The 47,817-nt window shown below is 53.1% G+C and carries 40 protein-coding genes, 1 tRNA gene and 1 pseudogene (1 of these 42 only partly in view); 27 read left to right on the top strand and 15 right to left on the bottom strand.

The genetic code is table 11. The annotated features are described in order from the left end of the window. Positions 1-841 precede the first annotated feature (841 nt). Positions 842-2,647, top strand: coding sequence for a putative bifunctional diguanylate cyclase/phosphodiesterase (locus tag ACFFLD_RS11910; protein WP_386043883.1), 1,806 nt, complete (start codon positions 842-844; stop codon positions 2,645-2,647). A 141-nt stretch (positions 2,648-2,788) separates the two neighbouring features. Here the strand turns inward: ACFFLD_RS11910 and ACFFLD_RS11905 are convergent. Further along, positions 2,789-3,915: pseudogene (locus ACFFLD_RS11905) on the bottom strand (IS3 family transposase). 302 nt (positions 3,916-4,217) lie between these two features. On the opposite strand from ACFFLD_RS11905, the gene ACFFLD_RS11900 reads away from it, so the two are divergent. The 3 genes from ACFFLD_RS11900 to ACFFLD_RS11890 all read left to right on the top strand — a co-directional run bounded on the left by ACFFLD_RS11900 (position 4,218) and on the right by ACFFLD_RS11890 (position 6,552). Beyond that, positions 4,218-4,766 (top strand): hypothetical protein, encoded by a 549-nt coding sequence (locus ACFFLD_RS11900; protein ID WP_386043876.1) that lies wholly within the window; start codon positions 4,218-4,220, stop codon positions 4,764-4,766. Positions 4,767-4,827: 61 nt separating this feature from the next. Then, positions 4,828-5,886 carry a histone deacetylase family protein gene (locus tag ACFFLD_RS11895; protein ID WP_386043874.1) on the top strand — a complete coding sequence of 353 codons (1,059 nt, stop codon included), beginning with the start codon at positions 4,828-4,830 and terminating at the stop codon, positions 5,884-5,886. Positions 5,887-6,096: 210 nt separating this feature from the next. Then, entirely contained in the window at positions 6,097-6,552 is a 456-nt protein-coding gene (locus ACFFLD_RS11890; RefSeq protein ID WP_386043872.1) for a GNAT family N-acetyltransferase, read from the top strand. 160 nt (positions 6,553-6,712) lie between these two features. Here ACFFLD_RS11890 and ACFFLD_RS11885 read toward each other — a convergent pair whose 3' ends face one another. The 4 genes from ACFFLD_RS11885 to ACFFLD_RS11870 form a co-directional block, all read right to left on the bottom strand. Then, a complete protein-coding gene (locus ACFFLD_RS11885; RefSeq protein ID WP_386043870.1) occupies positions 6,713-7,027 on the bottom strand; it encodes a chaperone modulator CbpM in 315 nt (104 codons plus the stop codon). Between the two features lie 2 nt (positions 7,028-7,029). Continuing rightward, positions 7,030-7,971 (bottom strand): DnaJ C-terminal domain-containing protein, encoded by a 942-nt coding sequence (locus ACFFLD_RS11880; RefSeq protein WP_386043868.1) that lies wholly within the window; start codon positions 7,969-7,971, stop codon positions 7,030-7,032. A gap of 113 nt (positions 7,972-8,084) precedes the next feature. After that, positions 8,085-8,825, bottom strand: a complete 741-nt coding sequence (locus tag ACFFLD_RS11875; protein WP_386043866.1) for a Crp/Fnr family transcriptional regulator — start codon at positions 8,823-8,825, stop codon at positions 8,085-8,087. A gap of 237 nt (positions 8,826-9,062) precedes the next feature. Further along, entirely contained in the window at positions 9,063-9,812 is a 750-nt protein-coding gene (locus tag ACFFLD_RS11870) for a Crp/Fnr family transcriptional regulator (RefSeq protein WP_386043864.1), read from the bottom strand. Positions 9,813-10,155: 343 nt separating this feature from the next. On the opposite strand from ACFFLD_RS11870, the gene atpD reads away from it, so the two are divergent. The 14 genes from atpD (at position 10,156) to ACFFLD_RS11800 (ending at position 22,762) form a co-directional block, all read left to right on the top strand. Then, positions 10,156-11,625, top strand: coding sequence for a F0F1 ATP synthase subunit beta (gene atpD, locus ACFFLD_RS11865; protein WP_386043862.1), 1,470 nt, complete (start codon positions 10,156-10,158; stop codon positions 11,623-11,625). Then, complete coding sequence (locus tag ACFFLD_RS11860; RefSeq protein WP_386043860.1) at positions 11,606-12,010, top strand: F0F1 ATP synthase subunit epsilon; 405 nt, start codon at positions 11,606-11,608, stop codon at positions 12,008-12,010. Before atpD ends, ACFFLD_RS11860 begins: the two co-directional genes overlap by 20 nt. Next, on the top strand, positions 12,007-12,348 hold the full coding sequence (locus ACFFLD_RS11855) for an AtpZ/AtpI family protein (RefSeq protein ID WP_386043858.1): 342 nt from the start codon (positions 12,007-12,009) through the stop codon (positions 12,346-12,348). The genes ACFFLD_RS11860 and ACFFLD_RS11855 overlap by 4 nt, the downstream gene beginning before the upstream one ends. Beyond that, entirely contained in the window at positions 12,341-12,673 is a 333-nt protein-coding gene (locus ACFFLD_RS11850; RefSeq protein ID WP_386072458.1) for an N-ATPase subunit AtpR, read from the top strand. The genes ACFFLD_RS11855 and ACFFLD_RS11850 overlap by 8 nt, the downstream gene beginning before the upstream one ends. Further along, positions 12,664-13,365, top strand: coding sequence for a F0F1 ATP synthase subunit A (locus ACFFLD_RS11845; RefSeq protein WP_386043854.1), 702 nt, complete (start codon positions 12,664-12,666; stop codon positions 13,363-13,365). The genes ACFFLD_RS11850 and ACFFLD_RS11845 overlap by 10 nt, the downstream gene beginning before the upstream one ends. A 43-nt stretch (positions 13,366-13,408) precedes the next feature. Then, positions 13,409-13,699 carry a F0F1 ATP synthase subunit C gene (locus ACFFLD_RS11840; protein WP_035578896.1) on the top strand — a complete coding sequence of 97 codons (291 nt, stop codon included), beginning with the start codon at positions 13,409-13,411 and terminating at the stop codon, positions 13,697-13,699. A 3-nt stretch (positions 13,700-13,702) separates the two neighbouring features. Beyond that, positions 13,703-14,485, top strand: coding sequence for a F0F1 ATP synthase subunit delta (locus ACFFLD_RS11835; protein WP_386043851.1), 783 nt, complete (start codon positions 13,703-13,705; stop codon positions 14,483-14,485). Beyond that, positions 14,482-16,080 carry an alternate F1F0 ATPase, F1 subunit alpha gene (locus ACFFLD_RS11830; protein WP_386043849.1) on the top strand — a complete coding sequence of 533 codons (1,599 nt, stop codon included), beginning with the start codon at positions 14,482-14,484 and terminating at the stop codon, positions 16,078-16,080. Before ACFFLD_RS11835 ends, ACFFLD_RS11830 begins: the two co-directional genes overlap by 4 nt. Positions 16,081-16,132: 52 nt before the next feature. After that, positions 16,133-17,059, top strand: a complete 927-nt coding sequence (locus ACFFLD_RS11825; RefSeq protein ID WP_386043847.1) for a F0F1 ATP synthase subunit gamma — start codon at positions 16,133-16,135, stop codon at positions 17,057-17,059. Between the two features lie 262 nt (positions 17,060-17,321). Beyond that, positions 17,322-18,818 (top strand): arginine-ornithine antiporter, encoded by a 1,497-nt coding sequence (gene arcD / locus ACFFLD_RS11820; RefSeq protein ID WP_386043845.1) that lies wholly within the window; start codon positions 17,322-17,324, stop codon positions 18,816-18,818. A gap of 49 nt (positions 18,819-18,867) precedes the next feature. Beyond that, complete coding sequence (gene arcA, locus ACFFLD_RS11815) at positions 18,868-20,088, top strand: arginine deiminase (RefSeq protein WP_386043843.1); 1,221 nt, start codon at positions 18,868-18,870, stop codon at positions 20,086-20,088. Between the two features lie 24 nt (positions 20,089-20,112). Then, positions 20,113-21,111 carry an ornithine carbamoyltransferase gene (gene argF, locus ACFFLD_RS11810; RefSeq protein WP_386043841.1) on the top strand — a complete coding sequence of 333 codons (999 nt, stop codon included), beginning with the start codon at positions 20,113-20,115 and terminating at the stop codon, positions 21,109-21,111. Between the two features lie 19 nt (positions 21,112-21,130). Further along, positions 21,131-22,066: a carbamate kinase gene (gene arcC, locus ACFFLD_RS11805; protein ID WP_386043839.1), complete on the top strand. Its 936-nt coding sequence runs from the start codon at positions 21,131-21,133 to the stop codon at positions 22,064-22,066. Positions 22,067-22,330: 264 nt separating this feature from the next. After that, on the top strand, positions 22,331-22,762 hold the full coding sequence (locus tag ACFFLD_RS11800; protein ID WP_386043837.1) for an OsmC family protein: 432 nt from the start codon (positions 22,331-22,333) through the stop codon (positions 22,760-22,762). Between the two features lie 492 nt (positions 22,763-23,254). On the opposite strand, the gene ACFFLD_RS11795 is transcribed toward ACFFLD_RS11800, so the two are convergent. Further along, positions 23,255-24,676, bottom strand: coding sequence for a hypothetical protein (locus ACFFLD_RS11795; protein WP_386043835.1), 1,422 nt, complete (start codon positions 24,674-24,676; stop codon positions 23,255-23,257). Positions 24,677-24,688: 12 nt separating this feature from the next. Further along, positions 24,689-24,835 carry a hypothetical protein gene (locus ACFFLD_RS11790; RefSeq protein ID WP_386043833.1) on the bottom strand — a complete coding sequence of 49 codons (147 nt, stop codon included), beginning with the start codon at positions 24,833-24,835 and terminating at the stop codon, positions 24,689-24,691. A 497-nt stretch (positions 24,836-25,332) separates the two neighbouring features. Between ACFFLD_RS11790 and ACFFLD_RS11785 the strand changes: the two genes are divergently transcribed. The 3 genes from ACFFLD_RS11785 (at position 25,333) to ACFFLD_RS11775 (ending at position 35,350) form a co-directional block, all read left to right on the top strand. Then, positions 25,333-26,355: a universal stress protein gene (locus ACFFLD_RS11785; protein ID WP_386043831.1), complete on the top strand. Its 1,023-nt coding sequence runs from the start codon at positions 25,333-25,335 to the stop codon at positions 26,353-26,355. Then, complete coding sequence (locus tag ACFFLD_RS11780) at positions 26,352-34,820, top strand: GH36-type glycosyl hydrolase domain-containing protein (RefSeq protein ID WP_386072456.1); 8,469 nt, start codon at positions 26,352-26,354, stop codon at positions 34,818-34,820. The genes ACFFLD_RS11785 and ACFFLD_RS11780 overlap by 4 nt, the downstream gene beginning before the upstream one ends. Before the next feature lie 80 nt (positions 34,821-34,900). Continuing rightward, positions 34,901-35,350, top strand: a complete 450-nt coding sequence (locus ACFFLD_RS11775) for an alcohol dehydrogenase catalytic domain-containing protein (protein WP_386040373.1) — start codon at positions 34,901-34,903, stop codon at positions 35,348-35,350. 683 nt (positions 35,351-36,033) lie between these two features. On the opposite strand, the gene ACFFLD_RS11770 is transcribed toward ACFFLD_RS11775, so the two are convergent. The 5 genes from ACFFLD_RS11770 to ACFFLD_RS11750 all read right to left on the bottom strand — a co-directional run bounded on the left by ACFFLD_RS11770 (position 36,034) and on the right by ACFFLD_RS11750 (position 38,903). Then, positions 36,034-36,354: a hypothetical protein gene (locus tag ACFFLD_RS11770; RefSeq protein ID WP_386040371.1), complete on the bottom strand. Its 321-nt coding sequence runs from the start codon at positions 36,352-36,354 to the stop codon at positions 36,034-36,036. A gap of 380 nt (positions 36,355-36,734) precedes the next feature. Then, positions 36,735-36,811, bottom strand: a tRNA-Pro gene (locus tag ACFFLD_RS11765). A 134-nt stretch (positions 36,812-36,945) separates the two neighbouring features. Then, positions 36,946-37,761, bottom strand: coding sequence for an inositol monophosphatase family protein (locus tag ACFFLD_RS11760; protein ID WP_386040369.1), 816 nt, complete (start codon positions 37,759-37,761; stop codon positions 36,946-36,948). Between the two features lie 94 nt (positions 37,762-37,855). Next, entirely contained in the window at positions 37,856-38,284 is a 429-nt protein-coding gene (locus ACFFLD_RS11755) for an anti-virulence regulator CigR family protein (protein WP_386040367.1), read from the bottom strand. A 133-nt stretch (positions 38,285-38,417) separates the two neighbouring features. Next, positions 38,418-38,903 (bottom strand): pilin, encoded by a 486-nt coding sequence (locus tag ACFFLD_RS11750; RefSeq protein ID WP_386040365.1) that lies wholly within the window; start codon positions 38,901-38,903, stop codon positions 38,418-38,420. 239 nt (positions 38,904-39,142) lie between these two features. Here ACFFLD_RS11750 and pilB point away from each other — a divergent pair, with 239 nt between their 5' ends. The 6 genes from pilB (at position 39,143) to ACFFLD_RS11720 (ending at position 44,909) form a co-directional block, all read left to right on the top strand. Further along, complete coding sequence (pilB, locus tag ACFFLD_RS11745; protein ID WP_386040363.1) at positions 39,143-40,900, top strand: type IV-A pilus assembly ATPase PilB; 1,758 nt, start codon at positions 39,143-39,145, stop codon at positions 40,898-40,900. 3 nt (positions 40,901-40,903) lie between these two features. Continuing rightward, positions 40,904-42,136, top strand: coding sequence for a type II secretion system F family protein (locus ACFFLD_RS11740; RefSeq protein WP_386040361.1), 1,233 nt, complete (start codon positions 40,904-40,906; stop codon positions 42,134-42,136). A 57-nt stretch (positions 42,137-42,193) separates the two neighbouring features. Beyond that, positions 42,194-43,039, top strand: coding sequence for a prepilin peptidase (locus ACFFLD_RS11735; RefSeq protein ID WP_386040359.1), 846 nt, complete (start codon positions 42,194-42,196; stop codon positions 43,037-43,039). A gap of 64 nt (positions 43,040-43,103) precedes the next feature. Beyond that, positions 43,104-43,712: a dephospho-CoA kinase gene (gene coaE / locus ACFFLD_RS11730; protein ID WP_386040356.1), complete on the top strand. Its 609-nt coding sequence runs from the start codon at positions 43,104-43,106 to the stop codon at positions 43,710-43,712. A 33-nt stretch (positions 43,713-43,745) separates the two neighbouring features. Next, positions 43,746-43,979: a DNA gyrase inhibitor YacG gene (gene yacG, locus ACFFLD_RS11725; protein ID WP_386040354.1), complete on the top strand. Its 234-nt coding sequence runs from the start codon at positions 43,746-43,748 to the stop codon at positions 43,977-43,979. Positions 43,980-44,030: 51 nt separating this feature from the next. Then, complete coding sequence (locus tag ACFFLD_RS11720; protein ID WP_386040352.1) at positions 44,031-44,909, top strand: DNA replication terminus site-binding protein; 879 nt, start codon at positions 44,031-44,033, stop codon at positions 44,907-44,909. Between the two features lie 24 nt (positions 44,910-44,933). On the opposite strand, the gene ACFFLD_RS11715 is transcribed toward ACFFLD_RS11720, so the two are convergent. The 3 genes from ACFFLD_RS11715 to rpsA all read right to left on the bottom strand — a co-directional run. Beyond that, entirely contained in the window at positions 44,934-45,272 is a 339-nt protein-coding gene (locus ACFFLD_RS11715) for a hypothetical protein (RefSeq protein ID WP_386040350.1), read from the bottom strand. A gap of 1,325 nt (positions 45,273-46,597) precedes the next feature. Further along, positions 46,598-46,972, bottom strand: coding sequence for a histone-like nucleoid-structuring protein, MvaT/MvaU family (locus ACFFLD_RS11710; RefSeq protein WP_386040348.1), 375 nt, complete (start codon positions 46,970-46,972; stop codon positions 46,598-46,600). Positions 46,973-47,293: 321 nt separating this feature from the next. Beyond that, positions 47,294-47,817, bottom strand: the 3' portion of a protein-coding gene (gene rpsA / locus ACFFLD_RS11705) for a 30S ribosomal protein S1 (protein WP_386040346.1). The gene runs 1,156 nt beyond the window's last position; only the last 524 of its 1,680 coding nucleotides appear in the window; its start codon lies beyond the right edge, outside the window — the gene reads right to left on this strand; it ends in the stop codon at positions 47,294-47,296.

Below are 47,817 nucleotides of genomic sequence, written 5' to 3'. Positions count from 1 at the left end.
TCTCAGCGTGATCGATATGGCCCGAATTCTCCAGTTCTAATCGCTGCGCTTTTCAGGGAGAAGGTCAGTCAGCGTTACCTTCTCGAAATGAGGCAACAGTCTTTTAAGTTCTTCTTCCGGCAGAAGGCCAAGCAGCGCGTTTTGCTGTAGAACAGTTGACTCTAGCATTGAAAGTCTATCCTTGTCGCTTTGTGTCGCACAACTTCTGATCGCAATGCTCACTAGTCGCTAATAATGTAGGTACTTAACGTGGGCATCTCAAGCCCATAGCGGTACACCCTTCAAGTATAGAACACTGAAAGGCAAGCTCTGTACGCTAACGCACATAAGCGTGGCTGAACCGTTCAGAAACCGCCACGCAGACCGTTAAATCAACCGGATGAATGGTGCGAAAAACTAATGCCTTACATGTTCGCCAACGCACAGTCGGCTGCTGCTTTACCCACTAGAGTGAGTCTCAGTGTGGCAACGGAGATGCCTAAACAGGAGGTTGCACTTTGCGCTGCAGGGAACGCAGCGCCACCCCTTAACTTTTCAGTATCACCTCTGCATTCCATTCGTTACTTCGCCCTGTTTCTGCAGCAATTCTGGGCCTGTTCTGATCGCCAAATTGAAAATTGCGTTTGTGTACGGTGGCGAACAGAAGCGTGGCGCTTGACTTCCTTAAGATCACAATAAAATGCCAATGTCGTCAGGGTCCACATAGCGGTTTTTTGAGGCTTGACGAGTAGAGGCGGCGGTTAACAAGGAGTTAGGGTTATGGGTTTGGATACGAGCTTGCAAATGGGGACAAAGCGCGGCGTGTCATCAGGTGCTCCCATCGAAAGGCATGAGGATCGTTATGATGCAATCCATTAAATGCCGGAACGGCCAAGTTAAGGGGAATGATAATAGCGCTGAAAAGAAGCAAATTGACGTACGCCTTAGTGAGACCGAAGCCGCATTAGAGGATGCAACGGAATGGGCCCAAGTAACTTTGAATTTGATCGGCGATGCCGTAGTCACCACTGATCGGGAATCGCGCGTCACCTATTTAAACCGGGTCGCGGAATCACTTACGGGCTGGTCAAACCACGATGCACTTGGCAAGCCGCTGGATCAGGTGTTGATGCTCATCGACGGCCAGACGCTGGAGACAGCTGCTAACCCGGCGCAGCGGGCCATGGAGGAAAACCGCACCGTCGGCCTAGCCATGGATTGCGTATTGATCCGCAAGGACGGCAGTCAATTGCTGATTGAAGACTCAGCGGCACCGATACATGACCGGGAAGGCTATCTTCAGGGTGCGGTAATCGTTTTTCATGATGCCTGCCGCTCGCCCACTCATTCGTCCAAGCTGGCTTATCAGGCGCAGCATGATGCCCTTACCGAGTTGCCCAATCGTGTGCTGCTCTCGGAGCGCCTCTCCCGTGCTATTGGGCTGGCAAAACGTCACCATCATCAGGTCGCGCTTTTATACCTGGACCTTGATGCATTCAAGGCTATCAACGATTCACTTGGCCATGCCATCGGTGATTTTCTTCTACAGTCGGTGGCGGAGCGTCTCAGCAAGTGTGTTCGTAATACAGACACGATATGTCGCCAAGGGGGCGATGAGTTCGTGGTGTTGCTGAGCGAAATTGAAAAGCCACAAAATGCCACCGAAGTAGCGGAGAAAATCCTTCTAGAGCTAGCTGAGTCCCACCTCATCTGCCATAACGAGCTGCACATTACCGCAAGTGTTGGGATCAGCATTTACCCTGAACACGGCAGCGATGAGTCCACCTTGCTGAATAATGCCGACACGGCGATGTATCACGCTAAGAAAAGCGGTCGTAACAACTACCAACTGTTCAATGAAGACATGAACGCCCTAAAGACGCAAACCAGTAATCTGGGATCCCAACTGAACCTAGCGCTCAAGGCAGACGCGCTCTTTCTCGATTTCCAGCCTCGGATAGATCTTGCTACCGGCTATATGGTGAGTGCCGAAGCACTGGTACGTTGGCACAACCCGACGTTGGGTCTCATGCAGCCCTCGGCGTTTCTTCCCGTGGCGGAAGCCCGCGGTCTGATGGTGCCTATCGGTTACTGGGTGCTGGGTGAAGCCTGCCGCCGGTTGCAGGCGTGGCGGCGGGAAGGGGATAATATTGTACCCATCGCGGTGAACATGTCAGCGATGCAGCTTCGAGACAAGTCACTGCCTGCGCGGGTGGCGGAGATTTTGGTCAAGACCGGGTTAGAGGCTCGTTTTCTGGAGCTGGAAGTGACAGAAGGCAGCCTAGTGCATCTGCATACCAATGCCTCTATATCGACGCTGAGCGAGCTGAGCCGAATGGGAATACGCATTTCCATCGACGACTTCGGTTATGGGCTTGCCAGTTTGAAACAGCTGCAGTGTTTTCCCATCAATACAGTCAATCTTGCGCCATGTTTTGTGCATGACATGTTTAATAACGCGGAAGACGCCATGTTTATCAAAGCGCTGATCAATTTTGGTCAGAACCTTTCCATGCGTGTTAACGCCAAGGGCGTGGAAACCCTCGCACAGTTGAACTACCTCGAACGTCAGGGCTGCGATGGTGCTCAGGGGTTCTGGTTGAGCAAGCCCCTATCGGCAACTAATTTCCGCGTATTGCTCGGCCCGGACCGGTCCAACCTGCAGTAACGTCAATCAATTCTTTGACATTATTAGGCGCTTGTAAAAATACTCCGATAGCATGAATGCTCTCCGCTAGTCATCAAGCATCAGGCAACGAGCGGCCTTACGAAAAGGAATGGTTTTGCGTATTGAATCGTCCCGAGTATTCTAGACACCCGTTAGGCTCTTAAAATAACGCCTTTCATACTCAACCGGTGACAAGTTGCCACTTGTCCCATGTCGGCGCGTTGGGTTGTAGAACGTTTCAATGTAATTGAACACGTCGCGTCTAGCCGCTTCGCGTGTCGAATAAATCTGTCGCTTGATTCGCTCTCGCTTGAGAAGTTGAAAGAAGCTTTCAGCAACCGCGTTGTCATAACAGTTACCACGTCGGCTCATGCTGCCCACCAAGTGATTGGCTTTCAGAAAGCTTTGCCAGTCTCCACTGCTAAACTGACTTCCTTGATCCGAATGCACCATCACAGCTCTTTGCGGCTTGCGTCGCCAAACGGCCGACAATAAAGCATCCAGCACTAACTCCTTGGTCATACGTGACTTCATCGACCAGCCAACCACTTGGCGACAAAACAGGTCGATAACCACCGCTAAGTAAAGCCAGCCTTCGTACGTTCGGATGTACGTAATATCAGTCACCCAAGCAATATTTAGCGCTGGTACTTCAAACTGACGGTCTAAATGGTTGGGTGATCCGATGGCCGGTCTGGGAGCGTAAACCTTCTCTACGCATCAGGCGGGCCACTCGGTGCTTACCGCAGGCTTCGCCAGCCTCACGCAAATCCTGGTAGACCTTGCGATAGCCATATACACCGCCGCTTTCAAACCACGCATGCTTGATCAACCCCAAGAGGCGCTGATCATCCCGGCCTCGATTAGACAGTGCTTTTTTGCACCATGCGTAATAGCCGCTAGGGTGCACGGCCATCATGCGGCACAAGCGACGTACCGGATATTGGCCCGCATGCTTTTGAATAAACGCGTACCTCAGTCGGACTCCCTGGCGAAGTTCTGGGCGGCATTCCGACGGTGGCCTTTTTTAATATATCTCGCTCTTCTGACACGCGTTTTAGTTCAGCCTTCAAACGACGGTTTTCAGCTTGGAGATCATCATCTTCTTGTCGTTGTTCTACCGGCTTATCGTAGCGCTTGATCCAGTGGTAAAAGCTGTGGCCTGACACGCCTAAACGCTCAGCGACCTCGGCAACGCGATGGCCACGCTCTACCACCTGTTTAACGGCTTCGATTTTGAATTCTTCAGTGTAACGGGGACGGATCATGGATCCTCCTAGACACCTTTAGTATAAGGCCTGGAGGTGCCTAGAATATCCGGGGCGATTCAAGCAAGGGGTGACGTCGGGAACAAAACAAAAGCCTGATCAGCACACTTCTTACTGATCTTTGAGGGAACGGTGCCTTCAATCTGCTAATCCTGCATCAATGACGTATTACTTTTTTATTCTTTTGTAAGTGTGCGAACGCACAGACGACTGAGCCGCCAGTAAACGATGATGAATCTTGTGAAATGTACGGGAATTCAAAAGCAAGGCATTTAATGCGTACAAAAACCCAGGAGTTTCTCATGATTAAAGTCACCGCTGTTGCAATCACCCTCGGCGTTCTGAGTGCGTTGCCTATGGCAGTATCTGCACAATCCTCAAATTATGGTCCGGAGCAGGGCGAACGCGAACTATCCCTCTCAGGCACCGGCAGCACCGACCGAAATTTCAATAGTGGAACATTCGGTGTGACGGGTGACATGGGCTGGTATATTCAAAATAACATTGTAACCGGCGCTCGACAGAGTATTAACTATACCGATGTTGAAGGCGAAGGCATCATCGATGATTTCTGGAACGGCTCGACCCGGGGCTACATTAACTATCAATTTCTAGATGATCGCGCACGACCCTTTGTAGGTGCCAGTCTTGGGGCGCTTTATGGAGATGGCGTCAAAGACAGCGCCTTTGCGGGTCTAGAAACGGGTATAAAATACTACGTGTTGACTAAAACCTATTTCCTTGCTCGTGCCGAATACCAGTTCCTCTTCAGCAGCACAAGTGATGCATCAGATGCATTTCAAGACGATGGCGCTTGGGCTTATACAGTGGGTCTTGGTTATAACTTTTAACCCTCCTGGAGCCTGTACAGTGGCCGACCTGAATAGCGTGATCGTCTTCTATGATGAAAGGATGCTGACCCATGAACCGGATATAGAGGTCCCCTTCCTACCGGGGCGAATGGACAAGCGAATCCGCTCACTTCTGTCTGGGTTAGGGGTGCCCTGGACGTATCCCGAACATCCCGCCCGGCTCACCGCCATCAAGCACTTGCTGGAAATCGAACCGGTTCCCGGAGTGACCTTTGAGACCGGCGTGCCGGCAACTCGCGAGCAGCTAGGGCGCGTCCACACCAACTCCTATCTGGACAGCATCTACCACCTCCGTGGAGAAAACGCTTGGCTCGACGAAGATACCACGGCGGTATCACCCGGCAGTGTCGATGCTGCAGAGGTAGCTGCTGGAACGGCGATCTCCGCTGTCAAGGCGGTGGTAGAAGGCAGAGCCGAGAGTAGCTTTGCACTGGTAAGACCGCCTGGGCACCACGCTGAACCGGTGCGCGCCCGGGGATTTTGCCTGTTCAATAACGTGGCAGTGGCAGCCGCCCATGCCCAGGCGGCGCTAGGCTGCGAACGGGTTATGATCGTCGATTGGGATGCTCATCACGGAAATGGAACCCAGGACATCTTTCTGGCCGACCCGAATGTGCTGTTCTTCGATATCCACCGTTCTGCCCCCTTCTATCCCGGCACAGGGAGCCTTGAGGAGGTCGGTATGGGACTTGGAGAGGGTACCACCGTCAATGTCCCCATGCCTGCCGATGCCGACGACGCTGCCTATCTCAAGGCTTTCCGCGAGATCCTGGTGCCTGCGGCCCAGTGGTTCCGCCCCGACCTGATCCTGGTCTCGGCAGGATTCGATCCCCACACCCATGACCTCGCGTTGAATGTCTCCTATGATGGCTTTGCCGCCATGACGGACATTCTCCAGAAACTCGCACGCCAGCAGTGCGAAGGAAGGTTGGTCTTCGTTCTGGAAGGCGGCTACAACCTGATATCGCTCTCGCATGGCGTTAGGTCGGTGCTCCAGGTACTGACCGGCGAAGAGCCACCGGAACCTGGCCTGCGTGGCCTTGCCGAGGTGGAGGCCGCGCAGGTCTTCCACCGAGGCGCCTTCGATACCAAACCGTAAGCTATGGCTGCTTCCTCAGAGCCAGTAAGGACAGCCAATAAAGGGTGGCGTTAGCTAAACAGCCTCACCAGTTGTAGAGCGGCAGTGTCTCTCGGCTCATCCGACTCAGCCATCCGGCCCTTCTATGCTAGGCGATCCTGTTTTGGTCGAGATGACCGTGCGTTTCGGCAGCCCGCAGCTGGGTGAAATATCCAAATGGAGGAGCATGCGATGGGCGTAATACTAAAGAGCATCACCCGAGAGAACTTCGAGGCCGTCATTGCGCTGGAGCTAGCGACCTCACAGCGTGATTATGTCGCTAGCAACCTTTACTCCATTGCCGAATCGAGCTTCCATCCAACCTATCAACCTCGCGCTATACATTGCAGCGGGGAAGCGGTCGGCTTCCTCATGTACGAGTCCTTCCACCACAACAGGCAACTGCCTGCCTACAACATCTTCCGGTTCATGGTCGACCGACGCCATCAGGGAAGAGGCTTCGGTCACGAAGCCATGAAGTGCGTGCTGGACGAGATCAGGGCACATGGCCCCTTCGAGAAAATCGCGATCTGCTATGTGCCAACCAACCAGGTGGCCCGCGACTTCTACGCCAGTCTCGGCTTCCAAGAGGCAGGGCTGAGCGAGGAAACCGGCGAGGTCATCGCCGAGATACGGATGAATGAGTAGCTTAAGCTATCGCCGATGACGATTACGGAGTGCCCGGGGAAAGTCTCTGAATCTGGAGAAGGCCATCTGGATGCTCCATGACCTTTTCGATATACATCATTGCCTGCTGGAAGAAGGCGTATAAGCAATTCGCTGCTCACTGCCCCATTAGAGAACGTTGCTAGCCATCGACTAAGCCTGCTGCTCGCAAACGACCCCTAAGGCGCTGATTCTCCTCGATCAGGTCAGTCGCTAAGGCGGCAAGCTCAGGCGCTGCCTCGAAGTCTCTCTCCAACTGACTCATCCGTCGAGCACGGGTCAGATCATGGCTGGTAAAGCGCCAGCTCGCCACATAGGGTGAACCATCAGCCAAGAGGCCGCTCTCAATACGCTCGATCACCCAATTAGTTTCTACCGAACAAGCGCGAGCCAGCTCTTCGAGCGTTAAGGTCGCCTCATCGATTAGTTCACCGTTAACAATATGCTGCTGCGCCATGTCTAGACTCCCTTCCGTTGGCGAGGGTCAAAAGCGAGCTCTTGCGCCATGGCCTCATAGAGTTTCCGTGCTTTGTCGGTATTGGCCGGGGGTAGCACCACTTCAAGTTCTACATATAGATCGCCAGGCTCTGTTCCGGGTATACCTCTGCCCTTTAGACGCAATCGACGACCCGTCTGTGAATCAGCAGGCACCTTGAGTTTCACTGTCCCTGACGGAGTCGGGGTTTCGATGCTCGCTCCCAGAGCGGCCTCCCATGGGGTAACCGGTACGGTTTGATGTACATCCCGCCCCTCGATCCGGTAACGCGAATCCGGTTTGAAGTGTATCTCCAAGTAAAGATCACCTGCAGCACCTCCTCCAATACCGGGGCTGCCCTGCCCTGTCAGACGGATATGCTGACCCGCCTTGATGCCTTTAGGTATCAGTACGTTGAGGGTATGTTCCTGGGAGGCCAAATGGCCATGCGCGTCAACATGCGGCACTTGTAGAGTAATCCTGCGCGTCGCACCTAGGAAGGCGTCCGCCAAATCGATGATAACTTTGGCATGACGATCCTCACCGCGCATCTGATAACCGCGCTCCGATTGCCGTGCTCGACTATGCTGACCAAAAAGGTTAGCGAAGAAGTCACTGAACTCGCCGAGATCAGCTTTCTCAAAACCCCCACCACTGAACTCGTAACCGGCATCCCAGTCGGGGCTTGGCTGAAAATCCTGCCCCGACTGATATTGTTGAGCCAATTGGTCATAAGCGAGACGCTTCTCCGGGTCGTACAGCACTGCCTTGGCTTCATTGACCTCTTGCATGCGCTGTTCAGCGTCTGGCTCTTTACTGACGTCAGGGTGAAACTTACGCGCCAGCTTACGGTAAGCTTTCTTGATCTCTTCGGGCGTCGCGGTCTTCGACACACCGAGCACCTGGTAGTAATCCTTGAATTCCACTTATAAAAGCTCCAACAGAGGATATGACTATTCAGAGATTCGATTAACAAAGTGCCAACTCTGGAAGGAACAAAATACTCAGCTCAAGATTAATCAAAAATGACTGCGCCAACTCAACAACACGCAGGAAGCATTAACGGGACCCGAGACGGGAATAGCCGGGCATGATCTCTGAGCAGTGCCTCATAGCATTCGCAGGCAGCAACTTCTAACCCAGAGCGATCAAGAATGGTTATATCACCTCGGCTGTAGTGAATGAGCTGGCGCGACTGTAAAGCACCAGCTGCTATGGTCACCCCGCTTCTACGCACGCCAAGCATATTGGCAAGAAAGTCATGTGTAAGGTGGAATTGGTCTTGATGGGCACGATCCTGTGTCATCAGCAACCAACGCGCCAGACGTGGCTCAATTTTGTGAAAGTGAACACAAGCGGCGTTTTGAGTCAGTTGAGTAACCAGTACGTATAGATAATGCTTGAGCGCATCCGCCAACACCGGAATATCTCTTAGCAAGCGATGCATCTTGTTAACACTAATCCGCAACGCTTTGCCTGGTCCCTGCACAATTGCTCGACTAGGTGCTGTATTTACACCCAATACCATTGTGGCACCCAGCATACCTTCGTTACCAATCAATCCCAGCTCTAGGGGGTGGTCGCCCCCCAGCGTAGTAATTAGGGATACAAAACTGGTAGTCGGAAAATACAGATATTGGAAATCATGAGCCCGCTCACTGAGGATGCTGCCGAATTCCAAGTCAACCTCTTCGCATTGCTCCAGAACTTTGCTCTTAACTGTGCAGGGAAGACAGTCAAGCAATTGATTGGTAATTATTAGTGGGGATGCGAATGACATTGACATATCCAGCAGCACGAAATTAGCCAATAGCGGCACGAGAAAGGTGCTTATCAATCCCACCCTCATAATCTTCGTGACTGATAGCTTAGTCTGTTCGTTACAGCACTCAGGGCCAGCTTTCTATCACTTCAGGCATCCTGTATGGGATCTGCACAACCACTGAAAAAATTCAGCAGTTAACTACCCAAGCTATAGAATGCGCGTTAGTAATCACATCTTGATCGCAGCGCACTCTCACTCCGTTAGAGCTCTCTGCTTTTGTAGCAAAGCAAGAGGGTAATGGGTCAATAGACGGTCAGTTTCCTTTTTTACGACGCCGTAGCATTCACAGCTAAGCTGCTCAAGCCTAAACCGATCCAGCACTGTAATATGGCCACGCCGATATTCGATGACACCTAGCTTTTGCAACTTGCCAGCAGCCTCGGTTACTCCTTCACGCCGAACACCTAGCATATTGGCGATAAGCTCTTGCGTCATGTTTATTTGATTGCTTGGCAGGCGATCTAATGACAGCAATAACCAGCGACACAACTGCTGATCTATCGAGTGATGGCGGTTGCAAACTGCCGTTTGCGCCATTTGTGTGATTAGTGACTGTGTGTAGCGAAGCATCAGCACTAACATTTCGCCATGGCGATTGAACTCATCCTTAAGCAGTTGCCCATTGAGCCGAAAGGCGTAACCACCACTTTGTACTATGGCACGGCTTGGCGTGCTCTCTCCCCCCATGAATAGAGCGATACCAACAAGCCCTTCATTACCGACGACTGAAATTTCTGCGGAATCGCCATTTTCCATTACATATAGCAGAGAGATAATCGAATCAATGGGAAAGTAAACATAACGCATGGTTTCATCAGACTCGTATATCACCTTACCCAACGGTAGTGAAACCAGTTCGAGATGGCTGACTAAGCGATTATGCGATTCATAGGGCAAAGCAGCCAGTAAGTGATTCTGTTGTAGCCGTGGCAACTTGGGCATAACAACCTCCATCTGAGAAAATCAACACAGTGGATTAGTAACAATCTGAAACCCACAGTTTCTGTACGGTATCGAACAGAATTAATTTTTCATACTGAACCAGTTAGAAGTGTTTCGCGAGCAAACTTTACAGAGTATTTTTTTAAGCAATAGCAGGATCGATATTTACTGGAAGCTACTGGAAGCTCAAAGCGGGCCTATAGAGAAAGAGGGAATACTACTGTGTTCGTTAGCGCACGGTAATTAGGCCGCCCTACAGGCACTATGTCAGTCGCAATGAGTCTGTATATACCCCTGAGGTAAGTGTACAGATTCCATGCGCGACAACGGACGGAGGCCAAAGATGGCGGAAAGCCAAGCGGGTGGTAAGGCAAAAACGGACAATATCGGCACTATTGTCACGGTTCGCGGCAGCGTCATTGATATCCACTTCGACGACTCTTTGCCGCCGATACACAACCTGCTGCATGCGGGTGCAGGTAATCGGGTGGCTATCGAGGTACTGGCCCAGCGCGATGAGCATCACGTTCGAGGTATCGCCCTAACCCCAACGCAAGGCTTGGCTCGCGGAATGCAGGTAAAAGATAGCGGAGGACCGTTAAAGGTACCTGTTGGTAATCCCATTCTGTCACGCATGTTCGATGTTTTCGGCAACACGGTTGACCGCGGTGCGCCGCTGGAAGGTGTGCAATGGCGCTCGGTTCACAACGAGCCGCCGCCATTAGTACGCCGGTTGACCCAATCCAAGGTATTTGAAACCGGCATCAAGGCGATTGATGTGCTCACGCCACTGGAGCGCGGTGGAAAAGCTGGCCTATTCGGTGGTGCGGGCGTCGGCAAAACGGTGTTGTTGACGGAAATGATCCATAACATGATCGGCCATCAACAGGGGGTCAGCATCTTCTGTGGGATCGGCGAGCGTTCACGTGAAGGCGAAGAGCTTCACCGTGAGATGGAAGCCGCCGGTGTGTTGCCCAACATGGTGATGATTTTCGCCCAGATGAACGAACCGCCCGGTGCCCGCTTTCGCGTAGGACATGCAGCGCTGACCATGGCGGAGTACTTCCGTGATGACGAGCATCGCGATGTCCTGCTACTCATCGACAATATATTTCGCTTTATTCAGGCTGGCTCGGAAGTGTCAGGGCTGATGGGGCAAATGCCATCGCGCCTCGGGTACCAACCCACCATGAGTACTGAACTGGCCGCATTGGAAGAGCGAATCGCTAACACCGATAGCGGCGCCATTACCTCACTGCAGGCGGTATATGTGCCAGCGGACGACTTTACCGACCCTGCCGCCGTACATACGTTTTCGCATCTGTCAGCATCGATTGTCCTGTCACGCAAACGGGCGAGTGAAGGTCTTTTCCCAGCCATCGACCCGCTACAATCCAGCTCAAAAATGATCACACCCGGCATCGTTGGCGATTATCACTATGCGATAGCGCAAGCGATTCGGCGCACGCTGGCACAGTACGCTGAGTTAAAGGACATCATCGCGATGCTTGGGTTGGAGCAGTTGTCGCCGGAGGATCGCAAGGTCGTGGCTCGCGCCCGCAGGTTGGAGCGTTTTCTTACCCAACCCTTCTTCACCACGGAGCAGTTCACCAACCTAGGCGGCAAACTGGTCAGCCTGAAAGACGCCCTTGATGGCTGCGAGCGTATTCTGGCCGACGAGTTCAGGGATATGCCGGAGAGTGCACTCTACATGATCGGGGCAATCAGCGAGGCACAGGAAAAAGCCACCCTCAGCACCCAGGCAAAAGAACCATTATCTAAAGAGACCAAGCATGCTGTTGATGACGCTTAAGGTGCTACTACCCTTCGAGGTATTCATCAACGAAACCCGCGTATCCAACATCGTGGTTGAAACCGTACAGGGCGCATTTGGCCTGCTGCCACAGCGCCTGGACTGTGTTGCAGCGGTGGTACCGGGCATCCTGAGTTTTGAAGACGACATGCGTAACGAAGTTTTCATGGCCCTGGATGCAGGGGTATTGGTTAAGACAGGTCGCGATGTCGTGATTTCAGTGCGACAAGCGCTGCGAGGGAAAGATTTGGCTCACCTTCACGAAGCGATCAAGCAGCAGTTTCTAATCCGTGACGCTCAAGAAGAGGCCATGCAAGCAGCGATGGCTAAGTTGGAAGCGGGCTTCATGCGACGGTTTGTTTCAATTAGTGATCGTTCACCATGAGTCAGGAACCGAAGCGTAAACCACTCACTTCAGCACCAGAAGCATTGTCACGACAGGTAGGCGTCAAGGCTGCCCGCAAACTCAAGGCGCGCCGAAGCGGTACGCCCGGCGTCTGGTTCGGGCTGGGAATGATGGGTCTGGTCGGATGGTCGGTGGCCGTGCCCACGCTGCTAGGGGCTGCCCTGGGCCTATGGCTCGATCAACACTACTCCGGAGGCCGTTCATGGACGCTGGCGCTGCTGATGGGTGGGCTTACCATCGGCTGCCTCAATGCCTGGCATTGGGTATCGAAAGAGAACCAGTCGATACATCAGGAACAGGAGGACGATGATGCCTGAAAACATTAACTGGGTGCTGGGAGGGTTAGCACTGCTTGCTGGCTGCACGCTAGGCGCATTTTTCTTTGGTGGCCTCTGGTGGACGGTTCAGCGTGGTGCCGCATCAAAAAACCCGGCGCGGTGGTTCATCAGTAGCCTGATCCTACGCATCGGTATCGTACTGAGCGGCTTCTATCTCATGGGTGCCAGCCAACTACTCTATTTAGGCTTTTGCATGCTGGGGTTTCTGCTAGCGCGGGCGGTTGTCCTGCGTATAACTAGCTATCTCCCTGCCGCTACGGTACCCGCAATGGCAAGCCCACCAGGAAATCCGCCATGCGCATGACCCCTGATACCTGGATCTTCTGGCAGTACGGTGTTTTTACGCTCAATGCCACCATTGTGTTCACCTGGGTATTGATGGCAGTGCTGACGCTAGGCGCCTTTTTAATCACTCGCCGCCTGACCACCGGCCACGAACGCACACGCTGGCAGAATCTGCTGGAGATTGTGGTGACTTCGATCATGGGTCAGATAAAAGATGTTGGCCTGAAAAATCCACATCACTACCTTGGTTTTCTTGGCACGCTATTTCTGTTCGTTGCCGCTGCGGCGCTTTCCACCATGATACCCGGCTTCGAGCCTCCCACCGCATCGCTATCCACCACCGTTGCACTGGCACTTTGTGTGCTGGTATCCGTCCCGCTGTTTGGTATTTCCAGCCAAGGGCTTTTGGGCTACCTGAAAACGTATATACAGCCAACACCGCTCATGCTGCCTTTTAACCTGATCAGTGAAGTGTCACGCACCATGGCATTGGCCGTGCGCTTATTCGGCAACATGATGAGTGCCGCTATGATCATCGCCATTCTTTTAGCCATCACGCCTTTTTTCTTTCCCATTGTGATGACGCTGCTGGGTTTGCTAACCGGCATGGTGCAAGCCTACATCTTCACCATCCTGGCAGCGGTGTACATCGCTGCAGCCACCCGCAGTAGTAAGGCGGTCAAGGCACTTCCACCGACGCCAGTAACATGAACCTCTGCCCTACCCCCAATCCACCACCACAAAGGTACACTTTATGGACGCTCTCACCTGGATCGCCGTCGCTTCCATTGTCATGGCAGGCTTGACCACGGGCTTCGGCACCATGGGGCCAGCTTTAGCCGAGGGCAGAGCGGTCGCCGTTGCGCTTACCTCATTGGCCCAGCAGCCCGATGCTTCTGCAACCATCACGCGCACGCTATTCGTCGGCTTGGCGATGATCGAATCCACCGCCATTTACTGTTTCGTGGTGTCGATGATTCTTATCTTTGCCAATCCCTTCTGGAATGCCGCACTGGCGGCGGCCAGTCAGGCAATAGGCGAATAAGCCATGCTCATCGATTGGTTTACTGTCGGCGCACAGGTGCTGAACTTCATAATTCTGGTGTGGTTGATGAAGCGCTTTCTTTACCAGCCGGTACTGAACGCCATCGCTGCGCGTGAGCAAAAGATTGCTGCAGCTCTGGCGGACGCCGCCGATACCAAGGCAGAGGCGCACAAGCAAAAAAGCGAATTTGAGCAAAAAAATCTAGCGTTCGAGCAACAGCGTGCAGATTTATTGCAGCAAGCCACGGATTCAGCAACTGCGGAGGGTGAACGCCTGCGTACCGAGGCAGCCCTTGTCGCCGACAAAGCGAACGCAGCGCGCGCCAAGGCGTTGTCAACGGACACCCAACATCTACATGCAGAGATCATCCGCCATACCCAACAACAGGCCTTTGATATCGCACGCCGAGTGCTAAGCGACCTTGCAAACACTAGCCTGGAGCAACGAGCAAGCGACGTATTTATTCAGCGCTTACAAAACGCCGACGGCGAGACATTGGCATCACTAAGCAAGGCACTCACGGACGCTTCCGAGTCAACTCCTGCCCTACTGCGCAGCGCTTTCATACTCCCTGCATCTCAGCAGTCGGCCATCCAAACCGCACTGGAGGATAAGCTCGGCCACTCCATTGTGCTTAGGTTCGAGACCTCCCCTGACCTGATAGCAGGCATTGAAATCAGTGCCCAAGGTCAGAAACTGGCCTGGAGTATTGCAGACTACTTGAGTGCCTTGTCCTCAAGTCCGCATACGGCGCACGCCAAGTCCGATGCGACGGAGGCTGCATGACCGCCGCAATATCCGACAAAACAAGCCTACAACGCGCTATCGAAAGCGCGTTCGCAGATATCCAGCAGCGTTTGCAGACATTCGAACCGCAACTAACACTACGCGAGGTGGGCACGATCACCAGTGTCTCCACCGGCATTGCACGTGTTCATGGGCTACAGCAAGCCAGCTCCGAGGAGCTGCTGATATTCCCCGGCGGACTATTCGGTATCGCATTCAATCTCAATGAAGACAGCATTGATGTGGTACTGCTAGGTGACTACGCACACCTGCATGCGGGGCAAGAAGTTCAGCGTACCGGCCGGGTAATGGACGTGGCCGTGGGCGACGCCTTGTTGGGCAGAATGATCGACCCGCTCGGGCGACCACTGGATGGTCTGGGGCCGGTGATGACACATCAGCGGCTGCCTATCGAACGGCCCGCGACCGCCATCATGGATCGCGCCCCGGTGACAGAGCCGCTGCAGACCGGACTGAAAGTCATAGACGCGCTGATTCCAATTGGTCGCGGTCAGCGTGAACTGATACTGGGTGACCGCCAGACGGGCAAGACGGCAATTGCCATCGACACTATTTTTAATCAGCGCGGTAAAGACGTTCTTTGTGTGTATTGCGCCATTGGCCAAAGGGCGTCGGCGGTGGCGAAGGCAGTCGCTAACCTGCGCGAGAAAGAGGCGCTTTCCTACACCGTGGTCGTTGTCGCCGAAGGTAACGAGGCCCCTGGTTTGGCTTACATTGCGCCCTACGCCGCCACGAGTATCGCCGAGCACTTCATGGAACAGGGCCACGACGTACTGATCGTTTACGACGACCTCACCCACCACGCCCGCGCCTACCGCGAATTGTCGCTGTTACTGCGTCGGCCACCGGGGCGGGAAGCCTTTCCCGGCGACATCTTCTATATCCATTCACGCATGCTCGAACGCGCCACCCGCTTAAACAAAGAGCGTGGGGGCGGTTCGCTGACCGCGCTGCCCATTATCGAAACCGAGGCACAAAATATCTCGGCCTACATCCCGACCAACCTGATTTCTATTACCGATGGACAGATAGTGCTGTCGCCATCGCTGTTCGAACTCGGCATTTTACCGGCCATTGACGTGGGTCAGTCGGTATCGCGTGTGGGTGGCAAGGCACAGCGTACGGCCTATCGCGCAGTGGCAGGCGACCTTAAGCTGGCCTATGCACAGTTTGAAGAACTTGAAACCTTTGCCCGTTTTGGCGCTCGCCTGGATGAAGATACGCGGCAATCCATCGAGCACGGGAAACGCATTCGCGCCTGCCTCGGCCAGGCCGAATTTTCGCCGGTCTCAGTGCCCGCCCAGATCGCCATCCTGCTGGTATTGAACGCAGCCTTGTTTGACGCCGTTCCACTTGAGCACATGTCGGCAGCACAACACGCCGTGGAAGAGATGGCCAATGACCTGTCTGATAACCTTAGCAAACGTCTCACCGCAGGCGATAAGTTGACCGACACGGATCGCCTGCAGATCATCGAAGCAGCCCGTCTGGTACTTGCAACTTTCCTGCCCCCAATTGATAACGCACTACCACAAGCGGCGACTGCTCATACTGAAACCAGCGCCCACCCATGAAAAGACACAGCGTTAACCTCATCTCTACTAACATCAATGAAGTGCAACCTTAATGGCCACCACGCTCATTGCCCTACGTCGTCAGATTGATAGCGCCGGAGACCTCAAGTCCGTAGTCAGTACGATGAAAGCGTCCGCCGCATCGGCCATTGGACAATATGAACGCTCAGTAGCAGCCTTGGCCGATTACGCACACACGGTCGAACTTGGACTAAGCGTGTGTCTACGCGCAGTCGAGCAGGGAGGCTCAAAGGTGCAGACACTGCCCCCACGCCCCCATCCGAACCGACAGCACGCGGTGGTATTCGGCTCCGATCAAGGGCTGGTGGGTCGATTCAACGAGGTGGCTGTCGACCATGCAGTGCAAGCACTGGCGAATACAGGAGCCAAGGTTTGGGCTGTTGGCGAGCGCGCGCATGCGCGTCTTGTCGATGCTGGCATTTCGCCCGAGGGACTCTTTGTGGTTCCCGGATCGGTGGAGCTGATTAGCCGATTGGTCGGCGATATTTTGCTAAACGTTCAAAGCTCAGACATCACAACGGAGGACGAAGGGCATTTTGCCACGCAAAGCACCGCGCTGACCCTCTTCTACAACCGGCCAAATGCTGCTGGCTATGCCCCAGTAAGCCAGCGTCTGCTGCCCCTGGATACTCAATGGCAGCATGGGCTGGCCAAGCAACCGTGGCCTACCCCCCAGATACCCGAAGTACTGGATATCTCTGCGCAGACCCTGCGCGCCTTTATCCGTGAACACCTCTTCGTCTCGCTGTTTCGCGCCAGCGCTGAGTCTTTAGCCAGTGAAAATGCTAGTCGACTGGCTGCTATGCAGCGCGCAGACCGCAATATCGCCGAGCTGCTGCAGTCACTGCACGCCCGCTTTCATCGGCTACGACAAGCAGGCATCGATGAGGAGCTGTTCGACGTTATCTCCGGTTTCGACGCTTTAATGCCCAGCGACGGTACCAGCATCAAGTCATGATGATACTGCGTGCGTTGACGTACAGACAGGCTTAGATACAGGGAAGAGACTAAGCAGAGACTCCAGCCAACCTAAGTCCCAGTCGCTGGCAGCAAACTGCACAGGTATCTGAGATGACTCAGCCACAGTCTGACGATAACCGCTCTACCAATGAACTCGCGCCCACAGACAATGAGCTAGGCCAAACCTCGATCATCGCTGATGCTCTTCAGGCTAAGTTCAAGCGACAGTGTCATCTACAGACTTCAGCGCGGGCGTTTACATGAATAAGTCTGGCACAGTTCACTCCGAAACATTCGCAGCGCCTAGCGTCGCTAACGTCACCACGCCCCCCATCCAAGCCAGTGCCGCCTCGCCTGCCAAATTGGGGCTCAGCCTGTTGGTGGCGCTTGTGGTCGGTTCGATCATCGGCAGCGGCATATTCGGGCTTCCACAAAACATGGCCGCCGGTGCAGGTGCTGGGGCTATCCTGATCGGCTGGACCATTACCGGTATCGGGATGCTGTTACTGGTTCGAGTATACCAGATGCTCTCGATGCGCAAACCCGAACTCAACAATGGCGTATATGCCTATGCCCGCGCGCTGTCAGGTGAATACGTGGGCTTCAATTCTGCCTGGGGCTACTGGGTAAGCGCCTGGATTGGCAATGTCGGTTATCTGGTTGCTGCCTTCAGTGCGCTTGGTTACTTCTTCCCTATATTTGGTGATGGCAACTCCCCGGCCGCCATCGCTGGCGCCTCCATCGTTTTGTGGGTCATACATCTATTGGTACTGCGCGGTATACAAGGTGCAGCAGTACTTAACGCGGTGATCACGTTAGCCAAGATAGTGCCTTTGCTGCTGTTCATTGCACTGGTAGCAATGGCCTTTGAGATAGACACTTTCCGTCTCGATTTCTGGGGAGACGCGGGTCTCGGTTCCGTGCTCGACCAGGTCAAGAGCACCATGCTGGTGACCGTCTGGGTGTTTATAGGCATCGAAGGTGCCAGCGTTTATTCGGCAAGAGCACGCAACCGTGAGGATGTAGGTCGCGCGACTATCATCGGCTTTCTAATTTGCCTGCTGTTGCTGATGGCGGTGTCGTTATTATCTCTGGGAGTATTCAATCAACCGACACTGGCTGGTCTCAAAAACCCATCAATGGCGGGCGTGCTTGAAAATGCTGTTGGCACCTGGGGTGCTGTCCTGATCTACGTAGGTTTGATCGTCTCTGTGGGCGGTGGATTCCTGGCCTGGATGCTGCTCGCTGCTGAATCGCTGTTCACCCCTGCCGGTGGCGGCGTCATGCCAAAATGGCTGGGGCAGACAAATACAAAACACGTGCCTGCCAACGCCCTTTGGCTGACGAATGGCATGGTGCAGCTATTCCTGATACTGACGTTATTCTCCGAAGCTTCCTATTTGGCACTGATTTCGCTGTCTACCGCGATGATCCTGCTGCCCTACCTTTTCAGTGCCGCTTATGGCCTTTCACTGGCATTGCGTGGTGAAGGTGTCAAGGCAGCAATCGGACGTGCCGATGTCCCTGTTGCAGCACTGGCCACGATGTACTGCTTGTGGCTACTTTACGCCGCTGGTTTCAAGTACCTACTGCTGAGCGCCATGCTCTATGCGCCTGGCGTGCTGCTGTATGCCTGGGCCAAACGCCAGCGCAAGGAACAAGTGTTTACCACTTGGGAATGGCTAGTACTAGCGGCATTGGTATTACTGGCCATCGTGGCAGCCACGCTGCTAGCCATGGGGCGACTCAGCCTGTGAACACGTGCCCACTTTCACTCTCTCTTTGCTTGAACAGGAGAACGATGCGATGACGTCTCAAGGTGTACATTCTGAAGTTGGTCGTCTGCGCCGTGTACTGGTATGCCGGCCCGGCCTAGCGCAACAACGCCTGACGCCGGCTAATTGCCACGACTTATTGTTCGATGACGTTATCTGGGTTGAGCAGGCGCGCAATGACCACGACGCGTTCACCAATGCCATGGTGAGCCACGATGTCGAAGTACTGGAGTTACATGATCTACTGGCCACGACCATGGCCGACCCGATAGCCCGCACCTGGTTGCTAGATCGTAAATTAGGCCCAGGAACCGTTGATAGGGAACTGGTACAGGAGCTCCGCCCCTGGCTAGAAGAGCTGCCTCCACAACGCTTGGCGGAACACCTGATCGGCGGCTTGGCACGCGCCGAACTGACGTTCGAACCAGCGGGCCTGCTGGCGAAATACGTGGCCGCAAACGATTTTCTGCTGCCGCCGCTACCTAACACCCTGTTCAGCCGTGACAGTAGTTGTTGGATCGGTAAGGGCGTGGTCCTGTGCCCAATGTACTGGCCCGCACGCCGACAGGAAACACTGCTAACGGCAGCGGTGTATCGCTTCCATCCTTTGTTCGCCGGTCAGGTAACAACCTGGTGGGGTGACCCGGACGAAGAGCACGGCGGTGCGACAATGGAAGGTGGCGATGTGATGCCCCTAGGCAATGGCGTGGTAATGATAGGCATGGGTGAGCGTACTTCACCACAGGCCGTTAGCCAACTTGCCCGTAGCCTGTTTGCAAAGGGCGCGGCTACTCGCGTGCTTGCAGCACAGATACCAAAATCTCGCGGCGCCATGCATCTGGACACAGTATTTACGTTCTGCGACGTAGACTTAGTCACTAGCTTCCCAGAAATGGTCGATGAAATCCGTGTACACAGCCTCCGGCCGGGTGAAAAAGAAGGCAGTCTGGATGTACGTACTGAAACAAAGCCCTTCCTCGACGTGGTAGCTGAGGCGCTGGGGTTGGCCAAGCTACGCTCGGTGGCTACTGGCGGAAATGCTTGGCAATCAGAGCGAGAACAGTGGGACGACGGCAACAACCTGCTGGCACTGTCGCCTGGGGTAGTGATGGGCTATGCCCGTAATACCCATACCAACACCTTGTTGCGTAAGGCAGGAGTGGAAGTTATCACAGTCCCTGGTTCCGAGTTAGGGCGTGGACGAGGCGGCAGCCACTGCATGTCCTGCCCGATTGAGCGCGACGCGCTCTGATCCTAACCCTGATGAGGCAATATCATGAGTTTTAATCTGCACAATCGTAGCCTATTGGCGCTAAAAGACTTCACCCCAGATGAAATCCGCTTCCTTCTGGATCTGTCTGCCGAACTAAAGCGCGCTAAAGCAGTGGGCAATGAAGTGCCACGCTTAAAGGGCAAAAATATCGCCCTGATCTTCGAGAAGCCTTCAACCCGCACCCGCTGCGCCTTCGAAGTCGCGGTGCACGATCAGGGTGGTCACGTCACCTACCTCGATTCTGGTGCCTCGCAACTAGGCCACAAGGAATCGCTGAAAGATACCGCACGCGTACTTGGGCGCTACTACGACGGGATCGAGTACCGCGGATTTCACCAAAGCGTAGTTGAAGAGCTAGCAAAGTATGCTGGGGTGCCAGTATGGAACGGCCTGACTGATGAAATGCATCCCACACAGATACTCGCCGATCTACTGACAATGCAGGAATTCGGCGAGAAGCCACTGCACGAACTCAGTTTCTGCTACCTCGGAGACGCCAGTTTCAATATGGGTAGTTCGCTACTGGTCGGCGGTACCCTAATGGGCATGGATGTCCGCATTTGCTCGCCTGCAGAATTACAGCCACCCGCCGAACTGGTCGCCCAAATGCGTGAACTGGCAAGCGCCACCGGCGCACGCATCACACTGGAGACCGATCCATTGGAGGCGGTGGTCGGCGCTGACTTTCTCTATACCGACGTATGGGTCTCTATGGGCCAGGACGACGAGGTCTGGCAGAAACGCATCGACCAATTGCTGCCCTATCAGGTCAATACCGCATTGATGCAGGCAACTGGCAAGCCCAATAGCCGATTCATGCACTGTCTGCCAGCATTCCATAGTCTAGAAACCGAGGTTGGTCGCCAGGTACATGAGAAGTATGGCCTCAGCGAAATAGAAGTCACCGATGAGGTATTCGAATCAGACGCCTCGATTGTCTTCACCCAAGCAGAGAACCGTATGCACACCATCAAGGCCGTGCTGGTAGCGACCCTCGGATGAGACTTAAAGGAGCTAAATCATGAGGATTGTCGTTGCGCTGGGCGGCAATGCACTCCTGCGCCGAGATCAACCACCCACGGCAGAAAACCAGTTGGAGAATATTCGTAGTGCAGCCTCTCAGCTGGCGCGCGTGGCCGAAAAACACGACCTGGTGATAACGCACGGCAATGGTCCGCAGGTAGGTCTATTGGCACTACAGGCTGATGCCTATGTAAAAGTGGATGCCTACCCGCTGGACGTATTGGGCGCACAAACGGATGGCATGATCGGTTATCTGTTAGAGCAAGAGCTGGCCAATCGGCTGCCTGGCACTCGTGAGGTGGCGACGCTGATAACCCGCGTAGAGGTCGATCCAAAGGATCCCGCCTTTAGACATCCAAGCAAGCCAATCGGCCCGGTTTACGGCAAGGTAGAATCTGAGCAAATCGCCACTGCCAAGGGCTGGAGTATGGCGCCGGATGGCAGTGCGTTTAGGCGCGTAGTGGCATCCCCACAACCAGTACGGGTACTCGGTCTGCAAGCAATTCGCTGGTTGCTGGAGCGTGGCGCTTTGGTCATCGCCGCTGGGGGCGGAGGCATACCAGTGGCACGCTACAAGGATACAAAAGACCTGCAAGGCGTCGAGGCTGTGATCGATAAGGACCTATGCAGCAGCCTACTTGCACGTGAATTACAGGCGGATCTGTTAGTCATCGCCACCGACGTATCAGCGGTCTTTCTAGATTGGGGAAAACCTACCCAGAACGCTATCGACAAAGTAACGCCTCAGGATTTAAGCCAATACGACTTCGCCGCGGGTTCAATGGGGCCAAAAGTCGAAGCAGCGCAAGCCTTTGTTCTCGCTACCGGTAAACGCGCGGTAATCGGCTCGCTAGAACAGATTGAGGGCATGCTCGAAGGCAGCGCAGGGACGCAGGTCTACTCTGCCAGCCTAGGTAACGCTGATATCAGGTGATTCTACTTATCCCATGTCGCGAAGCGTCTGTATGACAACGCACAGACCATCATTTTCATCGCATATAGACTGGCTCCATTCAACCTTGAAAGTGATTTCGAACATCTTCTCAAAAATATCCATTTGATGGATAGCTTACTTATATGTACAGGCACTTTAGAAACTTACTTGATTTCTTATGACACGAATTGAACGCCAATTTAGACATTGAGAATTCAACGGGTTAGATCCAACGAATATGGAATACCTGGTTCAGGAGTGATCATGAGCGAATACAAAACCAAAATGACCTATGCCGTCAGCGCGCGGCGTATTGATGATCACGGTAGTCTGGCTCATTGCAAAGAGGCTAATATAAATTTGGACACTGATTTGACGGGGTGCCCAGATGCTTTCAATCCCGCCGAACTACTCATGGCCTCTCTTGCCGCTTGCATGATCAAAGGCATTGAACGAGAGGCCCCAATCTTGAACTTCGAATTGCGCGGCGTGAAGATCCTCTCCGTTGGCCTGCGCCAAGACGAGCCACCAAAGATGGAATTCATTGACTATGAAATTCTGGTGGATAGCGATGAGAATGACCATCGTCTTGAATTGCTGCACGAGAAAGTGAAGAAATACAGCACCATTTTCAACACTGTCGCACCGGGAACGGAACTGAAAGGCGTGCTACTTCGCGATATCCGATCAGATTAGAAATTAACTGACACAATACTGTAAAGCCATGTTGAAGCCTGTTGCGTTTCATTGGAATCGCGGCCCGAAATAGCCAATAGACCAAACTATTGAGAGGAGTTTACTCATAGCTTTTAACCCAACTGGTGCGGCCAAGCTCTGTGGCGCTAGCTATGTCTGCTTCAGGAATCACAGATATGTCCCCTAGCTCTCTCGGGTCGTAATGAAATACACACAAACGTGAGGCGAAGGCTACAAAAGGCAGTGATGCTTCGCCGGGACGCTCACCATGCTTTTCTGTCGAGCAATGAACGCCTTGGCCCCAATCCTGTCCGCTGTCATTGTTGGGGTTGAAAAATAGAGGCGCACCTCACCATCCTGATCAAGGTTGACCCGGATAATGGTAATGGCATGGCGTCCAACCAGCCGCCCGCCGCTATCGGTAACAGCGATACCAGCGGGCTGCGGATGAATAACGGGTATGTTGCTGTTGTAATAAGGGTGATAGCAGGCTTAAAAGTGGCGGATAAAATCCTCATAATCATGGATCTTTCCTGTTTGCCGGCTAATAACACTGAGAAAACCATGCCCAACCCACCAGCCATACATTTCTGGATTGATCCAGCGGTGTAAGTCATCATCCCGGACCCCGCACAAGCGCCCCATCTCGCCATATATCCGGTCAAGGTGAGGTATCAGAACCAATGAGACCGGATCCACATCGATTGGGGGCTCCTTCGCAAGACCTGCTGCCAAGTACTGAGAGTTAATATGCTGACCCTCAAAACGCATGACGACATCATCATCACGGGCTGCCCATGCCACCAGTTGCAACAGATAATCGGCGTCGTTAAAAGACCACATCGAAAGCCCGATAACCGACTGACAGGTAGGGTTATTACCCTGGCCAATACCCAATGGTTGACCCAGCAGGCTCAAAACACCGGCCAGCAAATAAACACGCGGTGAGTGCTCATCACCGAAAATCGCACTCAGTTTGTCAGATACAGTCTGACACAGCTTTAGTTCCAACTGCCGCCATAGGCCCGACGCTACCGGTGGAGAAAACAGACAGCCTCGTTCTAGAAACAAGGCCAGACCATAAACAGCTTGACAGGTTTGCGGGTGAACCACTTCATCAATTAGCTTGAGCACGATCTGCCGGTAGCTCTGAAAGGCATCGTTGCCGGTTATACTCAGGCCCAGTGCCAGGGGTATAAGGTCGTCTCGCCCCCACAGCAGATACCTTAACAGCATGGGATGATAGGCAGAAACCATGCCGGTTCCATGCATGGCTTGGGCATAGCCATACGCTTCTTGTCTTAGCGCGGGTTCGTCCATGGCGGCTAGACGTTCGCTATATATCGAAAAGCCTGGGTCATCGCGACAGCCTGGCGTTGGGCCAAACAAAGCACCGACAAGGCGTGCGGCTTTATCCATGCCCGATGTTTCAATTGCCGGGTCAAACAGACATTTGGCAATCTGACTTACCATCTGCTTTATGCTGTTTGTTTGTATCGGACGCTGGGCCAGTAAACGATGCACCTCATCCACCAAGCTATCGAGAATACTTTCGTAGCCTAAGCGATTGAGCAAGAACTGATAAAGCGAATTAACGATCTCACCAAGCTTTTGTGGCCGCTCCCTATCTGCTTCGCTCATCTGACCTGAAAGCAGATCCAGGTTCAGTGCTGTCACTTGGGTCAGAAAGTGACTTGCCTGCTCCGCTGAAATTCCGGGGTGAATATATTCCCCCATTGCTACCGCCAATAGCCGAAGCTCACTCAGCGCTTCGATTGACGTGTATGGTGGCGCCCCCTGGCGTAACGTTCTCACAGCCAAGGCGGGTCGCAAAATGGCGGGCTGATCCCAGTCGCTGTTGGCGAATACGCCCTTGGCTTCTATTACTGATACGCGATCATATAGCGCATCCATTCCGCCGGGCGCTTACATTACATGCAGTGCCGCTTCTAACACATTGATATTAGACGCAACAGGGTCGTTCAAAATATCGACCCCTAGCTGTTCAAGCGCCTCGTCAAAGTTTGCAACAGCAGTGTTTGTATTTGCATCAGAATTGGTAATCGCCAACATATTTTCCTTACCTATTCACCATGCACCCAGCACCGTCCGGTACTGGGATCTTAGAAACTTAATTTATTTGTCAGTCTATTTTCGACTGGGAGGCTGGTCTGTGCGCTACCCAACAGAAATTCTTTGATTATAGGAATAAGCTGAACAACGAATGAGAGCCATTCGCTATGCAAAACGCTTCTGTTAAACGACGGCACCTGTTGGGGGGTAAACCGACATCTACGCGGCCTGCTCGTAAAAGACTTAGTTATGCAAAGAAAGTTTTCAAAAAAACCATGCAAAACAGCCGTGCACCAACAATCCTGAAGCCACAACACCTATAAAAACTATTGTACGGCGGCGCACAGATAGCCACCAAGGGGAGCTTTTAATCTCCATACGTCGTTTATCGAAAAGGGCTATTCAAAAGAAATATACAACGCAAGAACAGACAACCCAAAGCTGACGACCAAGTGCCTTCGTTAGGTGTGGCCGCCCAACTTCACAAGGATTTGAATATGAAAATGGTTCCCTCGCCTACCCTGTCCAGCGCCCCACTAATCGAAAGGCATCAGATCCTGGTTTGTGTAGACCTTTCCCCCTTCACTGATGTTTGTTTGTTCTACGCGATCTCTCTCGCGCGAGTGCTACGAAGCGATCTGACAATGATCCACGTAATGCAGCCGCGCCACGAACATGAGGGCGGGGCCAATAACAACGCGCTGGACTGGGAATTTTCCCGACAGCAAGCACGCTACCACCTTGAGCGATTGGAAAAAAAAGCAGCTCAAGCCCTAGGCCGCCCGGTCAAAGTTAGGCTTGAACAAGGGCATCCGGCGGAGCGTATTGTCGAGATCGAGAAGGAAATTCGAGCAGACCTTACCGTCATTGGGAGTCACGGCGAAAGCGGCGTCACCGCCTGGGGGCTGGGGAGTACGGTGCATCAAGTGCTCGCCGTATCACGCAGTTCAGTCTTCATCGCACATGCAGCCTCTGAATCTCCAATCGCCATGTCACCAGAACGTATCATCGTGCCACTTGATGGTTCTCTTCGTACCGAATGCGTGTTACCAACCGCTACGCGCATTGCGCGCGCGCACCGCGCTGAGCTAATTCTCGTCCATGTCATCCAGGAGCAGTTGCCAACCTCAGTGCTTCACACCGCTGAAGATCTCAAACTCGTTCGCCAGTTGGCCTCTCATATGGAAATTAGTGCGAAGACCTATCTTGAAGGACTTCGCGCAGGGCTAGCACGGGATGGTGATCGAGTACGAACCGTCGTTGTACAGCATGCCAACCAAAGCAAAGCCATCATTGAAGTCGCCAAGCACGAGCGTGCTAACTTCATCGTGGTCGCAGCACATGGCGCCAACTGTGATGGAGATCACAGCCATGGGTGTGTGACGGAATATCTTCTCACACATTCGGAAGTGCCAGTATTGATGCTCCAGGATCGACCTGAAGGTGAGATGGAGAGAATCGACTTCGGTGAGGTGATTGCCCCACCGCTACGCGCCAGCTATTTGCCGGAGCTTATGTGACCAACACCGCAGCACCAATGAGTGAGAAAACAACGCCTTCTCTTGAAGACCATGCTCGCGAACTCGCTGAGAGCCACCTAACACTTAAACGCACCGCCCCCTTTAAAGGCCTTGGTCGATCATCTGTCGCAAAAGCACTTGAGAACGCGCATAAGCACCTTGTGTCGATGACTGACGGTGAGTTGACGATGCCGGAGGCGACAGAATGGTTCATCGACAACTACTACCTGATCCGGCGTGTTACGCGACAAATCGAGAAAGACTTGCCGCTTGGGTTCATTCGTAATCTGCCCGTAGTGGCGTCAGGGAAAGCGGCCGGCCGGATGCGTATCGACGTTGTCGCCCAGGAGATTGTCGCCCAGACAAATATCGAGCTCGACCTCGAATCACTGCAGCGTTACGTAGACGCTTATCAACAAGTTAGGCCTCTCAGCATCGCCGAGCTCTGGGCTCTGCCGACGCTACTGCGAACCTGTATTTTGCATCAACTCGTTCGCTATCTCGACAAACTGCACATCACGACGCGCAGCGAAAAGCTCGTAAACGAATACCCACCACTCACTACGGAGCGGTTTGCGCTCGATCCTAGCGTAGGCGTTGAGTGCTCAATTCGAGCGCTGCGCTTACTAGATGTGGTCGACTGGAAGGTGTTCTTTGAGAACACCAACCAGGTTGAGGCGATCCTGCGAACCGATCCGGCGCACGTCTACAGTCAAATGGACTTTGAGACCTGCGACTCATATCGCAAGGTCGTAGAAACGCTCGCATTGGCGACGAACCACTCCGAGGAGAGTATCGCCCATATTGCGATCAATCTGGCGGCAGAGGATTATCCTGACGAGCGAAGGCAGCACGTGGGTCATTATCTTGTAGGCAGTGGGCGTGCCTTACTTGAGCAGCATGTCGACTACCGTACCACCGGCGTTGAACGGTTGCGACGCGCTGTGATGCGTTGGCCAACGGTCTCTTATCTTTGCCCGCTTGCGCTATTGACGATTATCCCGTTGATAGTGTTGGGCTGGCTTCTTGCTCAAAACGCGATGATAGGTTGGAAGATTGCTGTGGTGGTCATTGTCGTTGCCATCCCGTTTTCTGGCCTTGCGGTCACGATCATACAAAATTTCCTTGCGCGACTACTCCCTCCGCGCAGGCTGCCTAAACTTGACTTGACAAAAGGCATGTCTTCCGAAGTCCGAACACTGGTCGTGATTCCAACGCTGCTCGGTCGGGAGGGAGACGTCGCGAGCATGATCCGTCAGCTTGAGCTTCATTATTTGTCGAATCCTGATCCACAGCTACAGTTCGCGCTGCTTACTGATGACATAGACTCCAAAGAAATAGCGACAGACGCAGCACTTCTTGACCGTCTCGATCACGAGATTGAGGCGCTCAATACCAAGCATAGCGTGCAAGGCCATGGCCCCTTTCACTTACTTCACCGCGAGTCACAATGGAATCCTTGTGAAAACCGATTCATGGGCTGGGAGCGCAAGCGTGGCAAGTTGGATGAACTCAACCGCTTGCTTCGAGATGACACAACGACGAGCTACGTACGCCACGTCGGCGACCCGCAGGGTCTGTTTGAAATCCGGTTTGTTATTACCCTCGACAGCGACACACAGCTCCCGATGGGAGTTGCCCATCGGTTAGTTGGCGCCCTCGCACACCCTCTGAATAGCGCAGAACTTGATCCTTTGACCGGGCGAGTCATCGCGGGGTATACCATTATACAGCCCCGAATCGACACTGCGCCGTCCGGTACACGCCCAACCTGGTTCTCAAGAATCTTCACCGGTGATGTTGGCTTCGATATATACACCCATGCCGTTTCCGAAACATACCAGGATTTGTTCGGTTCTGGGATTTACTGCGGCAAGGGAATCTACGAGATCGATAGCTTCATGCGCAGCGTCGACGGTCGTGTGCCGGAAAACCTAATCGTCAGTCACGACCTTTTCGAAGGTGTTCATGGCCGGGCCGCATTCGCCAGTGACATCGCACTGTACGAGGGTTACCCATCAAGCTACGCCGCCTTTACCAAGCGCATGCATCGCTGGGTTCGCGGCGACTGGCAACTGCTGCGCTGGCTGTTACCGCGAGTGCCGAGCGTTGGTGGGCAGTACGTACACAATTCGCTCTCCCCCATAGATCGCTGGAAGATCCTCGACAATCTACGTCGAAGTATGACAAATCCTACCCTGCTGCTTTTTTTCGTTCTCGGTTGGACCTGGCTGCCCGGCTCCCCGCTTTGGTGGGCGTTTGGAGCGATCATGCTCGTACTCGCGCCGATTTTTCCAGCGATTGTTTTTGACCGTCACAGGCGCGCTGCACACCTCGGGCGAGGCGCGCTTGCCATGGCCTTTCTCGCCCACGAATCAGTCATCGTCGTCGACGCAGTAGTCCGCGTGATGGTGAGAACCTTGGTGACAGGTAAGAACCTGTTGCAGTGGACAGCCGCTGCGAACATGGAACACAGCATCGCACGGACAACGCCGAGAGCACTTTACTGGCAGACGCTAGCCGGGTCTCCACTCCTGGCAGCTGCAGTAATGGCGATTGTCGCATGGGCACGCCCCTCAGCTTTGGTAGCGGCCACGCCTTTTTTAATCATCTGGTTTCTCGCTCCTGAGATCGCTCGATGGGTAAGTCGCCCTCTTAGTCTGAAAACTGAGCCGCTTCGGCCAGATGAACTCAAACAATTGAGGTTGCTTGCACGTCGAACATGGCGCTTCTTTGATACGTTTGTGGGACCGAATGACCAGTGGCTGGCAATCGATAATTATCAAGCCGAACCACACAAACAGACGGCACACCGCACGTCACCTACCAATATTGGTCTGATGCTGATATCAACGCTATCTGCGTATGATTTTGGCTATATTGGCCCTAGCGAGCTGTCTTTGCGCGTTCGCCGCGCATTCGACAGTATCGCGCGTTTACACCACTACCGTGGACATCTTCTAAACTGGTATGACACAAAAAATCTTCAGCCGCTGCTGCCAGAGTACGTCTCAACAGTTGACAGCGGGAATTTCGCAGGCTGTCTCATCGCCCTTGCGCAAGGTTGTCGTGAGATAGCGACGTCTTTTGTTGTCCGTACTGACGCATGGAGAGGTCTTGGTGACACTGTTGACCTACTTGCCGACGTCATCGATACAATTCCAAATAGCAACGTTGACACATTGCGATTGACGGTCAAACGAATAAGAACCGCGGTCGAACACGGGCAAAATCATCCGGAGGAAGCTTATACGACGCTATGCACCCTCGGTGACGACAGTGCTATCGAGCTTAACAGCGAGATGCTCAAGCTACTCGAAAGCGGCACGAATCGACACGACAGCGATATGCTGGATGCCCTGCGGGAATCGCTTGATACGTTCCAGCAACAGCTGCGTCAGATGCGGCGTGAACTTAACGAGCTGTTACCTTGGCTGGCACTCGCGAACGAACCGGCCATTCGCCTTTTAGAGCTTCCCTCTGCACTATCCTCAGAACTATCCTCTGAACTTTCCTCAAAGCTCCGGCTCGATGAGATTCCAGCTGTCGCTGATCTGCTACTTAGCGAGATTAGTGCATGGCATCACGATTTGTGTCAACGCGGTCAAAACACACCGGCACTTAATGCCTCTGCGCAGAAAACCGTTGATGCGCTGCAGTGCGGTCGGAATAAGGCCGCGGCTCTTCATGTCGAGCTTCTTGAGCTCTCCATACGCGCTGAAACCGAACTGAACGGAATGGATTTCCAATGGCTCTACGATAGCGAACGTAAGCTGTTTCACATTGGCTACAACGTCACGGCCGATCATGCTGACCCAAACTACTACGACCTTCTGGCCTCTGAGGCAAGGCTTGCAAGCTACCTAGCGATCGTCAAGCAAGATGTCCCCGAGGCACATTGGTATTCGCTGGGCCGACCCATGACGTCTGTCGCTGGCAGCCCTACACTGTTGTCGTGGGGCGGAACCATGTTCGAGTACCTAATGCCAAACCTGCTGATGAGGAGTCGAGAGGACACGCTGCTCAATCGGACTAGCGAACTTGCCGTTAAAGCTCAGATCGCGTGGGGGGAAAAACATAACCAGCCTTGGGGAATATCCGAGTCTGCTTTCGCTCTCCGTGACGCCGGTCAAACCTATCAGTACCGTTCCTTCGGCGTACCTGGGCTTGGCTATAAGCGCGGTCTTGAAGAGGACTTTGTTATCACACCCTACGCGTCGGCCCTTGCGGTCTCGATCGCGCCTCGCGCGGTCGTCTCCAACATTCGGGCGCTCGAAACGATGGGTATGCTGGGTACCTACGGCATGTTCGAGGCGCTCGACTTGACGCCCGAGCGAGCGACGGAGGGTCATCCAGCCACCGTAGTCCGTTCCTACATGGCTCACCATCAAGGCATGTTGCTTGTCTCGCTGGGTAATCTGATCAACAACCGCTCAATGGTAGATCGGTTCCACGCGGATCCGATGGTCGCAGCCGGTGAGTTACTCCTCGACGAACGTGCGCCTCACATCGCGCCTAGCGAGTGGCCACTTGCAGCTCCTGAGCGCGCCGTCGTTACTGCGTTGGCGCTACCTAACCCGCCAGGTCCTTGGTCGACGATCGATCCATTGCGCCGTCAGGCATTTGTGCTCGGAAATGGTCGGTTAACGAGCTTGGTGACCGATGCAGGTGGTGGCGGCCTCGACTGGCACGGACTCGCACTCACCCGCTACGAGCCCGATGTCACACGTGATAACGACGGCTTATGGATTTATTTGCGCGATGAAGTTAGCCAGAGCGTCTGGCTCGCCACCTCGCCCAATGGTCGCACCCGCTATGCGATGCACGAGATTGAACATCATTACCGTAATCAGGGCATTTCTGTTCACGTCAAGATCGCTGTTGCAGCGGCCGATGATGTCGAGGTTCGACAGATTACCCTGCATAACGAGACCGATAAGCCGCGGACACTGACAGTCACCAGCGCAGGAAGGCCAGTACTGGTCAAGAAACGCGACGCCAACGTTCATCCAGCCTTTTCAAGTATATTTGTCGAGAGCGAGCAATTGGCTGATATTGACGCTTTGATGTTCGCACGCCGGAGAAAGTCTGATGATGAGCCCCGCGCAGTGCTGGTGCATCGACTTGTACTCGAAGGCACAGACGCCACGTTCGCTGGGTACGAGACAGATCGTGGAGAGTTTCAAGGCCGGTGCACAAATCTCGACAGCCCTGCGGCTCTCACCGCTAAGCGAGGACCACTCCAGGGCCGCTCGGGAGCAGTACTCGATCCAATCATGAGCCTGATGGCAAAAGTTGAACTTGCGCCTAAGGGCAAGGTTACCCTCGCATTCGTCACCAGCGTAGGCCGCTCGCGCACCGATGCGTTTGAATTAGCGCGCAAATACGGTTCGATGCACGCGGTCCGCTGGACATTCCGCGATGCCGAACGCGAAAGTGGACGGTGGCTCCAACGGACAAGCGTCGAGCCAGAGCTGCTACCGTCGATTCAACGCCTGTTTTCGGCACTACTCTTCGCCGACCCATCCTTAAGAGCCAGATTCGATAACAGCGTGCCACAGCCCCGTAAGCACTGGCTCTGGGGTCACGGTATCTCCGGCGATGACCCCATCGTCCTGATACGTGTCCACGATTTGAACGCCCCCTTGTTGCGTGAGGCCCTCGCTGCACAGCGCTATCTTCGCTGGTGCGGTGTGCAACTCGATCTTGTGCTTATTGACCAGCAGATCTCAAGCTATGCGAGCGAGAGCTCAGAGAGACTTCGACACGTCGTTGCCCAACGCGACGAGGAATGGATTAATCGGCACGGCGGTATTCACCTGCTCACCTCCGATCAAGCGTCGGATGACGAGCGTCGTCATCTTGAAGCGGCCGCGCGGGTAGTGCTCGATACCCGAGATGGCTCCCTCGCTCAGCGCTTGAGTCAGGTTGCCCAAACGACGCCGAAGCTGCCGCTCTTTAAGCCGACCCTGGCAAACGACACCACAACACCATTGCTTGCAATGGCAACACCCGCGCCAGCATCAGCAGCGAGCCCACAGCCAGATTTAACTTTTGACAACGGTACAGGCGGTTTCAGCGCGGATGGGCGTGAGTACGTCATCACGCTCCCACCCGGCAATTCCACGCCCGCGCCGTGGTGCAACGTGCTGGCTAACGAGCACTTCGGTTGCCTGGTTAGCGAAACGTCCCTGGGGGCCACATGGTCACTCAACAGCGGCGAGAACAAGCTTACACCGTGGCGCAACGATCCAGTTCTTGATACGCCCTCCGAGGTTCTGTACTTGAGGGATGAAGAGACGGCAGAAGTGTGGTCGCCAACCCCTCTTCCGGCTGGTGGCGCGAGCACGACGGTGATACGCCATGGCGCTGGTTACTCGACCTTCGAACGAACCGATCACGGCCTCGAACAGACGATGACCGTCTTCGTGCCCCCTGACTCGCCGCTCAAGATCGTGCAACTTCGCGTTAAGAACGTACTCGCCCGCCATCGTCGCTTGACCGCGACCTACTACGCCGAGTGGGCGCTAGGTGCTCGTCGCGCCGAACAGTCGACTTACATCACGTCAGAGCACAACCGAAACACCGGCGCCCTGCTGGCAACCTGCAACTGGAACGAGGAGTTTGCCGGTCGGGTCGCGTTCCTGGCAGCCAAAGAAAATCCGCACGGTTTCACAACTGATCGTCTGGAGTTTCTCGGTAGGCGCGGTGACTACGCGCGCCCAGAAGCGCTTGAACGCTGGGGGTTGACCGGCTCCACCGAGCCGGGGGTTGATCCGTGTGCCGCGCTCCAGGTTCACCTCGAACTAGCACCCGGTGAGCAGATTGAGGCTCACTTCGTGCTAGGCCAGGCAGCAAGCCGCGATGAAGCGCTAAAGCTCGTTACCCAGTTCCGTGCTCCTGCCGCGGTCGAGACGGCACGCCAAGAACTCGACACGTTCTGGGACAAGCTACTAGGGAGCGTTCGCGTCAAAACGCCAGAGCCTGCCATGGATCTCATGCTCAATCGCTGGCTACTCTACCAGACTGTGTCTTCTCGGCTGTTTGGCCGCATCGGCTTCTACCAAGCCAGCGGTGCGTTTGGGTTTCGTGACCAGCTCCAGGACGTACTCGCACTGGTTCACGCATCACCGGAGCGAACACGCGCGCATATTCTCGACGCCGCAGCACACCAGTTTGAGCAAGGCGATGTGCTGCACTGGTGGCATCCACCGTCCGGTCGCGGCGTTCGGTCGCGCTGCTCCGACGATCTGCTCTGGCTTCCCTTTGTGACCGCTGAGTACGTCGCAGCAACAGGCGACATGACGATCCTCGACGTCTCGATTCCGTTCCTCACCGGAGAGCCACTCAAGGCTGATGAGCATGATCGCTATGCGCAGTATGAAGTCTCGCAAGCGTCCGCTCCGCTCTTTGAACACTGCCGGCGGGCACTTGAGCACGGCGCAACCGAAGGCACTCGCGGGCTGCCGTTAATGGGCGATGGCGACTGGAACGATGGCATGAACCACGTCGGCGCAGAAGGGCACGGCGAAAGCGTTTGGCTCGGCTGGTTCCTGTGCGCGACCATGGCTCGGTTCGCCAAACTTTGTACGCTATCGGGTGATACCACCGGTGCAGCAAAATGGCGCGCTCGAACGGAGTCGTGTCGGGCAAACATTGAGAGCAGCTCCTGGGATGGCAAATGGTACCTACGAGCGTTCCACGACGACGGATCACTCGTAGGCTCTGCAACGAACCGAGAGTGCCGCATAGACTCTATCGCTCAGTCATGGGCGGTGCTGTCGAATGAACCCGACGAACCTGCCAACGAACGAGCGAGATTGGCCGTTTGTGCGGCCGATGACCAGCTCGTCCGAGAGACCGATCGGCTGGTGCTCCTATTCTGGCCGCCCTACAACACCACGCTGCACGACCCCGGCTACATTCGTGCCTACCCTCCCGGCGTCCGCGAGAACGGTGGCCAGTATACGCATGCCGCGACTTGGCTCGGCTGGTCCCATGCCGCTCTTGGCGACGGTGAGCGCGCCACGCGCATTTTTCGTTTACTCAATCCGATATTGCATGCCGAGACCAGCGCCGACTCGAACCGCTACAGGGTGGAACCGTACGTGCTCGCCGCCGATATCTACAGTGTACCGCCGTGGAACGGGCGTGGCGGATGGACGTGGTATACGGGCTCGGCGGCTTGGTTATGGCGACTCGGTGTCGAGGCCATTCTCGGGCTACAGCGATTCGAAGGAGGCCTCCGTATTGAGCCCTGCATCCCGCCATCATGGGACGGCTTTGAGGCCTGGGTTTACATCGGGTGTCAGCACGTTCATATCGTGGTAGAGAACCCTGATCATTTAGCAACAGGCATCGAAAGCATGACGCTTGACGGTAAAGCGCTGGAATCCAACCTGATTAAGCTCGACCCAATTGAGCCGGGTGAGCACGAGGTTCACGTCCGTTTGGGGCAGTCATGAATGTAAGCCAACGAGCAGGAATTACCAAAGAACAGTCAGACGATTTTGTCTGAATAGAGTGCTCCATAAAGAATTTAATCATGACTAACAAGATGCAAGCGGCCGTTGTTGAACAGTTCGGTAAAGGCCTCGTACTGCAAAAGGTTGAGATTCCCGCGCCTGGCCCTGGGCAGATTCTAGTTAAAACGGAGGCCTGCGGTGTCTGTCATACCGATCTACACGCCGCACGCGGTGACTGGCCGTTAAAACCTACGCCGCCGTTTATTCCGGGGCATGAAGGCATCGGCATTGTGGTTGCGTTGGGAGCGAGTGTCAATGCGGTGAAAGAAGACCAACGCGTTGGCGTCCCCTGGCTATATTCTGCCTGCGGACATTGTGAGCACTGCCTAGCGGCTTGGGAAACGGTGTGTGGCGACGCTGAGTTTGGCGGTTATACCAAAAATGGCGGCTTCGCTGAGTACATCCTCGCTGACCCAAACTATGTGGCTCACATACCTGCTGGGCTGTCAGCCACAGAGGCTGCCCCCTGATAGTAGTGGCAGCACCGTAGCTTCGCGCAGCATATAAAGTTTAAAGAAGCGGTGTTTTAGACACCACGTGCGTTTCAGCAGCGTCAGAAGGAAGGCTATGGATATGTTGGCAGGCTCATCTTCAGCAATAGCAGACTCCCAACGCGAGTCGGAGAAATGGCAATCGGATCGCGCCTATTGGGATGAAGCACTCCCAGTTATGGAGATGCTCAGCGAGTTTTAACGTTAAACCATTTCATGCAGCAGCAAATAGCAACAGCTCGCACCACCTTTACTTTTGCCCCCACTACAGCGCAACCCTCTCCGATGAATCACACCGCTTTTCACATGCTCATCTAATCTGACATTGTGTGGCAGGCCATTTAACCGCCCCGCTAGTGGCCAATCGGCATCGTTGGCACTTAGCGCGTAACCATGAAGTCACTACATTGCTGCTGGCCCTTGGTTTACCGCTTCCAATGAATTCGCGGATATTCCCTGTATCGTTGGGCGCAGTGCTTTAGATGTTTATCGGCTGGCTCGAAGGGAATCCTGATACTTCACTGGAAGTTACTACCGACATTTGGCTTCGTCATGTCGATAGCATCGACATGACGAAGCCAAATGTCGAAATCTATCTGCATTTTAGACAAGAAGTAAATTTAGTCAGGTGAAGTCATAAAGAGCGATTAACCCTTTATCTCTTAATGAGAGTGAGCGAAGCTTTCAGGCTTATTTTTCGCTATGAATGCTTCTGCTGTTGAGCGCTGCGTATCTACAGCAGACAGCCAAGCTAAAACATCAGAAAGCCGGTACCTGACATTACGTCCGCGATGTACAAAGTGTGGGGCGGGCTCCCCTAGCAGCATTCCTGTGACTCTGCTTTTGCGTGCTGTCGAAGGCGCCGCTGGAATTAAAAAAGGAAATACGGCGCTCTCAGGCAACTCAATCAGCTCCGGACTGTAGCCTTGATGGTAAAGTCGAAACGCATTATCCAAGATGTCTTCACTTTTCTTTTTGGGCATGACGGGAGTTCCTAGTAATTTACCCTTGTCATGTTGCCCAAACGAACTCTCAGCTTGGCGGGTGTAATTTACCCTTTTTCGTAATTGAACAGCTGTACTTTTTTGGCTGGCTGCGTTGTCTGCATTTCGGGGTGACTATTTCTAGTCCTTCAAGGTGTGCGGCGCGGTTTTACAAAATCACTTTAACCGATCCCTCGTCGTCTCATGTAAGGGATGCTGCGGTTGCCGATGGGATTGTGGGGCAGCGAAAAAGGGCAACTGTTGTTGCCAGCTGTGGCTTCTTGCTTCCGACGCGTGCTACCTATTTGCTACCTAAAATCTTACCAAACAAAAACGGCCACTGTAGCAATTAGCTAAGTGACCGTTTTATATGTCTTTTTTGGTCGGAGCGACAGGATTCGAACCTGCGACCTTTGCAACCCCATTGCAACGCGCTACCAAGCTGCGCCACGCTCCGGTGTCTTTATCGGCTACATTTGCCTCAAGACGGTGCGTATACTAGCGGTTTCTTGGATAAATGAAAAGCCCTTATAGCGCTTTCTTTTCAAGTATTTGTCATATTCCGCCATGGCCCTCACTGCCTTGCCATCATTAATTATGGTCTGCTTCAAGCAGCAAATAGGCCATGGCGTCATAGACGCCTGGGGCCGCCACTAATAAATGCTGTGGGTGAATATCTTCTGGTACCGCCTGTGGCACTTCGTATAAATGCCCTACCCGTGCACCAGCTTCACGGGCAATTACCCAGCCAGCGACGAAATCCCAGGGCGAGACACTTTCGTAATAGGCATCTAGACGACCACAGGCAACATCGCATAAATCGAGTGCTGCGGCGCCATTACGGCGAATGTCCTGACACTCAGCCAAGACAGCATCTAAACGCTTCAACAAACGTTGACGGTCTTCTTTGCGGTAGGGAAAGCCTGTTCCGACCAAGGTGTGTGCCAATGAATCAGCGTTGCTGGGCTTTATCGGCTCTCCGTTACAAAAAGAACCCAGCCCTTCCGCGGCACTAAAGGTTTCTGTTAGAAAAGGCGCATGCACAACACCGACTTTAGCAACGCCCTCTTCCATCCAGCCGATGGATACAGCCACATGGCGTAATCCTTGGGCGAAATTGACCGTGCCATCAATGGGATCCACCACCCACAGTTTCTCGGCAATTCCATTTGAATTACTTTCTGGCGCCAACTCTTCACTCAACAGTGCTTCACCGGGAAAGTGTTCTTCTAACCGCTGGCTAATAAGTTTATCAACGGCTACATCGACATCGGTGACCAACTCGTTATCTTTTTTCAAGCGCTGAGCAAACCCTTGTTGTTCACGCGCTTTAACAATCATCTGCCCCGCTTCTTCAGCGATAGAAATAGCAAGCTTGAGGCGTTCCTGTAGAGTGTGGTCGCTCATTGAATCTCCTTTTGGAATGATGTGTCGATCGATGCCTCTACCATAAAGCGCACAGATTTAATTTTCGAGTCACACTGTTCTTTCGGGGGCAGAATTAGCGCAAAACGTCGACCAATACATCCACCACAATGCGCGTGGCAGCTTCGATTAACACCACATCAGCCCCTACGCGCTCCCATTCATAACCTGGATATTGCGGCAACTGCGACGCTAGTGGACCATCGAAACGCTTAGCGATACCTGGCGGCAAGGGCTTGCCACGTTCCAGGTTGCGCTGAATGCCCGGCGGTAAAGCTTCTGCTCTGGGTGCATCGTGCTGGCGAAAAAGCTGGCGCAGTTCAGTTTCGTTGATGCGTGGCAAATCGACCCGCTCATAACGAACTTGATCAGCCCGCTTCGATTCTTGCTGTTGGGCTTTATCACGCGCGCCATGGGCAGGCGCATGATCAGGCTGGGCCATAACAACATTAGTGAGTAGCAGTGCGCCAAGCGCACTCAAGGCTCTTAATTTTTTAACCTTCATCGTAAACTCCACATTCAAGGGTCAGGGCTTACAGAGTAAAGAACAAATGCGTAGGAAGTATGGAAACAAAACAGCCGCTCAAAGGAGCGGCTGAAATAAGGCAGGTAATTATCTGTCGTTGCTTATAAGTGGATTATTTCTTACAGCCGCGTGGAAGAATATTATCAGAGATAGTGGCTTCACAGGTCCAACGGCCTGTGCTCGCGTCTCTAGTTACCGACATTGTGTTTGATGCATTGCCGTCACCAACTGCAGCAGATCCTATTGAACCAAAGCTAAAAATAATTTTAGGATTATTCTTATTTAAATCTTCGTAATTAACATCATTGCCGCCTGTCAATGCTTCTTTGTCGAAGCCAACGTAAGTATTGAAAGCCTCTTCAGTATTAAATGCAGTTTTGGGGTCTACACCGGAAGCCAACGCAGCATCAAACCCTGTCTGCAAGGATTTCAGAGTCGAGTACGCAGAGGTCGCTTCTGCCCTTTGGGTGTAGGACTGATATTGCGGCACCGCCACGGCTGACAGCACTCCAATGATTGCGATCACTATCAACAGCTCAATTAGCGTGAAACCGCCTTGTTTTGTGTTGCGCGTGACCGTTGAAGCAGAATTCTGCATGAAAACCTCTCCGATAGGGGATGACAAGCCTTTATAAGGAACGGGAATCCTTAAAAAGAATTAGTAATAATGGCCGTTACATTAGCGTGGGCGATGCGCTTTTACAACGCTATCTGTTAACGCTATCGGCTGAAATAGCTGATACTTTAGCATTTTATATGACCAGCTATTTAGTGCCTGAATGTGCAAGTTTATGGTACAAGTAACACGCTTATATTGATGTAAAACAGGTCTTTTTGATGAGCCAGCCCCCCTATGAGTCGACCTTAAGCCATGCTGCCGCCCGCGGTGGCCTGCGCGGCATTGCCCAGCGCTTGGTCAAACACGGCCTGCTGACCGATGCTCAGGCCTCTATGGCGGAAACCACCGCGTCAGATTTGGAAATCTCGCTGCTTCAGCATGTGATTGAAAGTGGGTTGGTCGACCCTATCGAAGCGACCGTGGCGGCTGGCTGGGAGTATGGGCTTCCGGTGGTGGATTTAGAGGCTCTGCGCCTTAACACGCTGCCCCCCGCCTCCGACTATCCCATCAAAGTACTGCAAAACCTGAACGTATTACCCCTTGCGCGCCATGGTCATCGCCTCACGGTAGCGGTGCCTTACCCCGCCACGCTCACACAATTGGATGAGCTGCAGTTTGCGACCGGGCTGAGCGTTGAAGGCGTGCTTGCCTCCGTCGAGCAGATTACCGTCGCGCTCAATAATTACCTGGCTCAAAATGAGCGCAGCATGCTCGATGATTTGGACGATATTGATGACGCGGTGAGTTCTCTCAATATTGTCCAAAATAATGATGGCTCAGAAGTGCCGCTGGAGGAGTCATCGCAAAATAGCGAAGACGCGCCCATCGTTAAATTCGTCAACAAGATTTTGCTGGATGCCATTCGGCGAGGGGCATCGGATATTCATTTCGAGCCTTACGAGACACTCTATCGGGTTCGCTTTCGGGTGGATGGAATGTTAATTGAAGTGGCCAGGCCGCCCTTTGCCATGCGTAGCCGCATCGCCGCACGTTTAAAAATCATGGCGCGCCTGGATATTTCTGAGCGCCGCCTCCCTCAGGATGGCGCCATCAAGCTGAAGCTGTCGCGCACGCGCTCGCTTGATTTCCGTGTCAACTCACTGCCAACGGTCTATGGGGAAAAACTGGTACTGAGGATTCTAGACCCTACCGCCGCTCAGTTAGGCATAGAACAACTAGGCTTTAGCGACGAGCAGCGCGGTCATTATGAGCACGCCCTTAAACAGCCCCAAGGGATGATTCTTGTCACCGGTCCTACCGGTAGCGGCAAAACCGTCTCGCTTTATACCGGCATTAACATTCTTAACAAAGTTGAGCGCAATATCTGTACCGCCGAAGATCCGGTTGAAATCAAAGTCGCCGGTATTAACCAAGTCAATGTGATGCCTAAAATCGGCCTGGATTTTGCCAGTGCGCTCCGCGCGTTTCTGCGTCAAGACCCCGACGTGGTGATGGTGGGCGAGATTCGTGACCTTGAGACAGCTGAGATTGCGGTGAAAGCGGCTCAGACGGGCCACTTGGTGCTTTCTACCGTACACACTAATTCAGCGGCTGAAACCCTCACTCGTATGGCCAATATGGGGGTCTCATCCTTCAATATCGCCAGCGCCGTTAGTTTGATTATTGCCCAACGGCTGGCGCGCAAATTGTGCCCTCATTGCAAAGAGCCGATTGACATACCCCAAGAAGCCTTGCGTAAAGAGGGCTTCAATAGCCAAGAAATTCAGCAGGCTACCCTTTACAAGGCGGTAGGCTGCAAACACTGCACTCATGGTTATAAAGGCCGTATCGGCATTTATGAGGTTGTCCCAATTACTGAAGCGATGCGCCAACTCATTATGCGCGACGCAAACGCGATCGACATTCATCATCAAGCACGTAAGGAAGGCTACCCAAGTCTGCATCGCAGTGGCTTGCTGAAAGTGATGCAGGGCATTACCAGTCTGGAAGAGATCAACCGCGTGAGCAAGGAGTAAGACATGGCTAAAACAGCACGTCGGCGTCCGGCTCCCGCGATTAAACTTTCGCGCTGGAAGTGGAGTGGTAAAGGCCCACAGGATAGACCGCTAAGCGGCGAAATGATTGGCCGTAGCAAAGCAGAAGTTGCCGCTGAGCTTAATAAACAAAATATTGTCATTCGGCGAATTAGTAAAAAAGGCAGCCTCGGCGGTAGCGGACGCATTAAACCAAATGATGTGATGATCTTTGCACGCCAAATGGCAACCATGATTCGTGCCGGCATTCCCATGCTACAGGCGCTTCAGGTAGTGGCGGAGAGCCTTAAAAAACCCGCCATGGTAGCGCTTGTTCAGGAATTGATGGGCGACGTGTCCTCGGGCTCGAGCTTTTCCGATGCGCTTCGCCGCCATCCAAAACAGTTTGATCGCCTGTTTGTTAATCTTGTCGATGCGGGTGAGCAGTCAGGTGCGCTGGATCAAATGCTGGATCGCATTGCGACCTATAAAGAAAAAGTTGAATCGCTCAAGGCCCGGGTTAAGAAAGCCCTTTGGTATCCCTGCGCCGTTATGACGATCGGCTTTGGGGTCACGATGCTGCTGTTAATTAAAGTGGTGCCTGAATTTGAAAGCATGTTTCAAAGCTTTGGGGCCGAGCTGCCAGCACTGACCCAGATGACCGTTAATTTATCGGAGCTTGCGCAACGCTATTGGCTAGCGGCACTGGGTAGCGTGGTGGCTACTGTGTTGCTGATTAAGGTAAGCGCTCAACGCTCTGCCCGCGTTGCCTACCGTATGCACGCGTTATTGCTGCGCTTACCGGTGATTGGCGACATCATGCATAAATCTGCCATCGCCCGTTTTGCGCGTACGCTAGCCACGACCTTTGCCTCGGGCGTGCCGCTGGTGGAAGGATTGGATACAGCAGCGGGTGCTACCGGTAATAAAGTGTACGAGCGCGCGGTAATCCAAACACGCCAGGATGTGGCTACCGGCCAGCAACTACACTTTGCCATTCGGATGACTAACCGCTTCCCTCCCTTAGTCATTCAAATGGTGAGCATTGGCGAAGAAGCTGGTTCTCTGGATGCCATGCTGAATCGCGTAGCCGACTATTACGAAGAAGAAGTCGATAATAAAGTCGATGCGCTTACATCGCTTATGGAACCTGTCATCATTGTGGTGTTGGGTGTGCTGGTAGGCGGCGTTGTTGTGTCCATGTACTTGCCCATCTTCGATCTCGGCTCTGCTCTTTAAGGTTGTTCACGCCGAGTAGTCTTGCAAATAGCTTATTTAAAAACGCGAAGGAGCGTCATGTACCCTCTTCCACTTACCGTGTGGTTACTTGCTGTATTGATCGCGCTTTGCCTGGGCAGTTTTCTTAATGTGGTCATTACGCGGCTACCGGTAATGCTGATGCGACTCTGGCGGAACGAGGCACGTGAAGCCCTTGAACTTAGTGCAGAACCTTCACCAAGATTCAATTTGGCCACGCCTGGCTCCATGTGTCCCCGTTGCGAGGCTCCCATCGCTTGGCACGACAATTTGCCGGTGATTGGTTGGCTTAAACGACGTGGCCGCTGCGCAAACTGCCAGGCGCCCATTAGCGTTCAATACCCACTGGTAGAGATTGCCAGTGGTCTTTTAGCGATAGCCGTTCTGGCTCTCCATGGCCTGACAGCAGCATCTCTTTTCATTTACGGCGCCTGCTTAGTGCTGCTAGCGCTTGCCGTTATCGACTTTCGTACCCAGCTACTACCCGATATTTTAACGTTGCCCTTGTTATGGGCGGGGTTGTTATTCCAGCTATTTTTCCAGCCGTTTATGCTTACTAATGCCGTCATCGGCGCCATGGCAGGTTATTTATTATTATGGAGTTTTTACTGGCTGTTTAAACTCATTACCGGCAAAGAAGGAATGGGCTATGGTGATTTTAAACTGCTGGCTGCCTTGGGGGCTTGGCTGGGATGGAGTTTTTTACCCTTATTACTGATACTTTCCGCAGGGCTTGGCGCCATTGTGGGCCTGGTCGCCCAAGCAAGCTCACCCCGCTTGCGAGGCGCCCCGCTGCCCTTCGGGCCTTTTCTCACGCTTGCAGGATGGGTAGCGTTATTAGTAGGTAATGATCTAATGGCATTGTACCTTCGCCTGGTTATCTAACTAGCTATTAAACATAAACCACTAAGAAGCAAGTTTTTAAACGTTAGCGATGTGAGGCAGCACTATGATTATCGGCTTAACTGGCGGTATTGGGTCAGGTAAATCGACTGTGGCGCGCGCCTTTGAAACATTAGGTGCCGCCTGGGTCGACGCTGACGATGTTGCCAGAGAAATTGTCTTACCTGGTGAACCGGCCCTGGTCGCCATTAAGCAACACTTCGGCGATCAGGTTATTCATCAGGATGGTACGCTGAACCGCCCCGCGTTACGTGAGATTGTATTTAAATACCCCGAACAGCGTCAGTGGCTTGAATCAGTGACTCATCCCACCATAAGAGCACGTCTTCTACAGCATTTGAGCCAGTTTGAAAAACAGGGCGAGCCTTATGTGCTACTGGTTTCCCCTTTACTCTTTGAGTCGGGACAAAACGAACTGGTAAGCCGCTGCCTCGTGGTGGACGTACCTCAATCGATTCAAATATCAAGAACCCAGTTACGTGACGAGATGAGTGAAAGCCAAGTGCATGCTATTCTCGCGGCCCAATTATCTCGTGAACAACGGCTGGCAAAGGCAGATGACGTGATAGATAACAGCGGTGATCATGCCAGCATGATGGAGCAAGTAGCTCGGCTTGATGTACGTTATCGGCAATTGTCTGCTCAGCCTTTATGATAGTGCGTTTGTTAACATTACCGGAGCTCTTTTATGATTCGCCCAGCCAACGATTCCCCGCTTGAGGTGAATTGCCCCCAATGCGCCAAGCCCGTACCCTGGCTACCAGCGAGCACCTATCGGCCTTTCTGCAGCAAGCGCTGCCAGCAATTAGATTTGGGCGCCTGGGCCGATGAATCACATCGCATATCAGGCGAGTCCGCGATGGACGAAGCCCATATAGAGACGCTACTGGCACAAGCCGATAAGGATGCGCCCCTCTCTTAATGATCTCTTAATGAGCCTTGCTCTTAGTGAACGTCGTTGTGAGTCATGCCTGTGTCTACCTCTGATCCTTCATCACCTGACTACCGCCTGTTGCTTCAACTGGAGCAACAGTTTGATCATTTACTCGACAGCATCGAAACGGCTGTCTCGTTATACGAACAGCAGCAACCGGCCTCATGGTTTTTTCACCAAACGACACCCGCACGGCACTGGCTGCGTGAAGCATTGTTCGATATGTGGCATGAGCAAGATCAAGATGGTCGTGAAACGCGGAATTACATCGCCATAGTGGCAGCCAATGATGAACTCTTGGTGGCGATAGACACTATTAACCAAGCTAAATCAGCCTTTAGTGACCTGCTGCAGGCTATTAAACAGCAAGCCCCTCACTCACTCAGTGAGGCCAAAAGTCGCTTGCCTGAGCGTCACCCCGGCGTGGATGAGATACTTCGACGCAATGGCCTTGCCCGCCTGCACCTTAAACAGAGCTGGCGACAATTGCCTATCGCTCCAGCACCCGTCTCTCGCGTACGCTTCGCGTGGTATAGCAGCGGCCGGTCTATTAAAAAACTAACGGTGCAAGAAGCAGAGCGTAAGCTCTTACAGCTTGATACTGACGCCCCCCACGTACGCATTCAACTGCGTAAACTAGCCAGCCTTCCCAGTAACGAGATACTCGCACAGGTACAAACCCAGGCCCCCCTTATGCGGGCCAACCTGTTTTTTACTGAACCGCTCGCTGACGGACATACCAGACGCGCCTTAAATGCGGCCATGCCTATCTTTGTGCCCGCTAATCATGAGCGCCTTCCTCACATTAACCTACCTGCATTACAGCCCCCTACCACGAGAACGCGAGCACGACGCCGTGATGAAAAACTAGAGCAGGAGGTGTTTTTACCGAGTTTACGCATTTATCGCTATCGATAGCTTATGCTTAACCCGAACATTATATTAAAGCGGTGCGGCGTCTGAATGCTCATCCCGCTGCCATAGGCCATACGCAAGTAGCGTCTCCGCCAGCTCTGCAAGCTCGTGATGACTTATGCCATATTCATGTAAAAGGGCTTCAAAGCGCTGTTTAAAGATTCGCTCCTGCTCATCCTTCTGTGCTTCTACATCCTCTTCCTCAAGCGCTGCCAGTGACCTTACAGGGGGCCCCGTCGGTATATCAAAGTCGCTATCGGGATCATCTAACTGACGTAACGCCTGAGCAAAAGCGTCATCCAATTCACGGAATTTACGCAATTTCTCGCGCTCATCTACCTGCTTTTGAACCTTTTGATATTTCATCGATGTTTCATTTACACCTTGCTTGAAATGGTCGATAAGACTGCCAACGTCACATTTTTAGCAAAAACTGTGCACAAACGCGTAAAACCACCAAGCAGACTTGTCTTTTCCTCCTCGTTATCAGCATAAGGATATCTTCGCAATGCATTCAACGAGACAAAGACACATCGGTGATAAACAGCGTTACTCGACACGGAACCGTCAGCAGTAACTCATTAAGTTGATGCTTTATATCAACAGATACCTATTGGTAGCCTTAACAGAAATAACACGCTTATCTGGCTACCGAAGATAGCCCCTTCGGCTAGGTTACCCACCCTTAAGCACTTGGAGAGTGCACTACAGCCGCACTACGGACGTACTACAGCCAAAAAAACAGATCTGGGTGAACCCACGTTCGAGAGACCAGACAATGTTCATTGCAAAGACCTGAACTGACATCAGACTGCAGGGCACACTTGATAGGCCATTTGGCATTGAAGGCCTTGCACGCCATATAGGCTATTCGTAGTCTCAAGTTCGGCTTCAGAACTGCAGTAGCGTCGATATCACGACAAGCACCTATCGTGAACGTGAATAACAGCGTATTGAACGTACAGCGGCATTGCTAGCGCTAACCCCATTAAATATAGCGTACATTGCGATACGTTGCGGCGACCAGCATCACTGTTCTTTTTCTCGTGCATTTCAACGCTTTTACCAGTTAACACCGCGCGATGACAGGCACTCCCTGAAGGGGACTTTTCATCACGGTGTCAAACAGCCAACGCCTCGCCATTGGTTGGCACTAAAATCGAAAAGCACAGCGGGCGTCATACGCTGCCAATGCGCCTCTATACAGCGCCTAAAAAATCAAAAGGCCCCAAGGGCGGCCAAGAGCAAAGCACTCAACAGGCGACCTTACAGGCGCGCCTGTAGCTATCCTCCACCTTCATTGGGTTACCTGCCTTGCTCGCCGGGAGAATAGAGGCGTTTAATCGTCTACCCACCGACATCGGTTTTATCTAGGCGCCGACAATGCAAACGCGATTGCGCAACCGCTGCCGTACCGGAGAGTGGAAATCCCAACTCATTACTTTACGAAAGCTTGCTTTAACGATTTTACTCATCTTTGCGGCGCTTTGACACACACGCTCTCGCATTTATTATTCGAGCAGAAGGGATACCAACTTAGCAATCACTCCCCTCGCACACTATACCAGGATACCCATTTTTAGGGCTACAGATCCCATTGCAAGGCAAGTAATGTGTTACTGGATAATAGAGGGGCACAGCGCAATAAAAAAACCGGCGTTTCTTAATAGAAAAACCGGTCATCAAATATCTTAGTCTTCCATGCGTACCAGCCAGGACTCGACGGCCTCATCGCCATGCTCGTCTTTCCAGTTACGCAGACCTTTATGGTTGCCGCCGCGCGTTTCAATTACTTCCCCTGTTTTGGGGTTCTTGTAAATCTTAAGACGACGCTTACGACGCGCATTACCGCTGGCTGTCGTTTTAACACTGCGCTGATCTGCGGCAGGATCTAATAAAGCAATCACATCGCTAGGGCGCTTACCAAACTCAGTCATAAGCGCTTCAAGCTTGGCCTTGAATTCCAACTCACTCTTGAGACGCTGATCACCTTCTAAACGCTGGAGATCTTCTTGGAGCTGTTTTAGCTGCTGCTCTTTTTGAATATATTCGTTAAGTAATGACATTGGGGTTCCTATAGTTTCAGTATCCAACTGAACGGGATTCAACTGAAAGGGGTTCAGCTGAGAAAGACGCTGACTTACAACCTTTGCGTCTATTAGTTCAGAATGCTGGGACATTATTGCTGTAAAAAAGCTAACTGACAATAGTCTAGTTGATTTTCACTCGATTACTAATCGTTTTTTTTTAAACATCAAAGCTAATAAAAGTATTTTAACTCTAATAGATCATGAACACTATATGCAGGCGTGCATTGCGTTATTACAAACAAAAAGCGCCGCCCTTATGGGCGGCGCTTTTTTTACAAACCAAGCACTAAAACCAGATTAGTCTTGGCCCATCTGCTGCTTGATCAGATCGCCGATAGTGGTCGGACCACCCGCTGCTTCCGGCTCTTGCTCACGCAACTTCTTAAGGTTCTGACGTGTATCGTCTTGATCTTTCGCTTTTACCGACAGATTGATCTGACGGCTCTTGCGATCAACACTAACAATACGCGCTTCTACGCTATCGCCTTCGTTCAGTACATTGCGTGCATCTTCTACACGATCTGCGCTGATTTCAGACGCTTTCAGTAACGCGATAACGTCAGTTGCCAATTCAACCTGAGCTTCTTTGGCATCAACTTCTATTACGCGACCTGTAACGATGCTGCCCTTGTCGTTAACCGACAGGTATTCAGCAACGGGATCAGAGTCCATCTGCTTGATGCCCAGCGAGATACGCTCACGCTCAGGATCAATTGACAGGATAACGGCTTCAGCTTCGTCGCCTTTCTTGAAGTTGCGAACGGCTTCTTCGCCAGTATCAGTCCAAGAGATATCAGACAAGTGAACCAGACCGTCGATAC

Origin of the sequence: Vreelandella sulfidaeris, from assembly GCF_042429665.1 — a bacterium.
GTDB lineage: Bacteria > Pseudomonadota > Gammaproteobacteria > Pseudomonadales > Halomonadaceae > Vreelandella.
This window is presented reverse-complemented; position numbering and strand designations above follow the sequence as displayed.

What these genes read in the sequence shown, in the direction of transcription:
- ACFFLD_RS11875 (WP_386043866.1), bottom strand. Translation starts at nt 8,825, where the DNA reads ATGTCATTCGCATCCCCACTAATAATTACCAATCAATTGCTTGACTGT.
- ACFFLD_RS11760 (WP_386040369.1), bottom strand. Translation starts at nt 37,761, where the DNA reads ATGAGCGACCACACTCTACAGGAACGCCTCAAGCTTGCTATTTCTATC.
- ACFFLD_RS11790 (WP_386043833.1), bottom strand. Translation starts at nt 24,835, where the DNA reads ATGTTGGCGATTACCAATTCTGATGCAAATACAAACACTGCTGTTGCA.
- yacG (WP_386040354.1), top strand. Translation starts at nt 43,746, where the DNA reads ATGATTCGCCCAGCCAACGATTCCCCGCTTGAGGTGAATTGCCCCCAA.
- ACFFLD_RS11735 (WP_386040359.1), top strand. Translation starts at nt 42,194, where the DNA reads ATGTACCCTCTTCCACTTACCGTGTGGTTACTTGCTGTATTGATCGCG.
- ACFFLD_RS11900 (WP_386043876.1), top strand. Translation starts at nt 4,218, where the DNA reads ATGATTAAAGTCACCGCTGTTGCAATCACCCTCGGCGTTCTGAGTGCG.
- ACFFLD_RS11710 (WP_386040348.1), bottom strand. Translation starts at nt 46,972, where the DNA reads ATGTCATTACTTAACGAATATATTCAAAAAGAGCAGCAGCTAAAACAG.
- ACFFLD_RS11835 (WP_386043851.1), top strand. Translation starts at nt 13,703, where the DNA reads ATGCTCATCGATTGGTTTACTGTCGGCGCACAGGTGCTGAACTTCATA.
- ACFFLD_RS11785 (WP_386043831.1), top strand. Translation starts at nt 25,333, where the DNA reads ATGAAAATGGTTCCCTCGCCTACCCTGTCCAGCGCCCCACTAATCGAA.
- argF (WP_386043841.1), top strand. Translation starts at nt 20,113, where the DNA reads ATGAGTTTTAATCTGCACAATCGTAGCCTATTGGCGCTAAAAGACTTC.
- ACFFLD_RS11775 (WP_386040373.1), top strand. Translation starts at nt 34,901, where the DNA reads ATGACTAACAAGATGCAAGCGGCCGTTGTTGAACAGTTCGGTAAAGGC.
- arcD (WP_386043845.1), top strand. Translation starts at nt 17,322, where the DNA reads ATGAATAAGTCTGGCACAGTTCACTCCGAAACATTCGCAGCGCCTAGC.
- ACFFLD_RS11890 (WP_386043872.1), top strand. Translation starts at nt 6,097, where the DNA reads ATGGGCGTAATACTAAAGAGCATCACCCGAGAGAACTTCGAGGCCGTC.
- arcC (WP_386043839.1), top strand. Translation starts at nt 21,131, where the DNA reads ATGAGGATTGTCGTTGCGCTGGGCGGCAATGCACTCCTGCGCCGAGAT.
- ACFFLD_RS11715 (WP_386040350.1), bottom strand. Translation starts at nt 45,272, where the DNA reads ATGAAATATCAAAAGGTTCAAAAGCAGGTAGATGAGCGCGAGAAATTG.
- coaE (WP_386040356.1), top strand. Translation starts at nt 43,104, where the DNA reads ATGATTATCGGCTTAACTGGCGGTATTGGGTCAGGTAAATCGACTGTG.
- ACFFLD_RS11855 (WP_386043858.1), top strand. Translation starts at nt 12,007, where the DNA reads ATGAGTCAGGAACCGAAGCGTAAACCACTCACTTCAGCACCAGAAGCA.
- ACFFLD_RS11910 (WP_386043883.1), top strand. Translation starts at nt 842, where the DNA reads ATGATGCAATCCATTAAATGCCGGAACGGCCAAGTTAAGGGGAATGAT.
- ACFFLD_RS11830 (WP_386043849.1), top strand. Translation starts at nt 14,482, where the DNA reads ATGACCGCCGCAATATCCGACAAAACAAGCCTACAACGCGCTATCGAA.
- ACFFLD_RS11860 (WP_386043860.1), top strand. Translation starts at nt 11,606, where the DNA reads ATGCTGTTGATGACGCTTAAGGTGCTACTACCCTTCGAGGTATTCATC.
- atpD (WP_386043862.1), top strand. Translation starts at nt 10,156, where the DNA reads ATGGCGGAAAGCCAAGCGGGTGGTAAGGCAAAAACGGACAATATCGGC.
- arcA (WP_386043843.1), top strand. Translation starts at nt 18,868, where the DNA reads ATGACGTCTCAAGGTGTACATTCTGAAGTTGGTCGTCTGCGCCGTGTA.
- ACFFLD_RS11895 (WP_386043874.1), top strand. Translation starts at nt 4,828, where the DNA reads ATGCTGACCCATGAACCGGATATAGAGGTCCCCTTCCTACCGGGGCGA.
- ACFFLD_RS11750 (WP_386040365.1), bottom strand. Translation starts at nt 38,903, where the DNA reads ATGCAGAATTCTGCTTCAACGGTCACGCGCAACACAAAACAAGGCGGT.
- ACFFLD_RS11850 (WP_386072458.1), top strand. Translation starts at nt 12,341, where the DNA reads ATGCCTGAAAACATTAACTGGGTGCTGGGAGGGTTAGCACTGCTTGCT.
- ACFFLD_RS11870 (WP_386043864.1), bottom strand. Translation starts at nt 9,812, where the DNA reads ATGCCCAAGTTGCCACGGCTACAACAGAATCACTTACTGGCTGCTTTG.
- ACFFLD_RS11845 (WP_386043854.1), top strand. Translation starts at nt 12,664, where the DNA reads ATGCGCATGACCCCTGATACCTGGATCTTCTGGCAGTACGGTGTTTTT.
- ACFFLD_RS11840 (WP_035578896.1), top strand. Translation starts at nt 13,409, where the DNA reads ATGGACGCTCTCACCTGGATCGCCGTCGCTTCCATTGTCATGGCAGGC.
- ACFFLD_RS11755 (WP_386040367.1), bottom strand. Translation starts at nt 38,284, where the DNA reads ATGAAGGTTAAAAAATTAAGAGCCTTGAGTGCGCTTGGCGCACTGCTA.
- ACFFLD_RS11825 (WP_386043847.1), top strand. Translation starts at nt 16,133, where the DNA reads ATGGCCACCACGCTCATTGCCCTACGTCGTCAGATTGATAGCGCCGGA.
- ACFFLD_RS11740 (WP_386040361.1), top strand. Translation starts at nt 40,904, where the DNA reads ATGGCTAAAACAGCACGTCGGCGTCCGGCTCCCGCGATTAAACTTTCG.
- ACFFLD_RS11770 (WP_386040371.1), bottom strand. Translation starts at nt 36,354, where the DNA reads ATGCCCAAAAAGAAAAGTGAAGACATCTTGGATAATGCGTTTCGACTT.
- ACFFLD_RS11800 (WP_386043837.1), top strand. Translation starts at nt 22,331, where the DNA reads ATGAGCGAATACAAAACCAAAATGACCTATGCCGTCAGCGCGCGGCGT.
- pilB (WP_386040363.1), top strand. Translation starts at nt 39,143, where the DNA reads ATGAGCCAGCCCCCCTATGAGTCGACCTTAAGCCATGCTGCCGCCCGC.
- ACFFLD_RS11885 (WP_386043870.1), bottom strand. Translation starts at nt 7,027, where the DNA reads ATGGCGCAGCAGCATATTGTTAACGGTGAACTAATCGATGAGGCGACC.
- ACFFLD_RS11795 (WP_386043835.1), bottom strand. Translation starts at nt 24,676, where the DNA reads ATGGATGCGCTATATGATCGCGTATCAGTAATAGAAGCCAAGGGCGTA.